Below are 56,161 nucleotides of genomic sequence, written 5' to 3' on the forward strand. Positions count from 1 at the left end.
CACTGATATTGATCATCGAAAGTAAATTTTTCGCCCGCCGCGTTGGTGCCGGACTGTTGTGACGTATCGAAAAGCAGACCGGCATTCTTCGGCTTGATAACGGCATCAAGCCCGAAATGTCGCACAAACGCCTGGGACTGCGTGAATCCACGGGTAAATCCAAGCTTGAGTTTACCCTTGGCAAACGTATCGACCTTGATCTGCAGCTTCACGGTCAGGCTCGGGTTCAGCGGCAGCAACGATCGCTTGTCGTTGAAGTAACGAGGCGTCACATAATAGGTATAGGTTCCGTAGACCGGCTTCAGTCCCTGATGGACGAGACCCGGAACATGCACCCAGCGAAATTTGTGAACAGGCGCATTAATGCTTGAGAACGCAGGCTCAGTGGCAAGCTGGGCATGATCGCCTGGTTTTTCGAAACTCAAATTATTTTGGATATAATACGGATCAATGCCCGGTGGTTTCACCTGTATCGTGAAACCGGAAAGTCTTTTCCTTGCCGCCTCGCCTTCGATATTGAAGGCTAGAAGTGTTTTTGCATCTCCCCGATAAGCTCTGACCGAAAATGCTCCAACTTTTGCCGTTACAGACGTCATTTGATCCCCCTTTGCCCAGGTTTCAAATTCTCAAAATTCGCATGAAAGTGCTGCTCGACGCTGGCCTTTATCCTCTTCACCCCATCAAGACCAACGAAGGTATATTACACTACAAATATTGGAGGGTATATTCGATCCGAAAGTAAATTTATCGTGCGAATCGCCAAGCGGCAGTCGCCTCCCGAAATTGGCAAGACGATAACTGTGGAATAGCGGTCGAACCGACTTCGGCTCGACAGGGCTCAGACCAGGCCGAGCCTGCCGGCTAGCCCGACCCGCTGGATCTTGCCGGTCGGTCCCTTGGGGATTTCCTGCAGAAACAGGATGTGGCGCGGCACCTTGAACTCGACGATGCGGCTGCGCGCGAAATCGCGGATATCATCGGCATCGGCGGTGGCGCCCTCGGCCAGCACGATTGCGGCCCCCACCTCTTCGCCCAGCATGGCGTGCGGCACGGCGAAGGTCACCGCTTGCGCCACCAGCGGATGATCGAGCAGCACATTGTCGACCTCGAGCGGCGAGATTTTTTCGCCACCGCGATTGATGATCTCTTTCAGCCGCCCGGTGATCTTGAGGTCGCCATCGCCGTCGATCAGTCCCTGGTCGCCGGTGCGGAACCAGCCATCGGTGAAGGCAACTTCATTGGCCGCCGGATTGTTGAGATAGCCGTCATGGATGTTGGCGCCGCGCACCGCGATCTCGCCCTTTTCGCCAGCCGGCAGGATTGTCCCCTTGTCGTCCAGGATCGTTACCTCTGGACCGGCCGGCGGGCCGACCGAGCCAGGCTTGCGCCGCGCCGGCGGCAGCCCATTGGACGTCATCTGGTGCGCCGCCTCGGTCATGCCATAGGCCTCGACCACCGGACAGCCGAAGACGCGCTCGAGGTCGCGGAACACGGCATCGGGAAGTGCGGCCGAAGACGAGCGGATGAAGCGAAGCCGCGCCGCCGCGATCGTCTCGCCATTGCGCGCGGCGCGCGCCAGGATCGCCTGATGCATGGTCGGCACCGCGCTGTACCAGCTCGGCCGGAAGTCGCCCAGCCAGCCGTAGAATTTCAGCGCGTTGAAGTCCGGCGTGCAGACAACCGCACCGCCGACTGCCAGCTGCGCGCTGAGCGCCGCCATCAACCCGTGAATGTGAAACAGCGGCATCACATTGAGACAAACATCGTCCGCCGACAGCGCAAGGGTACGGGCGATGTTGGCCATCGATGCCTTGAGATTGCGCTGCCGCAAGCCGACGATCTTCGGCCGCGCCGTGGTTCCCGACGTGTGCAGGACCAGCACGAAATCGTCGGGTCCGTTGAGCTGTGCGTCACCAGCAGCCGCCAGTTCGGCCTCGCCCGACAGGACAAATTCGCCGGCCTTGGCGCCCTCGGTCACGACGACATCGAGCACCGCAATGCCGAGCCCCTCTGCGGCGTTGCGCGCGGCTTCACCCATGCCTTGCCCGCACAGCAGAAGCTTCACGTCGAGATCGCCGAGATAGAAGCGGAATTCGTCTTCGCCGTAAGCCGGATTGAGCGGCGCCGCCGTCGCCAGCGCCGAGACCGCCAGGAAACAGCTCGCCATTTCCGGGCCGTTGGGCAGGACGATGCCGACGGCCGTGCCGCGGCGAACACCACGCCTGGCGAGATCGCCGCAGAGTTGGTCGACAAGGTCAGCGAGGCCGGCAAAGCTGAGCGGAGCCCGGTCCGGCGCCATCAGCGCCACCGCAGCCGGCTGCCAGGGCGCCAGTTGCGGAAGTGCTACCGATAGGGCCTGTTGCAAGTTCGAACCCTGAATGGCGTTCACCATGGCCTGCCGGCGCCGATTGCGCGCCCGTGGCAGACGCAGTAAAGCGATTTTCGGATGCGCGCAAGAACAGGTGGACACCGATCGGATGAGGCTGCCGTGGTTGGGAAAATCCCGGAAAGCCGACCGGACACCATCGTCCGCCGTCATTTACCATACTGAAATCATCGCCGATTTGCTGGTGCCCGAACGCGCCGAGCATGTGCGCTTCTTCAGCCGCAAGCTGGTTCGCCCCGGCAAGTTGCGTACCTTCAACAACAGGGATTTTCGCGAGCTGCTGCTGGCCGCCTTCTATCTCGGCGTCGCGGCAGTGCTGCCGATCAGCTGGTGGACCGCGATCTGCAGCCGCGTATCGGGGCTGCGCCTCAAGCGCCATACCCGCAAGGATTTCGTGCGCTACGCCGCCGCGACCCGCGCGGTGCTCGGCAACGGCATCGATGCGCGAAAGCAGTTCAGGGCCTTGCTCTACGCCAACCACCGCCGGCGTTTGCTGCTTGCCGCGCATCTCGTTCACCGCCGCTGGTCACCCGATATCCGGCTGGAGGGCCTGGAGGGCCTGCAAACAGCGTTGAAGCGCGGCCATGGCGCCATCATCTGGTGCGATCAGTTCACGGCCCAGACCATCATGGGCAAACGCGCGCTCTATGAAGCCGGCATCGAGGCGCACCAGCTCAGTGTCAGCGCTCACGGCATATCCGACTCGACCTTCGGCTTGCGCTTCCTGAACCCGCCAATCGTCCGGGTCGAGAATCGTTTTCTGAAAAGCCGGATCGTGTTCGATCGCGGCGACGCCTACCAGGTCACCGGCCGAATCCAGAAGATCCTTGGCAACAACGGCGTCGTGCTGGTGACCAACACCGTGCATGCCGGTTCGACATTCACCGAAGTCGGCATTGGCGAGCGCGGCTGGACCCACCTCGCCTCGGCGCCGACGAATTTCGCTGCCAGAGGCAAGGCGGCGCTGTTTTCCATGTCGACCTTCGAGACCGATCCGTTCCGCCAGTACCGCGCCATCCTGAGTCCCGAACTGGTGCCGGCCCTGACGGCAACCGGCGAGCCCACGACCAGAGCCGGCGGCGCCAAGAACATGACGTTGCAGGCCGAGTACATTCTGCTCAAGCGTGACCGCCTGCTGGAGGCGCTGCAACTCTATCCCGAGCAAATGATGGTCTGGTCCGGCGCCGACCGGTTCACCGAACGGCCGGAAAACGCCTTGCCCGACGACGGTGGTTCATGATTTGGCGTTGGCCAGCAGGCTGGCAACGGCGGTGACGATGTCGGCGACCGGAAGCTTGGCGTCGACCGTCAGCGCCTGCTCGTCGGCGCCAGGCGGCTCGAGGATGGCGAACTGGCTTTCGACCAGGCTTGCCGGCATGAAATGCCCCTTGCGGGCGGCGACGCGCCGCTTGGCGGTGGCAGGATCGATCTCCAGATAGACGAACACGATATCCCGGCGAAAGCCGCGCAGACGTTCGCGATAGCTGCGCTTCAGCGCCGAACAGGCGGCGACCACGCTTTGGCCGCTGCCGGTCAAATCCGCGATCCGCTCGCCAATGGCATCGAGCCAGCCTTCGCGAAGCTGATCGGTGAGCGGCTCGCCGCTCGCCATGCGGGCGACGTTTTCGGGCGGGTGCAGCCTGTCGCCTTCGACAAACACGGCCCCTTCCACTGCTGCCAGCGCCGTGCCGACGGCCGACTTGCCGCAGCCGGCGACGCCCATCACCACGATGGCCCGAGGCACTGATCCGGGAGCGCCCGTTGGCGCCTGTGCCGTCTTTTCGTCCACGGTCAGCGGCTTGCCGGCGCGCGGCCGTAGAGCAGGAGCATGGCGACGATGACGACACCATAGATGATCTGCCGGCCGGCCTCGGGCATCTGCATGACCGACAGGATGGATTGCAGCAGCGTGATCAGGATGACGCCGGCAACGGTGCCGAGATAGGAGCCGCGGCCGCCGAGGATCGAGGTGCCGCCAAGCACCACGGCGGCGATCGACGGCAGGAGATAGGCGTCACCCATCGACTGCGCCGCCTTGGAAGCATAGCCGGCCAGAAGCACCCCGCCAAAGGCCGAGAGGCCGCCCGATATGGCGAAGGCGATCATCACCACGCGCCTTGTGTCGATGCCGGAGAGATAGGCGGCACGCTCGCGGTTGCCGATGCCGTAGACGCTGCGGCCGAAGCTGGTGCGGGTCAGCACGAACACCATCGCGGCACCGATCAGCGCCCAGATGATGACGGCGTTGGGAACGCCCGGAATGGTAAAACCTGTCGCGAGATAACGCATGGCGCCGGTGGCCGAATCCTGTGGCGAGAAGCCACCGGTATAGACGACCATGAGCCCTTGCGCGACGGCGTTGGTGGCGAGTGTGATGATCATCGAGGGAATGCGCAGATAGGCGACGCCGATGCCGTTGACGATGCCGATCAGCACCCCGCAAAAGATGCCGAACGGAATGGCCAGCGCCACACCGATCGGGCCATAGGCCGCGGCCGCGGCCGCCATCATGGCGCCGACCGCCACCGACCACGGCACCGACAGATCGATCTGGCCGAGCAGGATGACCAGCATCATGCCAGTGGCGATGACACCAAGGAACGACGCCACCTTGAGCTGCTGCAAGAGATATTCAGGCGACAGGAAGCTGCGCGAATAGAGGCTGCCGAGAAACAGCAAGAGCACGATGCAGGCAAACGCGGTGAGCACCGCCGGATCGGCGCGGCGAATGAATTTGGGCATACGGTTGGCGATGCCGCTCATCGTCGTCTCGCTCACAGGAACCACTCCAGCCGGTTGCGGACCCGAAACAGGGCGAAGGCGCCAAGGCTGACCGCGATCAGCAGGATAACGCCCTGGAACAGCGGCTGCCACAGCGGATCGAAATCGAAAACGAACAAAAGGTCGCCGATAGTGCGGAAGGCAAGCGCGCCGAAGATCGCGCCGATCGCGCTGCCTTTGCCGCCGAACAGCGAAACGCCACCCAGCACGACTGCGGCGATCGAGAACAGCGTATAGGCGTTACCGCTGGCATAGGCCGCATCGCCCGTATAGGTGAAGAAGGTCAGGAACAGGCCGCCGATCGCCGCCAGCAGCCCGGCAAGCGCGTAGGCGGCGAACTTGCCGCGCCGGATCGGCACGCCGGACATGTAGGCCGCCGTCTCGGATGAGCCCGCCGCGTAGGCGGCACGGCCAAGCACCGAACGGCTGAACGGCACCCAGACGATCAGCACCACGGCGAGCAGCGTGACCAGGCTTGCCGGCACCACGCCGAACAGGCGTCCGGTGAGCGCATCGGCCAGATCCTCGTTGACCGAGCCGCCCGGGAACGGCCTGAGCAGCAGTGCGATGCCGAAATAGACGGCACCCGTGGCGATGGTGGCAACGATCGGCTGCAGTCGGCCGTAAATGACGATGGCGCCATTGATCGCCCCGCACAAGAGCCCGGTGCCGAGCACGGCGATGACGCCGAAGGCGGTCTCGAGGCCGGTGCCGATGACCAGCCAGGAGGCGAGGCAATTGGTCAGCGTGAAGATCATGCCGACGGAAAGGTCGATGCCGGCGGTGATCACCACCAGCGTCTGGGCCATGGCGACGAAGGCGAGCAGCACGCCCTTGTTGGAGGCCGTCTGCACGACATTGGCGGTAAACCCTGCCGGATGGTTTGCGGTGTAGATCGCGAACATGAGGATGAAGATGGCGAACGCCAGCAGCGTTCCGCGTTGTTCGGCAAGCCAGTAGCGCCAATCCTTCACGCGTCCGCTCCGTGCCTTGGGGTGGCGTCGCCGCCATGGATGTTGAGCGCGCTGGCGATCAGCGCCCGTTCGGTGAGCTCGGCGCCGACCAGCTCTCGCTTGACCGCGCCGTCATAGAGAACTAGCACCCGGTCGCAGCAGCCGATCAGCTCGTCATAGTCGGTCGAGTAGAACAGGATCGCGGCACCCGCGTCCGCAAGCTTGCGCATCAGTTGATACAGCTCCTGCTTTGTGCCGACATCGATGCCGCGCGTCGGGTCGTTGAGCAGGATGATGCGCGGCTGGCGCATCAGCCATTTGGCGATGACCACCTTCTGCTGGTTGCCGCCCGACAGCGCGCCGACCGGAATGTCGAGACCGGCCGTCTTGATTGCCAGCAGCCCCACCATGTCGTCGATCAGCCGCTGTTCGGCGGCGCGGTCGATGATGCCGCCTTTGGACAGCCGGTCGAGCGCCGCGAAGGACAGGTTTTCGCGCACGGTCATCGGCAGCATCAACCCTTCCGTCTTGCGATCCTCGGGGATCAGCGCCATGCCGATCCGGTCGTCGCGCGCCGCGGCCGGGCTGGCGATCGCCACCGGCTTGCCATCGATCAGGATCTCTCCGGAGAGACCGCGCAGCACGCCGAAGAAGGCAAGCAGCAACTCGCGCTGCCCCTGGCCGTCGAGGCCGCCAAGGCCCACCACCTCGCCGGCCGCGACGGTCAGCGAGACATTGTCCAGCCGGTCTGTCCACGACAGGTTGCGCGCTTCGAGCACCGGGGCAGCGGCAGCCGGCAGACGCACTGGCTTGGGCGGAAAAATATGGCTGTATTCTCGCCCGATCATCAGCTCGACGACCTCATTGTCGCTCTTGGAACCGGCGGCATAGCTGGCGACATTGCGGCCGTTGCGAAACACCGTGCACTGGTCGGCGAGTTCCGCGATCTCGTTCATCCGGTGCGAGATGTAGAGCAGCGCCAGCCCTTCCCCACGCAACCGTTTCAGCACCGCGAAGATCTTGGCGACATCGGCGGCAGCCAGCGCTGACGTCGCCTCGTCGAGGATCAGGATGCGCGGCTTCCTGGCCAATGCCTTGGCGATCTCGACCATCTGCCGTCTTGAGAGGGGAAGATCCTTGACCAGCGCCAGCGGATGGATGTCGGCCGCACCCGCGCGTGCCAGCGCCTCTTCGGCGATGCGGCGCTGCGCCTTGCGGTCGATCATCCCGAACCGGGTCGGCGGATCGGAAATGACGATGTTGTCGGCGACGCTGAGTTCGGGGACCAGCGACAGTTCCTGGAAGATGCAGACGATGCCGGCCTGGTTGGCCGCGGCCGGCGAGGCAAAGCTGACCTCACGCCCGTCCAGCGTCATCGTGCCCTCGTCGGGCGCCACCACGCCGGCCATGACCTTGATCAGCGTCGATTTGCCGGCGCCGTTTTCGCCGAGGATGGCGTGGATGCTGCCTGATGTAACCGAAAGTTCGGCCTTCTCCAGCGCACGCACGCCGCCATAGCGCTTGGAAATGCCTTCCATGCGAAAGAGTGGAGCCGCACCGTCCATCAGCCCTCCGGAGCAGTTTTATGGATTGAGATGGCAAGTGGCTCGGCGCCGCGGAGCATCGCGCGGCGCCGAATGTGCAGCCTATTGGTCGGCCTTCGTCTGGCCCATGATTTCCTGCGCGGTGAAATTGATGCCGCAGGTCGGGAAGGAATTGCCGACGAAGAAATTGTCGGACTGGTCGGGGAAGTAGTCCTGGCCTTCCTTGAAGTTCGGATCCTCGACGATGGCGAGCGGCAGCTTGACCGATTGCGGTACGACCTGCCCCTCGAGTGCGGCAATCGCCGTCTTGATAGCGACCGCGACCTGGGCAGGGCCGGTGCCGGCCGAGGAGCATTTCAGGCCGTCCGCCGCGTGCGCCGCGCAGAATTTGCGGAAGCCGTTTTCGGTTTCGCCGCCAAACGGCACGAACGCATGCTTGGCGTCGATCATCGCCTGAACGATGCCGGTGTCGCCGCCCTGGCCGGTGATGCCGACGAACGGACCATTGGTGGCGATCGCGTCAGCCGTGACCTTCTGCGCTGTCGGATCATCCCACTTGCCGGCGACTTCGGTGACCTCCCATTTCTTGCCCGAGGCGTCGAAGGCCTCATGGATGCCGTTGTGGCGGTCGGTATCGACCGACGTGCCGGCAACGCCGCGCACTTCAAGTATCTTGCCGCCATCCGGAATATGGTCGATCAGCCATTTGCCCCACAGCGTGCCAAGACCCTTCTGGTCCACATTGACGTTGATGGCGTCCTTGGTGTCGAGGATGTTGTCGAAGGCGACCAGCACGACGCCGGCTTCCTTGGCGCGCTTGATGACCGGCCCGAAGGCGGTCGGATTCTGCGCGTTGACGACGATGGCGTCAAAACCGGAATCGATGAAGTTGTTGATCGCCGAGATTTGCGCCGGCACATCCTCGCCGGTCGATACGACCTTGAATTCCTTCAACTTTGCCGCGACGTCCTTCTGCGCAGCGTAGGCCTTGGCCGTCTGGATCATCTGGATTCGCCAAGTGTTGGCAATATAGCCGTTGGCGAGCGCGATGCGGTATGGGCCATCTTTCTTGGGGAACTTGAAGAACTGCGTGTCGGCCGCCCACGGCGCGAAGCAGTCGGGCTCGGCCGCTGGTCCCTTGACGACTTCAGGGTCGGCCATCGCCGACGAACTCAACATGACGAATGCAGTGGCGGCAACGATGCCGCCAACGAATGACTTGATCATCGATATTCCTCCCGTTTGCAGTGCTGCTTGATGCTGTTTGTCGTGGCGATTTCCACGCCTGGCGAAGCCCCTCCAGGCTTGCCGGCGGCACGTCTCAAGGGCCCGAAGCCGGCCCGATCCCCTCCCCCTCGCCGCTTCATGGGCGAGACACTCAACCTAGCATATTATACATAATAAACAAGCATGAGCTGTTGCTTATGTATAATAAACAGGCTCGGCTTTCCGCCAAAACGCCTGTTCAACGAAAATGGTAGCGCTACCATGACGTTGTGTAAAGCACCATTTGCTGAGGCCTCGAATGCTGGTTTCAGCGTGCCGTGCTCTCGCGGGGTTTGAGCTCGAAACCGAGATCGACGACCCGCTGCTCGGGCCTCCGCCCGGCGATCGCCGCCAGCGCCATGGCAACAGACCGGCGGCCGATTTCATAGCGAGGGGTGCGGATGCTTGTGAGCGGCGGGAACGCCGCCTGCATCATCTCAAGATCGTTGAAGCCGACAATGCCGATTGTCTTCGGCACGTCGAGTGCGGCGCTATGGCATTCGAAGAGAACGCCGAGCGCGATATCGTCATTGTTGCAGAAAACACCGTCGAGCGCCGGCATCTTGGCCAGCGCATCGCGAAGCAGCTCGCGGCCGAGCGTCACGCTGGACAACAGCGGCGTGGTGGTGATCAGCCGCGGGTCGAACAGGCCGGCCTTCTCCATTGCCGCGCGATAGCCGGCAAGACGCCGCTGCGAGCGCGGATCCATGCGCGCGCCGATGAAGCCGATCCGCCGGTAGCCCGCCTCGATCAGATGCTCGGTCGCAGTCCTGCCGCCGTCGAAATGCGAGAAGCCGACCAGCATGTCGACCGGGTCGGGCCCGGTCTCCATCACCTGCACCACCGGGCAGCCTGCGCTCTCCAGCAGTTTTCGCGACGTCGGCGTCTGGTCGATGCCGGCCACGATCAGCGCCGCCGGGCGCTGCGGTGCGAACACCTGCAGCAGCCGCTCCTCCTCGAGGCCGGAATAATGGGTGTTGCCGAGCTGGACGCGGAACGGGCCGTCCGACAGGCTGTCGTAGATGCCGCGCACCACTTCGGCAAAGACGTTGTTGGTGAGCGACGGCACCAGCACGCCGAACACATCGGCGCGCGCCGAGGCCAGCGCCCGCGCATTGGGGTCCGGCACATAGCCGAGCTCGTCGACCGCGGCCTGGATCTGGCGCCGCAAATCCTGGCTGACGCGGTCGGGTTCGCGCAGCGCCCGCGACACGGTGATGGCGCCGACGCCGGCCTTGCGCGCGACATCGGCGATGGTCGGGCGCCCGCCACCGCGGCGCGAGCGCGGCTTGGTCACGGCCCCGCCCCTTGCGTCGCGCGCGATTGCGGCTTCGTCGTCTCTGTCGCCATGTTTGTCCGGCTTCCCCCACCTACGCCATGCCAGCTTGGCGTCGCGCAGCAACTGGCGATTGTCAAGCCGACGGCGGGCTGCGACCTCGCCGGCTGAAGCCTCAGGCCGTAACCATGGCCGGGCGCCCGGCCCTCCACATCAGCAGAAGGATGGCCACCACGTTGACCAGGTTCCATGCGATGCCATTGAGGAAGGCCGCAGCGTAGGAGCCAGTCAGGTCGTAGATCCAGCCCGACATCCAGCCACCGATCGCCATGCCGAAGATGGTCGCCATCATGACGATGCCGATCCGCTGGCCGGCCTCCTTGGCCGGCAGGTATTCGCGCACGATGATGGCATAGCAGGGCACGATACCGCCTTGCGACAGCCCGAACACCAGCGACACGACATAGAGCGAGGCGAGCCCGTCGAACGGGATGTAGAACAGCAGCGACAGGCATTGCAGCACCGAGCCGATAAGCAGCGTCTTCACGCCGCCGATGCGGTCGGCGATAAAGCCGGAGGCGAGCCGGCTGACGACGCCCGCCGCCATCATGATCGAAAGCATGTCGGCGCCATGCGCGATGCCGTAGCCAAGATCCATGCAATAGGCGACGATGTGCACTTGCGGCATCGACATTGCGACGCAGCAGCCGAGGCCGGCGATGACCAAAAGCACCTGCAGCGCCGCCGGCGAGATTGAAATCGGCTGTACAGGCCGGCTTCCCGGCGAGCCGGCCGCTGCCGCGTCCGGAGCGCGGCGCCGCAGCAGCAGCACCAGCGGTATCATGGTGACCAGACAGAAGATGCCGATGGCGGCATAGGTGAAGCGCCAGCCTTCCGCCTTGATCAGCGTCGGCATGATGGTTGGCCACAGCGCTCCGGCGAGGTAGTTGCCCGCGGCCGCCGCCGTGACGGCAACGCCGCGCCGACGATTGAACCAGTGCGAGATATCGGCGATCAGCGGCCCGAAGATCACCGATGAGCCAAGCCCGATCAGCACCCCCTGGGCAAGGGTGAATTGCAGGATCGACGTCGACACCGCCGCAAGCAGCAGTCCGGCGGCGAGTGCGACCGACGAGATCAGCGCCGGGATCCAATAGCCCATGCGATCGATGGCGCGGCCGACCAGCACATTGCCCGCGGCAAAGCCCACCATGGTTGCGGTGTAAGGCATCGACGCCGCCGCGCGGTCAACGCCGAACTCGGCCTGCACGGCCGGCAGCACCACGACGACCGCCCACATGCCGACAGCGCCGATCGTCGCCAGCAGCATCGAGATGGCAAGCCGCATCCAGGCATAGGAGCTGTCGATGCCGGGGTTGCTCGCCGGATTGGCGACGATGGGGGTCAAGGCGTTTCCTGTGCGCGGTTCCGAGAAGTCGACCACCGCCACTATCGGCGCATTCGCGGCGACGGGCAGCGCCACAGCGCCCCGATCCGTGGCTCCAGCGATTGGTTCTACCAAACTCGCATCAACTGGACCTAGTGACAGGTCCTCTTTCCCTCCAGTTTGCCAGCCTCGGCATTGTGTTTCCCCAAGCCTGCAAAGTGGCGGCATGACGGTCAAGATCGGCATCAATCCCATCACCTGGAGCAATGACGATGTTCCCGAACTCGGCGGCGACACGCCGCTCGAGACCTGCCTGTTGGAAACCAAGCAGGCCGGCTATCGCGGCACCGAGCTCGGCGGAAAATTCCCCAGGCGGAGCGACGAGCTTGGAGCGATCCTCTCGTCCTATGGGCTGGAGCTCGTTTCCGGCTGGTATGACGGCCGCATTCTCGACCGCACGGTCGACGAGGAATTCGCCGCCATCACCCCGCATCTGACCCTGCTGCGCGACCTCGGCGCCAAGGTCGTGGTCTATGCCGATACGTCGCGCGGCCGTCATGACGGCATCTTTGCGCCGATCTCGCAGCGGCCGCGCCTCGCCGATGGCGAATGGGCCGCCTATGGCAAGAAGCTGACCGAGCTTGCCGACCGCATGGCCGCCTTCGGCGTCGGCATGGCTTTCCATCATCACATGGGCACCATCGTCGAAAGCGACGACGAGGTCGACAGGCTGATGGCAGCGACCGGCAAGAGCGTCGGCCTGCTGTTCGACACCGGCCATTGCCTGTTTTCGGGCGGCGACCCGGCCTCGCTTCTGAACCGGCATCTCGACCGCATCGTGCATTTTCATTGCAAGGACGTCCGCGCGGCCGTGCTGGAAAAGGCGCGGCGCCAGGACATGAGTTTCATGGCGGCGGTGATGGAAGGGATCTTTACGGTGCCCGGCGACGGCTCCGTCGATTTCCTGTCGCTGCTGCAGCCACTCGCCAGACGCGGCTACGAAGGCTGGATCGTCGTCGAGGCCGAACAGGATCCGGCCAAGGCGCATCCCTTCACCTACGCCACGAAGGGTTACGCTTCGCTTCTCAAGACGGCCTGTGCGGCCGGCTTCGATGTAGCGACACGAGACTTGGCCTGACCACTGCCGGGGGGCTGGTGGTTGGCCGGTTGGGCGCGCGCCTCGGTAGGGGTAGCGACGCGAAAGCGCCCGGCGATCCGCGCCGCCGTCCTCCCCTGGCGGCGCGGATCGCAGAATTCTCGGGCACCGGCTTGGTGAGGTCGGATCTTCGACCCCGGAGTTCCAGCTTGAGGCTGGCGGCAAGCCGTGCCTTGATGCAAATGGAGGACAGACATGGCATTCGAGGCGGCACTCGGCATGGAACGGCTTTGCACCATCCGTGAGATTGCGCAAAAGGCGGAGCTCGGCGCCGCAACCGTACATCGCGCGCTGAAGAACAGCCGCGAGGTCCGTGCCGAAACCAGGCGGCTGGTGCTCGAGACCGTCTGCCTTCTCAACGAAGAAAAGATCGCCCGCGCAGCCCGGTTCGTGGGAGACTAAGCTTGGGCGACCACATGCGCCTTTCCCTCGACATCATGTCGGTCGACCGCGCTTCGGACGAACCGATGCACCGGCAGATCTACGGCGCCTTGCGGCGTTTCATCCTCGACGGCCAGATCCAGCAGAACACGCTTTTGCCCTCGACCCGCTCTCTGGCCGAGGATCTCAAGGTCGGCCGCAACACGGTGATCGCCGCCTACGATCAGCTGCTCGCCGAAGGGTTTATCGAGGCGCGCGCCGGATCCGGCACCTGGGTGGCGCCGATCCAGCAGAAGCGCCCGCCGGCCTCGCTGCGCGCCGGTCTCGCCGCTCCGCAAAAGCTCTCGCGGCGCGGCCAGACCATCGTCAACGGCCCGCAGCCGCCGCGCAATGCCGGCGTCATCAACTTCCATCCCGGCGTCCCCGAGACCGCCTCGTTTCCCTTCACCATCTGGTCGAGCCTTCTGGTGCGCAATGCGCGCAGCCGTGACGAGAACCTGCTCGGCTATCTCTCCTTTGCCGGCCATCCCGGCCTGCGCCAGGCCATCGCCTCGACCATCAGCCTGTCGCGCGGCATCAACTGCACCGCCGACCAGGTCATCATCGTCACCGGCGCGCAGGCGGCGCTCGACCTCGCCTCGCGCGTGCTGATGGACGAGGGCGACCATGTCTGGATGGAGGAACCCGGCTATCTCGGCGCCAAGAGCGCCTTCCTCGCCAGCGGCGCCCAGCTTGCGCCATTGAAGGTCGACCGGCAGGGCTGGCACCTGTCCGACCCCGAACTGCCGCCGCCGCGGCTGATCTATGTGACGCCCTCCTGCCAATGGCCGTTCGGCACCATCATGCGCATCGAAGAGCGGCTGCAACTGCTCGACATTGCCGAGCGCCACGGCGCCTGGATCGTCGAGGACGATTATGACGGCGAATACCGCTACCGCGGCCGGCCGGTGCCGGCGCTGCGCGGCCTCGATCATGCCGACCGTGTCGTCTATATCGGCTCCTTCGGCAAGACGCTGATTCCGGCGCTGCGCATCGGCTACCTCATTGTACCGCGCGAATTGTCCGTGCCTTTCGACCGCGCCGTCTCCATCACCGGCCAGTTCGCGCCGCTGATCCTGCAGGCAACGGTCAACGACTTCATCACCCAGGGCTACTTCGCCACGCATCTGAAGCGCATGCGCCGGCTCTATGCGCGCCGGCAGGCCAATTTCGTCAAGCTGTGCCAGGAGCATCTGGCCGAATGGCTGGCGGTGACCGAGAACGATTCGGGCATGCAGCTGCTCGCGAGTTTTACAAGACCCTACAAGGACAGCGACGTCGTCGCCGCCGCCGTCAAGGAGGGGCTCGACGTGCAGGGCATCTCGATCAATTACCACTCCGGCGAGCCGGAACACGGCCTGCTGCTCGGCTACGCCGCCATGGACGAACGCCAGATCCTGCGCGCGGTGCTGGCCCTGCGGGCTGCGTTCGTCAGGTTGGACCGGAGCTAGTACCTCTGCACAGAACCCTCTGATGAACCGAGGGCGGGGTGACCTGGAAATGGCGCTGTTGAAATAATTATAGAACGACGCGAACCAAAACTGCATTCCCAGCCCTCTTACCTTTCGAGCGTGCCATTGCGCTTGCAGCTTTGGGGGATTTACCGTGCTTTATGTCAAGAATGTACCTGGATGGGAACGCGCGGTTCGTATCGTTGCCGGTTTGGCCATGATCGCGTGCGGCTTGCTGGGCTTAAGTGGGCTTATGATCGGCTATGCGATTGCCGGCGTCGGCGTCAGCACACTGCTCACCGGCTTTATCGGTTTTTGTCCCATGTGTGCCATGGCGGGCCGCCGCTTGGATGCCGCGAACCGCCACCTCGACACTGCGAAGTAGGACACCCGCATGTACACGCCGAAGTATGACCTGGCTCTGGTTGACGACGCGCGCAATGGCGACAAGCAAGCCATCTTGGCTTTGCTGGACCTCGCACAGCGAGACATCCGGCGCTATGCGCGGCGCAGCTGCAGCGCTTCCGACGACGTTGACGACGTGGTGCAGGAGACATTGTGGCTACTGTACCGCCGGGTCGGAACGCTGCGCGCACTGGGCTCGATATCGGGCTGGCTGCTGGCCGTGGTACGCCGCGAATGTTTGCGCATGGCAATGCGCGCGATGGGAAAGCCGGACAATCTGGACGACGCGTTGCTGAATCCGGCCAACGTGGACCGCCTGGCCCATTTGTCGCTGGACGAACTCCGGCTTGACCTTTCACGCGCGATCCAATCCCTGCCCGAACACTACCGCGAGGTGATCATACTTCGCGATATCGAAGAGATGACGATCGACGAGGTCGCCGCTTCACTGAACCTCACCCGCGAGAGCATCAAGGGTCGACTGCACCGGGGCCGGGCCCTGCTACGTGAATACCTCTTGGATTGATTGAACCACTATGAATTGGCGAGGTAAATTTCTATGAACCCCATAAACCTGTCATCTACCGCCTCGCCCAAGACAATGTTCGCCAGCAATGGTCTTGTCGAACATCTGGTCCGCGGTATTGTCGGCATCAGCGCTTTGAGTTACGCGATATCGATCTCTGTGCCACATCCATTTTGTTCGCTGGCCCTGGCTGGCGTGTCGATGGTGGCTTTTCGTGGTTGCCCCATTTGCTGGACGATCGGTCTCGTCGAGACAACCTACCGTAAGTTCAAACGCCACCATGCCGCACCGCGAATGACCATCAGTAGCGATACGGCCAAAGAGTCATAATCACTGTGCAGAGATCACTGTGCAGAGCTAATAGTTCACACACTGTCGAATTTCTGCAGATCGACCGGCGCCGCCTTGCGCACGTCGACATCGTCCAGCGAGGCGTTTTCCAGTGCCACCCGCGCGGCCGCGTCGATGTTGTGGATCATGTCGTCGATCTCGGCATCGCCATGCGCCGGGTTCATTGCCACCATCACCGTGCGGTTGAGGATGTCCAGCGACCCCTTGCCGAGATCGTCGGCATAGGTGAGCCGCAGCCCTTTGTTCTCCGGCAGTGTGTAAGGATTGAGTGCCGGGTGATGCGCGCCCTCATGCATCAGCACCTGATCCCATTGGGTGAAATTGTGGCGGCCGGTCTTGCCGGCAATGACGCTCGGAATGGTCTTCGAAAACGTCTGCGCCGCCTGTTCGCTGGGCAGCAGATACATCACCTGCGCCGCACAATCGTCATCGGGACTGTTCATCGGCGACGGCGTCAGGCCGAGATTGCCGAGATGGCGCGTGCCGGCGAGCACCTTCTTCTTCTCCGCCCGCATCGCCTCGATGATGCCGTCGAGACGATCGAGCTGGACATTGAGCATCGCCCCCATCAGTTCCGAGGCCCGCGCGCCGATGCCGGCGAACGGCTTGATGCTGTCATTGCGGCCCTGCCAGTAGAAATGGCAGGGGTCGATGGCGCAGCGCGCCCGCTCCGCCACCTTCGGATCGCTGGTGGCGATGCCGCCGCCCTCGCCCGACGTCATGTTCTTGAAGTAGTTGAAGGAGTAGGCGCCGGCATGGCCGATCGAGCCGAGCTTCCTGCCCTCATAGCCGCCGCCAATGCCTTGGCAGACATCTTCCAGCACCATGAGCCCGCGTTTTTTGGCGATATCCATGATCGCGTTCATGTTGCAGGCGGCACCCCACATATGCACCGGGATGACCGCCTTGGTGCGCGGGCCGATGGCATCGCGCAAGGCTGCCGGATCGATGGTCAGGCTCTCGTCGATATCGACAATGACCGGAATGGCGCCGACGGACAGCACCGCGGTAGCGGTCGCCATGTAGGTATGCGCCGGAACGAGCACCTCGTCGCCCGGCCCGATGCCGAGCCCGATCAGGCCGGCGGCGAGCCCATAGGTGCCGCTGGCGGCCAACGCGAAATGCTCGACGCCGAGATGCCTGGCATAGCGGGCCTCGAAGCGGTCGCATTCGCTGTTGTCGCCATAGCGGAACAGCGCGCCGGAGCGGATGACCCTGGCAATGGCTTCGATCTCTTCTTCGCCGGCAGTGTACATGACAGCTCTCCACATCGCTTGATGGTGTGACAGCTCTACGCCTGCCGGTGCTGTTTGAAAGAACCACTCCGCCGCGATCGGACCAAGCCATCCGGTTTGCGCGAGCACCGTGTTTGATCTCGAAGATGGGCATCACGGATGAAATCGGCATTCCAAGGTGGGTCCACGGAAAATTGTACCCATCCGAATTCGTTGAAGTGGCCCTGTCGGAAGACCGGCTTTGGGCGTTCCATCGCGTCCAGTTGGGCAAACGGTCGGTTCCATGCAGAACGGGACACACTTTGGAGGACCCTCGCTACCGGCGTGCCGGCAAGACGGTGGCCGTTCATGAATGTCCAAAGGCGACAGCTTGTGCTGCATGAAGACGATGTCGGCATGTGCCACGGTGCCAACAGCGCCTTCCTCGAACTGACGGGGCTCGGCGCCTGCAGCTCCGGCGCAGTGATGGTGCCGTGCCCGTGGTTCCCCGAAATGGCCGAGGCGGCTGCCGTGGACCCTGCGCTTGATCTCGGCGTCCACCTGACGCTTAACAGCGAAAAGCAGCACTACAAATGGCGGCCGTTGACGTCGCCGTCACGCGCGGCCGGCCTGACCGACGAGTTCGGCTATTTCTGGCCCGATGTCGCGACCACCCGCCGCAAGGCAGCACCGCAAGCGGTGGAAACCGAATTGCGCACCCAGATCGACACCGCCTACCGCGCCGGCATCGACGTCACCCATCTCGATGCGCATATGGGGGCAGCGCTGTCGCCGGAATTCTGCGACGTCTACATCAGGCTCGGCCTGGAATACCGGCTGCCGGTGCTGCTGACCAAAACGCTGTCGGCCTATTCGCCCAACGATAATCTGGTCGGCGTCACCGAGGAGGGTTTCCAGCGCGGCGTCACTGAAGCCCGCGCCAAGGGCTTTGTCATCTTCGACGCCGCCATCCAGACGACCTGGGGCCGTCCGCGTTCGAAGCCGATCGAGCCGGCCTACAAGGCACTGGTCGAAGGCGTGCGCGAAGGCCTGACCTTCTTCTGCTTGCATTTCAACGCGCCGGGCGAACTCGAACTGATCGAACCGCGCTCCGCCTATATCCGTACCGAGGAATATGAGCTGTTTCGCGACCAGGGTTTTCGCGACTGGCTCGGCGCGCAGGACGTCGACATCATCGGCATGAAGCCATTGCGCGAGGATCTGCGTGCAAGGCTAGGAGGATCGATACCGGCAAAAGCCCGCAAAGCGGCCACCCGGTCAGCGCTGTAAGCCGATCCGTCGGCCTGCGGCGCAAAGAGGGAATTGGAACTGCAACGACAATGGGAGAATGACATGAAGACTGTTCTGAAACTGGCGCTCGGCGCGCTTGTCTCGATGAGTATGCTGGCGGGTGTCGCGCATGCCGCCGGCCTCAAGGACCCGAAGGACGTCCGCATCACCTTCGTAGTGCACGGCTCTGCCTCCGACCCCTACTGGTCGGTGGTCAAGCGCGGCGTCGATGATGCGGCCGCACTCACCGGCGCCAAGGTTGAATATTACGCGCCGCAAGTGTTCGACGTGGTCGAGCAGGCCCGACTGCTCGACGCCGCCATCGCCACCAATCCGGACGGCATCGCCGTCTCCATCGCCGACGCCAATGCGCTCGGCAAGTCGGTCAAGGCGGGTCTCGCCGCAAACATCCCGATGGTGGTTCTGGATTCCGGCGAGAAGGAAGGCGCCGAGCTCGGCACGACCATGTATGTCGGCACCGTCTCCGAATATGATTCCGGCAAGAAGGCCGGTGAGCGGCTGGCCAAGGAAGGCACGCTCAAGGTCGTCTGCATCAACCACGAGGTCGGCAATGTCAGCCTCGACCAGCGCTGCCAGGGTTTGAATGACGGGCTGAAGCCTTCCGGCGGCGGCACCGAAGTCCTGACCGTGTCGCCCGATCCGGCCGACATCCAGCGCCGCACCGAAGCCTATCTGTCGGCGCATCCCGACACCCAGGCCGTCTTCGCGCTCGGCGCCACCGCCGCCAATCCGCTGATCCCGTTCTTCCGCCAGAAGGAACTGTTCGGCAAGATCAAGCTCTACACCTTCGACATCAGCCCCGAAGTCCTGGATTCCGTCGTCGCCGGCGAAATGGGCTTCGGCATGGACGCCCAGCAATATCTGATGGGCTATTTGCCGGTGATCTATCTGGTCGAGCACGCCACGCACGGCTTCTGGCCGCAGAACAACGCCTATACCGGCCCGCTGTTCATCGACTCGCCCGACAAGGCCAAGGCGATCCTGGCGCTCGCCAAGGACGGCATCCGCTAAGGCAACAAACCAAGTAGATCGGGGAGCCGCTATGCGCTCCCCGATCTCTGGTCGACATTGCGAAGTGAGCGATTGGGGAGCCTAATGGCAGCCGTGGAAGACAAGGCGATACCTTCAGAAGGGCCGGTCAAAGACCGTTTCGGCATGACGTCGAAGCGCGCCGCCGGCGCCGATGAACGGCTGGCCAGCACCGGCCGGCTGACGCAGTGGCTGCGCCGGCCAGAAGCGGGTGCCGCCGGCGGCCTGATCGCCACCATCATCATTTTCGCGCTGCTGCCGGGGGCGTCGAACCTCTATTCGCTGCAGGGGTCGATGACCTTCCTGACGCTGGCGGCCGAACTCGGCATTATCGCCACCGCTGCCGCCCTTCTCATCATCGCCGGCGAGTTCGATCTCTCCGTAGGGTCGATGGTCGGCTTCGCCGGCGTCGTCATCGGCCTGACGGTCAAATATTGGGGCCTGCCGCTGTGGGGCGGCATCGCCTGCGCCTTCGCGGTCGCCATCCTCACCGGCTATGTCAACGGCCTGATCGTGGTGAAGACCCGCCTGCCCTCCTTCATCGTCACGCTCGCCTCGCTCTACATCCTGCGCGGCCTGTCGATCGGCATCACCCGCGCCGTCACCGGCCGCACGCAGATCCCCTATATCCTCGACGGCGCGCCGGATCCCGCAACCGCCGGCCTGTTCAACGGCCATCTGTTCACCGGCTTCTTCCATTGGATGGGCACGCAAGGCTGGATCGCCACCCGCACCGACGGCATTCCCTTCGTTGTCGGCATTCCGATGTCGATCGTCTGGTGGCTGGGCCTCACCGCACTTGCAGGCTACGTGCTGACGCAGACCAAATACGGCAACTGGATTTTTGCCACCGGTGGCGACCTCAATGCCGCCCGCAATGTCGGCGTGCCGGTCGACCGGGTGAAGATCGCGCTGTTCATCTACACCGCTTGCGCCGCGACCCTGCTGGCCACAATCCAGGTGATGGAGGCCGGCTCCGCCGACACCACGCGCGGCCTGCTCAAGGAATTCGAGGCCATCATCGCCGCGGTCATCGGTGGCGTTCTGCTTACCGGCGGCTACGGCACGGTCTATGGCGTGCTGTTCGGCGCGCTGATCTTCGGCCTGGTGCAGATGGGCATCTTCTACACCGGCATCGACACCGACTGGTTCAAGGTCTTCCTCGGCATCGTCATCCTGATGGCAGTGCTGGTCAACAACTACATCCGCCTCAAGGCGCTCGGACGCGGAGGCGGCAAATGACCAACCCGGCCCAGACCATCCAGCCGGCAATGGAACTGCGCGGCGTGTCGGTCAATTTCGGTTCGGTGCGCGCGCTGCAGGACATCGACATCAAGGTCTATCCCGGCGAGGTGCACTGCCTGCTCGGCGACAATGGCGCCGGCAAGTCGACGCTGATCAAGGTGCTGTCGGGCGTGCACCGGCCGAGCAAGGGCGAGATTTTCGTCGACGGCAGGCGGGTCGCCTTCCGCAGCCCGCGCGATGCGCAGGATCTCGGCGTCGCAACCGTGTTCCAGGACCTCGGCATGATCTCGCTGATGTCGATCACCCGCAATTTCTTCCTCGGCCGCGAGCCGACCAGAAGCCGCCTGCCCTTCTCGCGCTTCGACAAGGAGCGGGCCAATACAATAGCCCGCCAGGCGATGGCCGATATCGGCATTGACGTGCGCGACCCCACGCAGGCTGTCGGCACGCTGTCGGGCGGCGAGCGCCAGTCGGTGGCGATCGCGCGCGCCGTGCATTTCGGCGCGAAAGTGCTGATCCTCGACGAGCCGACCTCCGCACTTGGCGTGCATCAGGCGGCGATGGTGCTGAAATTCATCATCGAGGCGCGCATGCGCGGGCTGGCGGTGATCTTCATCAGCCACAACATCCACCACGCCTATCCCGTCGGCGACACTTTCACGCTGCTCAACCGTGGCCGCAATCGCGGCACATACGCCAAGTCGGAGATCTCGCGCGACGAGGTGATTTCGATCATGTCGGGTGGTGAGGACCTTAAGGCAGTCGAGGCGGAGATCGCTGGCCTCCTCGCCCAGATCGGCAATAGGCCATCGGCAGCGCCGTGAAAATTTGCAGAGAGTAGCAGCATGAGCAGGATACGGGTCGGCGTCATCGGCGCCGGCATGATTTCGCAGGTCGAGCATATTCCGAACCTGTTGCGGCTCGGCGATCTGTTCGAGCTGGTTGGCGTCGCCGATCCCTCAAGGATTTCGCGCGAATATGTCAGCGAGATTCACGGCATCGCCAACTTCGAGACGCCGGAGCAGCTGTTCGACCAAAAACTCGACGCCGTCGTCATCGGCTCGCCCGACCCGCTGCATCATGAGCAGGTTCTGGCGGCTCTGGAGCGCGGCCTGCATGTCTTCTGCGAAAAGCCGCTCTGCTATTCGCCGGCGGAAATCGCCGAGATCGTCGCCGCGCGCGACAAGGCCGGCAAGGTGATGCAGGTCGGCTACATGAAGCGCTTCGATCCGAGCTACCGGCTGGCGCTGGCCTCGCTGCCGGGCAGCGCGAAGACGCTGCGCTCCGTCTCGGTCGAGGTCAACGATCCCGATGCCTGGCCCTTCATCGCCCACCAGCGCTATGTCAGAGGCAACGACATTTCCAAGGAGCTGATCACAGCGGCTCAAGGCAAGCAGAAGCAACAGGTCGAGCGCGCCATCGGCCAGCCCCTGACCGATCTCGCTTTCCGTGGATTTACCGGCGCTTACAGCTCCGCCTTGATTCACGATGTGAATGCCGTGCACGGCCTGCTCGACACACTCGGCGTGCCGGGCGGCGAGGTAGTCGGCGCGCAGATCTTCGCCAATGGCGATGGCGGCCAAGGTGCGGTCAGGCTGCTGGGCGGCCAAGCGCTGTGGACCATGACGCATCTGACGGTGCCGAAGCTCGCCGACTACAAGGAGCGCATCACGCTGTTCTTCGACGATGCCAGCCTCGAGCTCGAATTCCCCTCGCCCTGGCTCAACCATCACCCGACCCGGCTGACAGTAAAGACGTCGGAAGGCCACACACTATCGACCCAGGACCTGCGCGCCGGCTATGGCGAAGCCTTTGTCGAGGAGATGCGCGGCTTCTGGAGCGCGATCGTCAACGGCGAGCCCGTGGTCAACCCACCGGAGCACGCCGCCCGCGACCAGGCCTTGCTGATCGCACTGACCAGGCGGCATCTCGCTGGATAGGCGCCGAGTCGGGCCAGCGCTCGCAGGATGTGTTGAGATTCAGGTCAGGCCGAGTCGAGAAGGGTGGCTTCCGAGAACCGGAGCGGAGCGTACTCAAAATACGTGAGCACCGGAAGCGCAGGAAGCCGCCTTTCGCAGGCCGGCCTCACCTGAATATCAGCACATCCTATCTTGAGTTGATCACGCCGTCGGTATTGGCAAGCAGCTTGCGCACTGCGTTGCGGGCTGCCTCCGGCCGCTGCAGTCGGATGGCCTTCTCGATCGCCTCGTGCAGCTGCTGTGCGTGCTGCAGATCGTCGAGTTCGCGCGTCGTAAAGGTGAACAGATGATCGAAAGCGGATTCGATCAGCACGCCGAGCGGCACCAGCAGGTCGTTGCCGGAGGCGCGCAATATGGCGAGATGAAAGCGGGTGTCGGCGCGCGTGCGCTCCTGCAGGCTCGTCGCCTCGCCCATCTCGCGACAGGCCTGGCTGATCTCGGCCATCTGCTCCTCGGTCCGCCGCATGGCGGCGAACGCTGTCGCTTCCGGCTCGATGATGTGGCGAAATTCCTGCACCGTTTTCAGGAACACCTCGCGATCGGGCGAGGTCGCGTACCAGGCCAGCACGTCGCGATCGAGCAGGTTCCAGCGTTCCCTGGGTTCGACCCAGCTGCCTATCTTGGGGCGTGATGCCAAAAGGCTTTTGGCCATCAGCATCTTGATGGCTTCGCGCACCGCCGAGCGGCTGACGTTGAAAGTTTCCGACCATTTCGCTTCATTGGGCAGGATGGTGCCCGGCGGATAATCGCCGCGCACGATCCGAAGCCCGATTTCGCTGGCCAGCGAGGCATGCACGCTCGAGCCGGGCACCCGGGTTGCGTCGGCCCGACGAAGCGCTGCCGGACGCTCGGCGGCCGCCGCCTTGTCGGGTTTCTTTCCCTTATTCGGCTTTCCGTCCCTCATGCGTCCACAAAGTCCGGATTTTTGAAGCTGTCAAGCAAAGGAAAGGGCGTTGGCGGCAAAGCCTGCGGCTGTGCACAGATCAGCTTACAACCTTGGCCCCAAAGCTCTATTTGCCAGCCCTATTTGACGTATTTGCGCCAGCTGTGCTCGGGGCGGAAGCCAAGCATGTCCCGGGCCTTGCGGTTGGAGAGCAGCGTTTCATATTCGCCGAGCTCCGTTTTGACCGGCACATCGGGATAAAACCGCTTCAACAGTTCGGCCGTCGGCAGGTCGGACGAGGTGTCGTCATTGGCGGCGTTGAACACCTGGAAGCCGAGACCGTCCTTTTCCACCGCGCGCAGCGTGATCTGGCCGAGATCGCGGGCATCGACATAGCTCCAGGCGATGCGCTTGCGGAAGCCCGGATCGGCAAACCACTTCGGAAACAGCGAATATTCATGCGGCTCGATGACGTTGCCGATGCGCAGCGCATAGATATCGGTGCCGTTGCGCTGCGCAAAGGCGCGCGCCGTGTGTTCGTTGACGACCTTGGACAGCGCATAGCTGTCCATCGGATCGACGTCGTATTCTTCGTCGAGCGGGAAATATTTGGGGTCGCGCGGTTCGTTGGCGAACACCACGCCATAGGTCGTCTCGCTGGATGCGATCACCACCTTCTTGATGCCGAGCTTCACTGCCGCTTCGATGACATTGTAGGTGCCCATCGCATTGATGCGAAACACCTCATTGTCGGGCGTGATCATAATGCGCGGGATGGCGGCGAAATGCACCACGGCATCGACCGGCTGCGAGCGCAGCGACGGGTCGAATTCGTGCAGGCCCATATAGCTCGTCAGCGCGTTGAACACCTGGCCGCTGTCGGTGATGTCGGTAATCAGCGTGCGCACCTTGGGATTGTCGAGCGGCTTGGTGTCGATGTTGAGCACCTGGCAGCCCTGCTCGACCAGATATTGCACGACATGGCGCCCGGCCTTGCCGCTGCCGCCGGTGAACATGATCCGCTTCGTCATTTTCGCCTCCAATGCCTAGGATTTCTGTGTATTGTCAGACAATATGGCGTTCCGCAACCACCCTCGTCGGCAAAACGGCGGCGCCAGATATCAATCATTGCAACAGGACTTCAAGACATGACCACGACTGCCGCGAGCGAAAAGATCGGCTTCATCGGCCTTGGCCTGATGGGGCACGGCATCGCCAAGAACATCGTCGACAAAGGCTATGGCCTGACCTTCCTCGGCCGCAAGAACCGCAAGCCGGCGGAAGACCTGCTAGGCCGCGGCGCCAAGGAAGCAGCAACCTCGCGCGATGTGGCGGCGGCTTCCGATATCGTCTTCATCTGCGTCACCGGCTCGCGCGAGGTCGAAGCCATCATCCGCGGCCCCGGCGGCCTCAAGGAGGGCCTGAAGAAGGGCTCGGTCGTCGTCGACTGCTCGACCTCCGATCCGGTCTCGACCGTGGCGCTGGCGGCAGAACTGAAGGAGATCGGCGTCGACTTCGTCGATGCGCCGCTCAGCCGTACGCCGAAGGAAGCCTGGGAAGGCACGCTCGACGCCATGGTCGGCGCCCCCGACGCACTGTTTGCGCGTGTGAAGCCGGTCATCGAGACCTGGGCGGGACGCATCGTCCATATCGGCAACACCGGCGACGGTCACCGCATGAAGCTGCTCAACAACTTCATCTCGCTGGGCTACGCCGCGATCTATTCCGAGGCGCTGGCACTGGCCGAGAAGGTCGGTATCTCGCCGCCGCGCTTCGACAGCGTCATCCGCAACGGCCGCATGGATTGCGGCTTCTACCAGACCTTCATGCGCTGGACACTGGAAGGCGACCGCGACGCGCATAAATTCACCATTGCCAACGCGTTCAAGGACCTGACCTATCTGGAATCCATGGCGGGTTCGGCCGGCATCGCCAACCCGCTCGGCAACGCCACCAAGAATTCCTTCGCCGGCGCCCACGCTACCGGGCCGGCCGAGCAGTTCGTGCCGATGCTGGCCACGCATATCGCCAAGGTGAACGGCGTCGATCTCATGCCAAGCAAGGACGGCAAGAAGCAGACGATCTGATCAGCCGATCTCCTCCGGTGTGGAGGAGATTGTACTGCCTCACCGCCGCGCCTTGCCGATCCCCTCATCCGTATTGGCCAGCAACTTTCGCACCGCATTACGCGCTGCGTCCGGTCGCTGCAGGCGGATGGCCTTCTCGATCGCTTCGTGCAGCTTCTGAGCGTGCTGCTGGTCGGCAACCTGTATGGTCGTGAAGACGAAGAGATGGTCGAGCGCCGATTCGATCAGCACGCCGAGCGGCACCAAAAGGACGTTGCCGGAGGCGCGCAGGATCGTGAGATGAAAGCGCGTATCGGCGCGGATGCGCTGCTGCAGGCTCAGCGCCTCGCCCATTTCCCGGCAGGCCTGGCTGATCTCGGCCATCTGCTCCTCGGTACGCCGCATCGCGGCAAAGGCGCTGGCCTCCGGTTCGATGATGTGGCGGAACTCCTGCACCGTGCGCAGAAACGCCTCCCGATCCGGGCCGGTCGCATACCAGGCCAGCACATCGCGGTCGAGCAGGTTCCAGCGTTCCCTCGGCTCGACCCAGCTGCCGATCTTGGGCCGTGAAGCCAGCAGGCTTTTGGCCATCAGCATTTTGATGGCTTCGCGCACCGCCGAGCGGCTGACGTTGAACATTTCCGCCCACTTGGCTTCGTTTGGCAGGATGGCGCCTGGCGGATAGTCGCCGCGCACGATCCGAAGCCCGATCTCGTTGGCCAGCGAGGCGTGTACACTGGAGCCAGGGGGCCAGGCCGTATCCGGTCGTCGAACTGCGGTGGCAACCGGGCCGGCCGGCACATCAATCGTGGCGGTTCGCCTTATTGGTCTGTCGTCCGGCATCGTCCGCATCGGCAATTTGTCGCTGGAAAACCGTCCGGAATTGTCCGTGCCCTTCGCCGAAAGCAAGACGCATGAGCCCGTCAAAGCCGGAGGCTGCCGCCCCGACAATGTTGCCAGTCCTTGTCCCTGAGGGAAGTGACGGGGCGCCCTCGAAAGGACGCCCCGGTATCGCAAATTACTTCTGGATGCAGGTGTCGACCGTATCCTTGGTGCATTCGTCGAGGCCGGTGAACACCGGATCGTCGACTTTCTTGCCTTCGATCAGGTCGATCATCACCGACGGCGCCTTATAGCCCATTTCGAACGGCCGCTGGCCAACCAGTGCGGTCACCAGCCCGTCCTTGGCGATCGCCACCTCGTCGCCGATCGTGTCGGCGGCGCCAATGACGAAATCGTTGCTGGCGATGCGGTCCTTGAGCGGCCCGAACAGGTCGCGATAGGGCTGCGGGGCGCCGAACAGCGGCCAGCCGCCCATGATGCCGAAGGCGTCGAGCTTCGGGTTGGCGGCGAGGATGTCGGTCATCGCCTGCACGCCCTTGGCGCCGTCATCATTGGTGAACACCGGGCAGCCGGCGACTTCCGTCCAGCCGCCTTCGCCGGCCAGTGCCGCCAGGCCTTCCTTGCCCGACAGCGCGTCGCGCATGCCTTGCGCGCGGCGCAAAATGTTGTCGGCCGCAGGATTGCCTTCGATGGTGCAGATCGTGCCGCCGTTCGGCTTGCCCTTCTTGATGTACTCACCGATCTTGTGACCCATCAGATAGTTGTCGGTGCCGAGATAGGTCTTGCGAAGGGCTGCATCTTCCTTGGCCAGGTCGGCGTCGAGGGTCATGATCGGAATCGTCGGATTGGCGGTCTTGATCGTCTGCGCGATCAGCGGCGCGTTGGACGGCGAAATTGCCATCGCCACCGTGTCGGCCTTGCTCAGCATGTCCTGTACGATCTGCGCCTCGCCGGCCTCGTCGGAAGTCGACGCCGGGCCGGTGTAGAAGCACTCATACTCCGAGCTGGCGTTTTCCTTGTTCCACTTCTCGCAGCCTTGGTGGATTGCCTCGAAGAACGGATTGTCGAGACCTTTCACCACGATGACGACTTGCTTTTTGGCCAAAGCCGGCCCGGCGCCCAGCGCCATGGCGGCGACGGCGGCAAGCAAAACTGTTTTCCTCATATCAGTCCTCCCTTGGAAACAGACGGGCACGACGTGCCCGCCACACGAACCAACCCGGAATACGGTGACAGAGGGTCGCTATGCGAGCTCTCTTGTCGGCAAGCCAGGTCGATAAGCATTTCATTTCGGTCAGCCGGTTCGAAAAAAGGCCGGCTGGCACCGATGCATTCCTGCTGACCCCACACGCAAACCGGCACGGGGTCGGCAGGTTACTCCTCCGCCCTCCAGCTAATATCGGCTTGTGGCCAACGTCAATGGTATTTGTCCTACAAAACGGATTTTTAGATTCCGCCTGCCGATTGACGCCCGTGCAGTCATTTGCGTAAATGGAATTCAACATCGCTGTCCCGGGAGGAGCTGGGCGAGCGAGGCCGCGGGCAGAACCGGCGGTCTGAGCATGATCCCGAAAAGTGGGAACCGGTTTTCGGAAGAGATCATGCTCCAACAACAAAGTGTTGGATCTGGATGACGTTTCAACCAAACGTCATCCCAGATCCAAGTCACGGGGAGGCAAGAAGGCTGGTGGCGGTTCTCGAACTCACCAACATCTCGAAACATTTCGGCGCCATCCAGGCGGTCAACGACGTCTCGTTGTCCATCGAGCCGGGCCAGGTCGTCGGGCTGATGGGCGACAACGGCGCCGGCAAGTCGACGCTGGTCAAGATGATCGCCGGCAATTTCCGCCCGAGCCACGGCTCGATGCAGATGGACGGCAAGGAGCTGATCTTGCACAAGCCGGTGGAGGCGCGCCAGCACGGCATCGAGATCGTCCACCAGGACCTGGCGCTGTGCAACAATCTGACCGCCGCGGCAAACGTCTATCTCGGCCGCGAATTGCGCCGGGGCGTCGGCCCGTTCCGCATCCTCGATTATGCCGCCATGTACAAGCGCGCCGGGCAGATTTTTGCCGAACTGAAATCGGAGACGCGGCCGCGCGACCTGGTCAAGCAGATGTCGGGCGGCCAGCGCCAGGCGGTGGCCATCGCCCGCACCATGCTGTCGCAGGCCAAGATCGTGCTGATGGACGAGCCGACGGCGGCAATTTCGGTCCGCCAGGTCGCCGAAGTGCTGAACCTGATCCGCCATCTGCGCGACCAGGGCATCGCTGTGGTGCTGATCAGCCACCGCATGCCCGACGTTTTCGACGTCGCCGATCGCGTCATCGTCATGCGGCGCGGCAGGAAAGTCGCCGACAAGAGGATCGCATCCAGTTCGCCCGAGGAAGTCACCGGGCTGATCACAGGCGCGATCGAACAGGTCTGATTAGGGGATAAATGTCGACAATGGCAGTCACGCTTGACCAGACGATCGCGCAGAAACAGCACAGCTTTTTCTCGCGCATGTTCGCCAGCCAGACCTTCTGGGTGGTGATCGCCGTCATCCTCGCCTGCATTTTCCTGTCGTTTGCCACCGACGCTTTTGCGACGCAGAAAAACCTCTACAACATCACCCGCAACATCACCTTCGTCGCCATCATCGCGCTCGGCATGACGTTCGTAATCATCACCGGTGGCATCGATCTGTCGGTCGGCTCGGTGCTGTGCCTGTCGTCGATGGTGCTGGCCGTCACCATGCATGCCGGCTATTCGATCGAGATCGGCATCCTCGCCTCGATCGCCACCGCGCTCGCCATCGGCGCCTTCAACGGCATATTGATTGCCTATCTCGGCTTTCCACCCTTTGTGGTGACGCTCGGCATGCTGTCGATCGCGCGCAGCCTTGCCATGGTCGCCTCCAACAACACCGTCGTCTTCCAGTTCGGCCCGGACCACGACAAGCTTCTGGCGCTGGGCGGCGGCGCCTGGGTGTTCGGCATCGCCAATCCGGTGCTCTACATGATCCTTCTGGCGCTGATCACCGGCTTCACGCTGCGCTGGACCAAATTCGGCCGGCACATCTTCGCCATTGGCGGCAATGAGCACGCGGCGACGCTGACCGGCGTCCCCGTCAAGCAGATCAAGGTCGCCGTCTACATGATCTCGGCGCTGGCGGCCGGCATTGCCGGCATCGTCCAGACCGGCTGGCTGGGTGCGGTCACTACCAATCTGGGCACCGGCATGGAGCTGCAGGTGATCGCCGCCACCGTCATCGGCGGTGCCAATCTGGCTGGCGGGGTCGGCACCGCCTTCGGCGCCATTGTCGGTGCCGCGCTCATCGAAGTCATACGCAACAGCCTTGGCCTGCTCGGCATCAATGCCTTCTGGCAAGGCGTGTTCATCGGCGGCGCCATCCTGCTCGCGGTGCTGTTCGATCGTATCCGCAACTTCAGGCGCAACGACTGATTTTCGGGACTCAACCTTTCCGCTGGAAACCATTGCTTTGACATCGAAATCCCTGTTCGATCTCAGCGGGCGGCTGGCGCTGATCACCGGCTCCGGCCAGGGCATTGGCCTGGCGCTGGCGCGCGGCCTTGCCGAACATGGCGCAAGCGTCGTGCTCAACGGCCGTGATGCCAGCAAGGTTGCGGGTGCTGTGGCGGAGTTACGCGAAGCCGGCTTCACGGCGCACGCCTCGACCTTCGACGTGACCGATTTTCGCGCTGTCGATGCGGATGTCACCCGGATCGAGGCCGAGATCGGTCCGATCGACATCCTGATCAACAATGCCGGCATCCAGTTTCGCGCTCCCCTCGAGGATTTTCCCGAGGAGCAATGGGAGCGGCTGTTCAAGACCAATGTCTCCGGCGCCTTCCATGCCGGCAAGGCCGTTGCCCGCAACATGATCGCGCGCGGCAAAGGCAAGATCATCAACATCGGCTCGGTGCAGAGCGAGCTCGCCCGACCCAACATCGCGCCCTACACGGCAACCAAGGGCGCGATCCGCAACCTGACACGAGGCATGTGCACCGACTGGGCGAAATACGGCTTGCAGATCAATGCGATCGCACCCGGCTATTTCCGCACCGAGATGAACCAGGCGCTGGTCGACAACCAGGAATTCTCCGCCTGGCTGGAAAAGCGCACGCCGGCCGGCCGCTGGGGCTATGTCGACGAGCTGATCGGCGCCGCGGTGTTCCTTGCGTCGGACGCATCGTCCTTCGTCAACGGCCACACGCTCTATGTCGACGGCGGCATGACGGCCTCGGTTTGAGGTAGCACTGCTTTTCCTTCTCCCCCTGTGGGAGAAGGAAGAACCCTATCGCTCAGTCTGAAAATCCGCCGCCACGGCCCGCAGCACACAGCGGCTTTTGCCCCGCGCCTTGACGCCGGCCCGAACTCAGCCGCACAATCCCCGATGCAGGCGAAGGGAGGCCAGTCGTCTGCGGGAGGATATACCCATGACGGACGCGATCAGGCTCTACTGGGGCCGGTTCGGACATGTTTCTGTCCTGAATGTCGCCAGCGACTTCGTCACCCATGCTCATGTCGAGGCACACATCATCATCTGGCTCGAAGGCACGGCCGGCGAGATGACCATCGGCCGCGAGACGGTGGCGTTGGGACCTGGTACCGCAGCGGGGATCAACTCCTACCAGCCGCATAGCCATGTCCTGTCGCAGAACGGCAGGCCGGGCCTGTTCCTCGCCTTCTATATCGATCCGGACTGGGCGCGCCGGCGCCGCGACCTACCATCGTCAGCGCCGCTGTTTGCGCAGGCGGCGATCACGCTCGAACCCTGGCTGCACCAGGCCGCCGCCAATCTGCTCGATCATTTGAGCGACAATGAAAGCATCGACGACGTCGCCAATTACGAGATCGAGCGCTTCATCGATAGCGTGCTCGACGCCGCCGATGCCTCGGCGCCGCAGGAGGCGCGCATCCGCATCAACACCATGCAGGATTTCCGCGTCCGCAAGGCGATCCAGCTGATGAAAGCCAATGTCTGCGAGCGCATCTCGTTCGATGACGTTGCCCGCAGCGTCGGCCTGTCCAGGCCGCATTTCTTTGCTTTGTTCAAGGAACAGACCAATCTGACGCCCAATGTTTACTGGAACACGCTGCGCATGGAGGAAGCCGTGCGGCAGTTGCAGTGGTCGCAGGAGCCGCTGATTTCGGTCGCCTGCAATCTCGGTTTCACCACCCAGGGCAATTTCTCACGCTTCTTCCGCGACCATGTCGGCGTGCCGCCGACACTTTACCGCGAGGCGGCGCGGGCCATGGCCTGAGCGAAACGGCTGTTTTTCAGACTCCTTGATACGGCCGCAAGACCCCTTGATAAGCGCCTCGCCGGCCGCCGCCCTACCCTTGAATGCGAATTTGATCGCAAGGGAACGAGCTTATGGTTGATGTCACCATCTCCAGCGTCATCGACGCGCCGGTCGAACAGGTTTGGGCCCGCATTCGCGACTTCAACGGCCTGCCGGGCTGGCATCCACGCATGGTCGAAAGCCATATCGAGGACGGCAAGAACGCCGAAACCATTGGCTGCGTGCGCAATTTCGAGCTCGCCAGCGGCGCGCGTATTCGCGAAAAACTGCTCGACTTTTCCGACCAAAACTTCCGCATCAGCTACTCCATCCTGGAGACGCCACAGCCGCTGACCAATCACAAGGCGACGCTGCAATTGCGCCGGGTGACCGACGGCGACCGCACCTACGCCGAATGGACCGCAAGCTTCGACGCCGCGCCCGAAGAAGCAGACAAGATCGCCGCCGGCATGGGCGCCAATGTTTTTCAGGGCGGCTTCAATGCGCTGAAGAGCCATTTTTCCGGCCAAAGCTGAGTTCGGGAGCCTGCCATGGCGCTTGCCCTCCAGACTTTTTCGACCGTCCGGGACGCCAACGCGGCGCTTAAAGCTGCGGGGACCCGCTATCTCGGCGGCGGCACGCTGGTCGTGCGCGCCGCCAATGAAGGCGACATTTCGGTCTTCAGCCTTGTCCGCTCGACCGATCCGGCACTTTCGGCCATCGAGGTTACCGACGGCAAGGTCCGCATCGGTGCGTCGGTGACGATGGCCGCCATCGCACGCCATCCCGGCCTTGCTGCGCTCACCAAGGCCGCACGCGCCGTTGGCGGCCCGGCGATCCGCAACATGGCGACCGTCGGCGGCAACCTGTTTGCACCCGCGCCCTACGGCGATTTCGCTGTCACGCTGCTGGCGCTGGATGCGACGGTCGGCACCGATGACGGGGAATTGCCGATCGAGGATTTCCTGGCCAAACGAGACGACAGTCGCGCCATCGTCACCTCAGTGAGCTTCGCGCTTCCGAAAGCCGACACCTTCCGCTTCCTGAAGATATCCCGGGTCAAGCCGAAGGGCGTTTCGGTGCTCAGCATCGCCGCCGTGCTCGAACAGGCCGGCGACGGCACCGTGTCCTCGGCGCGGATCGCGCTCGGCTGCATGGCCAACCGGCCGATGCGCGCCAAGGCGGCGGAAAAGGCGCTGCTCGGCAAAAAGCTTGATCCCGACGGCATCGCGGCGGCGCTCGCCGTGGCCGGCGAAGGCACTTCGCCGATCACCGACCCGATCGCCAGCGCCTGGTATCGCGCTGAAGTTCTGCCGGTCCATCTCGGCCGGCTGCTGTTGACCTGAAATATCCCGTTGGGGGGCGCGCGTCTGTCCGGTCGTCCGGGCAGGCGCGCAAGGAGGAAGAATGGCAAAGGTCCCGGTCCAGTTCACACTCAACGGCTCCGAGAATGCCGAATTCGTCGAGAGCGGCACAACGTTGCTCCACGCGCTGCGCGACAAGATCGGCGACACTTCGCCGAAAGGCGGCTGCCACCAGGGTACATGCGGCGCCTGCTCGGTGATCATCGACGGCGAGCTGAAACTCTCCTGTCTGACGCTGGCCGAGACGTGCAATGGGGCGGCCATCACCACGACATCGGGCCTCGCCGAGGCCGGCGTGCTGCATCCCCTGCAGCGCGCCTTTCTCGATGCTTTTGCCACACAATGCGGCTTCTGCACGCCGGGCATGATCATCGCCGCCAAGGTGTTGCTCGATCACACGCCCAACCCCAGCCGCGAGGACGTCGTCGAGGCGCTGTCCGGCAACATCTGCCGCTGCACCGGCTACGAGCCGATCATCCAGGCGGTGCTGACCGCTGCCCGCGCCAATTCGCAGAACGCCGCCTGAGGGTCAAAAGAATGGAACTGCGCAAAAACTATTTTGCCGATCAGCGCAAGGACGGCCTGCACGAGATCGGCCAGGCGCGGCCGCGTCTGGATTCGCCGGGCCATGTCACGGGGAAAACCGCCTATTTCGCTGACCGCAATTTTCCAGGCATGCTGCACCTGAAGATGGTGCGCAGCCCCCACCATCATGCCCGTATCCGCTCGATCGACACGTCGGAGGCGGAAAAGCACCCCGGCGCGGTGAAAATCCTCACCGCCAAGGACGTGCCGCACAATGTCTACACCATCCTGATCCTGATCCAGATCGGGCCGGAGGACGAGACGGTGCTGGCCGACGGCAAGGTGCGCTGGAAGGGCGAGGCGGTTGTCGCCGTGCTGGCAGAAACCGAACGCGCGGCGCAGGAAGCCGCTGCCAAGGTCAAGGTCGACTACGAGGTGCTGCCGGCCGTCTTCGACATGGAGGAAGCGCTGAAACCCGGCGCGCCCCTGGTCAACGAATATCACGGCCAGAACTATTATCTCTACGACAGCGGCGAGTGCCGCAAGGTGCGCTTCGGCGATGTCGAGGCGGGCTTCGCCGAAGCTGACCACATCCTCGAACAGAGCTACCAGTCCTCACCCATCGAGCACGCTCCGACCGAGACCACGGGCTGCCTCGTGGTGCCGGAAGGCAATGACCGCTTCACCTGCTACACCAACACCCAGGCGATGTTCTTCACCCTCGACAACGCCTCGATCATCCTGCAGATGCCGGGCTCCAAACTGCATTTCGTCGGCGGCACGGTCGGCGGCGGCTTTGGCGGCAAGGTCGATGTCATCGTCGAGCCGATCGCCATTCTTGGCGCCAAGCTCACGGGGCGTCCGGTCTCCTTCATCTACAGCCGCGAGGAGGAGATGCAGATCTCCTCGCCCCGCGCCGCCGAAAAGGTCGTCATCAAGGACGGCGTCATGAAGGACGGCCGTATCGTCGCGCGCAAGGTGACCGGCTACACCGATGCCGGCGCCTATTCGCGCCATTCGCCCTATGGCGCGCAGAAGGGCGCTGCGCACTATCCCGGGCCCTATACGATCCCGAATGTCTGGATCGACACCTATTGCGTCTACACCAACCGCACGCCCTCCTCTGCCATGCGCGGCTTCGGCGTCACCATCGGCGACTTCGCGCTGGAGGTACAGATGGACAAGCTGGCGCGGCTGATCGGCATGGACCCGCTCGAATTCCGCTTCATCAACGCCTACCGCGACGGTGACATGAAGGCGCATCGCCAGCCGACGGAAGGCGCGGCGCTGATCGAATGCATGCAGGAAGCGTCGCGCGCCGCCAACTGGCCGGTGGCGGAGAAATACATGGCGATGTCCTCATACAAGAAGGAAGCCTGAGATGGCGATCAGGCGCGGACGCGGCATAGCCGCGATCAACTATCCCACCGGCATGAATCTCGGCGGCGACCCGACACAGGCGCTGGTGCATTCAACGCCGACCGGTAATTTCATGGTCACGCTCTCATCCGTCGATCTCGGCCAGGGCCTGAAGCAGATCATGGCGCAGATCTGCGCCGAGACCATCGGTGTGCCGACCGACCGCGTCATCATCGACACCGCCGACACCGACACCGGTCCGCACTGCATGGGCACCTTCGCCTCCCGCGGCACGCACCGCGCCGGCAACGCCGTCATCCAGGCGGCCAAGGAAGCCCGCCAGGTGATGCTGGAGGTGGCGGCGGAAGAGCTGGAAGTGAATGCGTCCGACCTCGAGACGGATGGCGAAGGCAACATTCTGGTGAAAGGCGCGCCGCAGAAGTCGATCTCGATCTTCGATGTCGCGCTGTCGGCGCATTTCAAGCGCGGCCGCTCCATTTCGGGACGCGGCATGTTCCTGATCCCGCGCTCCTACCCCGAGAAGGAGACCGGCGCGATGAAGCCGTCGACCTGCTACGCCCATGCGTGCACCGTGGCCGAGGTCGAGGTCGACGACGAGACCGGCGAAGTCACCGTGCTGACGGTGAAGAACATCTTTGAGATCGGCCGCGCGCTCAACCCGAAAATGGTCGAGCAGCAACTGGTCGGCGGCTCCTGGATGGGCATCAGCCACGCGCTCTATGAGACGACCGAGCCGTACTATCCCAACCGCGACCATGGCGGCACGGACTTCAACCAGTATCTGATGCCGGGTCCAGGCGACCTCGCCGAGACCGAGATCATCGTGCTGGAGCGGCCTTCCGCCGATGGACCCTATGGCGCCAAGGGCCCGGGCGAAATGTGCGCCAACCCGCAAATCCCTGCCGTTGCCAATGCCGTCTTCGACGCTGTCGGCGTGCGCATCGACACGCTGCCGATTACGCCGGAACGGATTTTGCGCGCGCTGAAGGCGCAAGCGGCGAACTGAGGACAGAGATGCCGGAGGTGAACGCCGAGACTGTCGCGACCTCACCGGAGGCGGTGGCGCAGCATCTCGCCGCCTCGCGCTATCTCGCCGACGACAGCCTGGCAACCGCGATCTTCCTGGCGATCCGGTTGGGCAAGCCGCTGCTGCTCGAAGGCGCGCCCGGCGTCGGCAAGACGGAAGCGGCCAAGGCGATTGCCGAACTGCTCGGCCGCGAGCTAATCCGGCTGCAATGCTATGAAGGCATCGACGCCGCGCATGCTCTCTACGAATGGAACTATCAGCGCCAGCTGCTCGCCATCCGCCATGCCGGCGAACACGAGATCGACATCTATGACGACCGGTTTTTGATCGCCCGACCGCTGCTGCAGGTGCTGCGGGCGCCCGAGCAGCGCGTGCTTTTGGTCGACGAGATCGACCGCTCCGACCATGAATTCGAGGCGCTGCTGCTGGAATTCCTCTCCGACTTCCAGATCAGCATCCCCGAGCGCGGCACCATTCGCGCCGACGCGCAGCCGATCGTCATCCTGACCTCGAACCGCACGCGCGAGCTGGCCGAGGCGCTCAGGCGGCGCTGCGTCTATCACTGGATCGGTTACCCCGATGCAAAGCGCGAAGCCGAGATCATCATGCTGCGCGCCGGCGATGTCGCCGAGGCGACCGCGCGTGCGGTGGCGGCCGCCGTGCAAGAGATCCGCGCCCGCCCGCTGGCCAAGCCGCCCGGTATCTCCGAAGCCGTCGAATGGGCCAATGCCGCAACCATCCTGGAAAAGGGCGGCAGCCCTTGGCCGCAAGCCTTCCGCCGCGCCATCGGCGTGCTGATCAAGGACGAAGAGGACCTGGCGTCCATCGCGCCGGAGCTGGAGGCGATCGTTGAGGAGGCGCTGGGGTGAGCCGGGACGTCAGCGATCCCTTCTGCCTGTTCATTCCGCAACGCTGGCGGGACAGCGCCCCCCTCTGTCCTGCCGGACATCTCCCCCTCAAGGGGGGAGATCAGCTGTCATCATGGCTTTCGCCAATTACCAGCGTCGAAAGGATGGTGCCGCCATCCGAACTGCCAATCTCCCCCCTTGCGGGGGAGATGTCCGGCAGGACAGAGGGGGGTGCGAAGGAATGAGGCCTTCAGAGAACTTGCCCCGCGCCGCCGCACCCTTCCTCAGCTTCGCCCGCCTGTTGCGTCAGCACGCTTTTCCCATCGCCACCGAGCAGATCTCCAGCTTCATGCAGGCGGTCACCTTGCTCGGCCCTCGCTCGATGTCCGACATCCGCGAGGCTGCGCTGGCGACGCTCGCCCCCTCTCCCGACCGTCGCAGTGAATTCGAAGCGCATTTCCGCAGCCATTTCTACGGCGACGCCAAAACCACGATCGCAGGCGAAGAAGACGAGGAAACCCGCATCAAGGACGATCACGGCACGCGCCAGGAAGAAAAGCAGGCCCCGCGTCAGGAGAAAGGCGGCGAATTGTCGTCGGCGATCGAACAGCTGAGCAGCCGCGACTTCCAGCGCGACGATGATGGCCTTGTCTCCTTCCGCCGCAAGCTAGCTTCCGCGCTGCCGGCGCGCCGCTCTTTCCGCACCGTGCGCACCCGTTCGCGCGGCACGCTCGATCTGCGCCGCTCGCTCAGCGAAATCGTCAGCGCCGATGGCGACATCCCCTCGCCGCAGCTTCGCCGCCGCCAAACCGTGCCGCGCAAGCTCCTGCTCTTGATCGACGTCTCGGGCTCGATGAAATTGCACACGGCGGACTACCTCAAGCTGGCGCACGCCGCCGTGCAAGGCGCGGACAGGGCGGAAATCTTTACCTTCGGCACGCGCCTCACCCGCATCACCTCGGCGCTGCGCATCCGCGACCGCGACCAGGCGCTTGCCCGCGCCGCGGCACAGGTTGACGACTGGGACGGCGGCACACGCATGGGACCGACGCTGCTCGCCTTCCTCTCGGTGCCGCGCTTCTCGGCCTTTGCCCGTGGGGCTGCGGTGGTCATCCTGTCAGACGCGCTGGAGCGCGGCGATCATGCCGATCTCGAAACGGCGATACGCCGCCTGAACGCGCGCGCCTTCCGGCTCTCGCTGGCGACACCGCTCGCCGGCGATCCGCGCTTCCAGCCGGCGACGGCGGCGCTGCGCGCCATCCTGCCCGACCTTGACGATCTTATCGACGGATCGTCGCTGAACAGCCTCACCGATTTCATCCTGTCGCTCGCCCGCCCTGCCCCAGCGGCATCGACAATCTGGAAAAGGGTATCGTGATGCAGAAAGCCATCGACGCGCATTTCCACATCTGGCGCCAGCAAGACCAGCCCTGGCTGGTCGGCCCGATGGTGCCGCGCATCTTCGGCCCTTACGAGCCGATCCGCCGCGACTATCCGATCACGGAATTCCTCGAAGACCAGAGGCGTTCCGGTGTCGAGAAGGCCGTCTATGTCCAGACCAACTGGGCGAAAGAGGATTTCGAGAAGGAAGTCGCCTTCCTGCAGAAGACAGCCGACGAGACCGGCTGGCCGCACGCCATCGTCGGTTATGCCGACATGACGGTGGACGATGTTCGCCATCAGATCGATCGGCTGAAAAAGTATCCGCTGCTGCGCGGCGTGCGCATGCAGCTGCACTGGCATGAAACCCCGGCCTTCCGCTTCGCCGCCTCTGCCGACCAGGTCATCGACCCGAAGGTGCGCGCCAACGTCGCGCGATTGAAGGACTATGGCCTGGCCTTCGACCTGCAGCTTTTCCCCGCCCAGATGAAAGACGGGCTGACGCTGGTCGGCGAGAACCCTGACACCAATTTCATCCTAACCCATGCCGGCATGCTGACCGGCATGGAGCCCGAAACCACCGAAGCTTGGAAGGCCGGCCTGCGCACGCTGTCAGCCGCGCCGAACTTTTATGCCAAGCTGTCGGGTCTCGGCACTTTCGTCCACCGCAACGACCCGCAACTGATCGCTTACATCGTCGACAATGCGATCGACATACTGGGCGCAGACCATCTGATGTTCGGCTCGAACTTCCCGATCGAAAAACTCTGGACCAGCCACGCCGAACTGATCAAGGCGCACCGCGCGGCGGTGGGCAAGCACGGCGCGGCGGCGGAAGCGGACATTTTCTGGAACACGGCGGAGCGCGTTTACAGGCCGGTATAGCGCGGCACTGCCCTTGCCTTCTCCCCTTGTGGGAGAAGGTGGATCGGCGCGCAGCGCCGAGACGGATGAGGGGTGTTCCAGCGGAGTGAGGCGTTGGCGTTCCCTGGAACACCCCTCATCCGTCGCCTTCGGCGTCACCTTCTCCCACAAGGGGAGAAGGTGACGAGATCACTTCACCTCGAATTCCGGATCGACCGGGATCTGCATCGCCGTCACCAGATGGTTGGTTTGCCCGGCCAGCCCGATGATCGACACCAACTCGCCATGCTGCGCGTCGGTCATGCCCTTGGCGCGTGCGGCGGCGGTGTGCGAATGAACGCAATAGGAACAGCCATTGGCGGTCGAGACCGCGATGTAGATCATCTCCTTGGTCAGCGGATCGATGGCGCTCTCCGTGGCCATCACCACCTTCACCTGTTCCCAGGTCCGTTTCAGCAAAGCCGGATCATTGGCCAACCCGCGCCAGAAATTGTTGACGAAATCGGACTTGCGGGTGGCGCGGATGTCGTCGAACACCGCCTTCATTGCCGGGATTTTCTCGACTTCGGCATCGGTCAGGAGTCTTGTCGCGGCCATGGCGTTTCCCTTTATTGAATCGGTGGATCAGGTCGTTGAATCGGATCTCGAGCAAACGTGGCTAGCCGGCTCTTCTGATTCAGTTTTCAACGCCGATTAGAGCAGAACGTAGAAGGTTCGCCGAGCCCCCTCAGCTTCGTCATCCCAGGGCGAAGCAGGCGCGAAGCGCCGTCGCGGAGACCCTGGGATCCATTCCGTGACGTCTATCGACGAATGCAGCGGACGCAGAATTCTTCACCGCTGCAACGCTCAAGAGTCCCGGCATGGATCCTCGGGTCTGCGCTGCGTCGCTACGCTCCTTGCTCCGCCCGTGGATGACGAAGGAACTGAGGTCATCGCCAATTACCAACGTATGTGCACCGCCAGGCGCCAGTCGTTCTGAGGCGAAGCACAAGGCGGAACTATCTCCGCCTGAGCCCGACAAATTTCGAATTCAAGTCCTAGGCGCGTGGCCGGAAACCTCGGCGCCCGCACCGGGCGGCAGCACCAGGAACCGCAGCGCCGCCACCAGCCCGATGGCGCCAATCGCCACGAAGGCGATGCGAAAATCGACGAGGTCAAGCGCTGGCCGGTCCCTGACGATCTGCGACAGATTGAGGATCGCCGCCGCCACCGCGACACCGAACAGCATCGCTATCTGCTGCAGCATGGAAGACAGCGTCGCCGCCGAACTGCGCGGCGCGGCATCGATATCGGCGAAGGCCAGCGTGTTGAGCGCGGTAAACTGCATCGAGCGTGACAGGCCAGCGATCAGCATCAGCACCACGACCAGCGCCTGCGGCGTGTCAGGCGAGATCGCGGCGCAGGCCATGATCGAGGCCGAGGCGATGATGCCGTTGACAACCATCACCGTGCGAAAACCGAAACGCCTGAGCGTCGGCGTCGTCACCGTCTTCATGCCGAGATTGCCAAGGAAATACGCCAGGATCATCAGACCGGCATCGACGGGGCTAAGCCCAAAGCCGACCTGGAACAGCAGCGGCAACAGGAACGGCGTGGCGTTGATCGCGACCCGGAAGATGGTGCCGGCGGCAAGCGTCGAGATGGCGAAGGTCAGCACCTTGAACGCGCTGAGATCGAGCAGTGGATGCGGTGCGCGCCGGAGATGCCGCACCGCCAGCCAGCCGATGGCGATGCCGGCCGCGATCAGCAGCACGGTCGGCAAGGCGCCGTCCTCCGGATGTGCGATGCGTTCCAGGCCATAGAGTAGCAGCGCGAGCCCCAGTGACGTCAGGAAGAACCCCGGCCAGTCCAGCGGCTTGGGATCGGCCTCGCGGTCGCCCGGGATGAAGCGGGCGACCAGCGCCAGCCCGATCAGCCCGAGCGGGATGTTGATGAAGAAATTCCAGTGCCAGGAGAGATAGGTGGTGATGAAACCACCAAGCACCGGCCCGACGACGGGCGCAAACAGTGCCGGCCAGGTGATCAGCGCCGTGGCGTTGAGCAGCTCCGATTTCGGCGCGTTGCGCAGGACGAGAATGCGCCCGACGGGCGTCATCAGTGCGCTGCCGAGACCCTGCACGACGCGGGCGGCAACGAATTGAGGGAGACTCTGCGAGAAGCCGCAGGCGAGCGAAGAGAGTGTAAACAGCACGATCGCCAGGAGAAAAATGTTGCGCGCGCCAAAACGGTCGGCGAGCCAGCCCGACAGCGGCACGAACACCGCCATGGTCAACATATAGGCGGTGATGCCGATGCTCATCGCCACCGCCGGCACGCCGAAGGAGTCTCCCATCTGCGGCAGCGAGGTCGAGATGATCGTCGAATCCAAAAGCTGCATGAAAAACGCGATGGCGACGATCAGCGCCACCCGCCGCGCATTGCTGGCGGTTGCGGCCGAGGCGTCGGTATCGGGAACAGCAGTCATGACGAACCGCGTTGAACAGCATATGGCTGGCCCAGTCCAGAGCCTAGCCAACAAACTTCCGTGTCGGCCTGCAGCCTGCTATGGGATGGACAGGGCGACGGAGGAAAGTGCACGCATCAATGAAGCCGATCTATATCGACTACCTCAATGCCCTCGATATCGAAGCCCTTGAGATGACCGACGGCGAAATCATCACCGCCGTCGAGGCTGGACTGGTCGCGCAAGGCAATGGCCAGACGGTGATCGAGCCGCGCGTCCATCTCGAACCCGATCCTTCCTTCCACGGCCATTTCAACGTGCTGCGCGGTTACGTCGCGCCGCTCGATGCGGCAGGCGTGAAGATCGTCGGCGACTATGTCGACAACTATCTGCATGGCCTGCCCTCGGAATTCGGCATTTTGAATCTGTTCGATCCGCGCACCGGCACGCCGCGCGCCATTCTCGATGCCACCGTCATCACCGATATGCGCACCGGCGCCGTCACCGCCATCGGCGCAAAGCATCTGGCGCGCAAGAATTCCAAGGTGCTGGCCCATATCGGCGCGCGCGGCACCGCCTACTGGAATGTGCGGCTGCTCGACCATCTGTTCGATTTCGACGAAATCCGTGTCCATTCGCGCCGCCCGGAAAGCCGCGACGGTTTTGCCGCCAAACTCTCCGCCGACCTCGGCAAGAAAGTCACGGCGGTCGCCGACTGGGAGAGTTGCGTCAAGGGCGCCGACATCGTCGTCGAGGCTTCGCGGCTTTCGGAACCGCAACCGCTGCTCAAGACCGAATGGATCAAGCCCGGCGCTTTCGTCGTGCCCTATGGCACGATGAGCGCGGTGGAGCTGTCGCTGACCGACATCATGCAGAAAATGGTCGTCGACGACTGGGGCCAGTGCAAGGGCGGCAAGTTCGGTTCGCTGCGCGCCCATGTCGAAACCGGGCGGCTGAGCGAAAAGACGCTGCATGCCGAACTCGGCCAGATCGCCGCCGGCCTCAAACCGGGCCGGCAGAGTGACGACGAGACGATCCTGTTCTGGCATCGCGGCCTGTCGCTGTCCGATATTGCGCTGGGCAAGGCGATGCTGGCCAAGGCCGCGGACAAGGGCATCGGCCAGAGGCTGCGCTTCGCATGACCGCGCTCGTCCTCACCGGCGCCGGCGTCAGCGTCGAGGATGTCGCGGCGGTTGCCCGTGGCGGCCGCAAGGTCGAGGTCGAGCCTGCCGTTATCGAGAGGCTCGACAAAGCCCGCAAAGTGCTCGACCAGGCCGCCGCGTCCGGCCAGAAGATTTACGGCCTCAACACCGGCCTCGGCGCCAATCTCGGCAGCTCGGTCGAAGGCGATGCCAGCGCCTTCCAGCGCCAGTTGCTGGAAGGACGCAGCGGCGCCGTCGGCGAACCGCTGCCGCAAGAGGCGGTGCGGGCCACCATGTTTGCCCGTGCCGCGATGTTCTCGGTTGGCGGTTCGGGCATTTCGCCGGCGGTTTTCACCGCGCTGATCGACGCGCTCAATGCCGGCGTGCACCCGGTGATGCCTGGACTGGGCTCGATCGGCGACGGCGACCTGGTGCTGATGACTGCCCTTGCCCGTCTGCTCACCGGTGACGGCGAAGCAGACTATCAGGGCCGTCGCATGCCGGCCGCCAAGGCCCTGATGATGGCGCGGCTCGCCCCGATCAGCCTGGCGCCGAAAGACGGGCTGTCGCTGATCAACGCCTCGGCGGTCTCAGCCGGAAGCGGCGCGCTGGCGCTGGCCGACGCGCTGTCCGCCTTTGCGCAACAGCAGCAGGCGGGCGCTCTGACCATGGAAGGGTTCGGCGCCAACCGCACCATCCTCGATCCGCGCCTGCATCTGGCGCGGCCGGCCGCCTGCCAGCAAATGGCGGCAAAGGGCCTGCGCGATCTACTTGCCCGCGACGAGGAGGCGGCGCCGACAACCTTGCAGGACCCGCTGTCGATCCGCTGCATGCCGTCGATCCATGGCGCGCTGATCCAGGCGATCGACCAGGCGCGGCTGGCGCTGGAGATCGAACTCAACGCCGCCGCCGACAATCCGCTGGTGCTGGGCGATGACGGCCAGGTGCTGTCGACCGGCAATTTCCATACGACGTCGCTGGCGCTCGCCTTCGAGACGCTCGGCCTGGCGATGGCCCAATGTGCGGCCGCGAGTGCCGCCCGTTTCATCCAACTTACCGGCTCCGGCCGCAACGGCCTGCCGAAATATCTGTCGCCGGTCGGTGGGGCCTCGGCCGGCTTCGTGCCGCTGCAAAAGACGGTGGCGGCGATCCTCGCTAGCATCCGCCACAAGGCCAATCCGGTCATGCTGGATTTCCTGGCCGTATCCGAGGGCGTCGAGGACGTTGCCACGCAGACACCGCTCGCGGTTTCGAAATGCGCCGGGATGATCGGCCTGTGGCGGCGGCTGATTGCCTTCGAACTGATGGCTGCAGCGCAGGCCGTCGATTTCCGCGACGGGCTTAAGCTCGCGCCGGGCACCGCCGCGATCCATGCCGCGGTGCGCGCGCATGTGGCAATGCTCAGGGAAGACCGGCCGCTGGGAGCGGACGCCGAGGTGCTCCACGCCCTGCTCGCCGACGGAACATGGCAAGGCGCCGGGACGGTCGATAAAGAACCCGAATAGGGCGTGTTGAGATTCAGGTCAGGCCGAGTCGAAATGGTGGTTTTCGAGAACCGGAGCGGAGCGGACATTTGGTCCGTGAGCACCGGAAGCGCAGAAAGCCGCCATTTGCAGGCCGGCATCACCTGAATATCAGCACACCCTGATCAGCTCTTTGCGTCTACCCTCTTCATGAACTGGCTGAGCTCTGCAGGGTCCATGCGCACAACATGCTTGTTTTCCGGATAGGCGCCACTGTTGACGTCGGCGACATATTCGGAAAACGCCGCGACCCGCTCCGCCTGCAGCCGGTCATACTCGGCGGCGAAGTTGCGATAGACCTTGGAATGGCGCGGCATATGACCCCGGTTCTGGCCGAGAATGTCCTCGGCAAACAGATATTGCGCATCGCAGCCCGTGCCCGCCCCCATCGACAGCATGATCAGCGAGGTGCGTTCGGAGATTGCCTTGGCGACCTCGATCGGCACCACCTCGATCTCGGCGCCGAGCGCGCCGACGGCCTCATATTGCTTGACCGCCTCGAAGATCTGCATGGCGGCGTCAGCGGTCTTGCCGACGGCCTTGAAACCGCCGGTCCAGGTCGCGCGCGACGGAATGAGGCCGACATGGCCGATGACAGGAATGGCGTCGTCGGCCAGCCGCTTGACGGTGGCGAAACCGGCGCTGCAATAGACGGCGTCGGCGCCCGCCTTGTAGAGCCGGAACGCCCAGCGCAGGAAATCGTCCGCCGTCCCGATTTCATAAAAGTTCTCGCCGGGCATGGTGAACAGGCTGGGCGCCGCATCGCGATACTCAGGGTTGAGCACCAGCTCCGGCGGCACCGAGACGATGTCGACCCCTGCCCGCTCGGCAGCCTCTGCCTCGTCCATCGTCAGCACGCGCAGCATGGTCAGCTGCCGCTTGCCCTTCATGGCGCGCAGATCGGCGACGGTCGGTCTTTTTCGGCTCATCGGGATATCCCTGTTTGCTGGAATTCATCATCCACCTTACCGGCCATGTGACAGGCCGGATAGAAGGCTTGGCTTATTCGGCGGCCGCCGACATATCGACGTTGTGGAACTCGCCGCGATAGGGCCGCGCCGTCGGCGGCAAGTCGCGCTTGAGGAAATAATCCTCGTATCGCAGTTGCTTCAAAAGCACCGGCCAGACCTCGCGATAGGCATGCCACATCGACGGGTTCGCCACCGGCAAATCGTGCTTGATCAGTTCGTGCAGCCTGGGCAAGGCATGATAAGGCACCATCGGGAACATGTGGTGTTCGACGTGATAATTCATGTTCCAGTAGATGAAGCGGCTGACCGGGTTCATGTAGACGGTGCGGGTGTTGAGCCGATGGTCGACGACATTGTCGGCCAGCCCGATATGCTGCAGCAGGCCGGTCAGCACCATGTGCCAGCTGCCATAGAGGCGCGGCAGACCGATCAGCACCAGCGGCAGCCATGACCCCAGCGCGATCGCGACAGCGATCGTCGCGGCATAGACCGCCATATGCCAGCGCGCCGCGGTGATCGCCTTCGCCTGCTCCGTCTCCGGAATGTAGCTCTTTTCATCGTCAGACAGTCGGCCAAACGCCTGACGCACCAGCGTCGGCAGCGCGTAGCGGACATCGAGGATGCCGGTGAAGGCGAGCGCTGCCCTGATGAGATCCGGCGGACGCATCACCGCAATCTCGGCATCGCGGCCGACAATGATGGTATCGGTGTGATGGCGGGCATGGCTCCAGCGCCACTGCACCGGATTGCGCACCAGCATGAACGAGGCAACCTCGTAGATCACATCGTTCATCCAGCGCGTGCGGAAGGCGGTGCCATGGCCGCATTCATGCCAGCGCGAGTCGCTCGACGAGCCATAGAGCACGCCATAGACCAGCAGGAACGGCACCACCCACCATGTGCCCCATAACCAGACGATGCCGGCGGCCGAGCCCAGGATCGCAGCGACCCAGATGATGGTGTCGCGGATCGCCGGCCCGTCGGAGCGCTGCATCAGCTCCTTCATCGCCTTGCGCGGCACGTCTGTGTGATACCACTCGGCGGAGGCGAGCCCGGTCTCGATCGCCCGGCGGGTGCTTTCGCCGACCAGGCTGTAATCGCGTTTTGTCTTGACCACCATCGTCACCTCCCGCCTCGGCCTCAAAGGCCGTTGGCGCGGAATTTTCCGTCGAGGAATGTTTTCGCCCGCGGCACGTCGTCCTCGGTCAGATGCTCGATGATGACCGGAATGTTCGGGTGCTTCTCGCTGAGCCGCTTCAGATAAAGATCGTAGTTCAGCGAACCGAGGCCCGGCGCCGGCAGTTCGATCTCGCCGACACCGCGGAAGGTCAGCCCTTCATGCGCGTCGGCATCGCCGATATCGGCATGCTTTTCCGTCTTGTCGCTGCCTGAGCGCTTCACATCCTTGGCATGCGCGATGCGGATCTTGTCGGTCAGCGTGTCGAACACCTGGTTCAGCACCTGGTCCATGCGGTCGATGTTGTGCGCCTCGAAATAGTTGGTCGGATCCATCAGCAGGCCAAGGCCGGGATGGTCGACCTGCGCGAACATCTTTACTGTCTCCTCCACCGAGCCGACGACATTGTTGACATAGGTTTCGAGCAGGAACACCGCGCCATGGTCGTAGGCGGTCTGGGCAAGGTCCGAGATCACCTTGCGGCATTCCTCGAACCCTTCCTCGGTCTTGTTCTTGGGGTGATGCACCCAATCGGATTCGGTGTTGTAGGTGCCGGTTTCCGAGATCACATAAGGCGAGCCGAAATCGCGCGCGTTGCGGATGATCTCCTTGAGATAGCCAACCCGCTTCTCGCGCTCGGCCTTGTCGGGGTGGATGATGTTGGTGTAGCCCGAGAGGCAGCAGACCGGCAGATTGTGGTCGCGGAATGTGTCGCGCACGACCCTCGCCTTGTCCCTGGTGATCTGCCCAGCTGACAGGTCGATATCCCTGAAATGCAGATCGAGCTGCACCGTGTTGAAGCCGAGCGCGCGGATGCGCCGTGCGGACTCCGCGAGCTCATAGGGGAAATAGCCGGTGAAGATCCCTGCCTGCATCATGATGTGAACTCCTCCCGGTAAGCGATTCAGCCGCCACGCTATTCGGCGGCCAGATTGTCAGTCGATCGATATCTCGGACAGTTTGACGGTGCGGCCTTCGGCCATCGAGCGGTAGCCGGCCTCGACCAGCGCCATCGTTCTGACATTGTCGGCAACCGACAGCGCCGGCGGCGTGCCCGTCTTCACCGCATGCTGCAACTGTTCCATCACGCCGATAAAGGCGTGCGGAAACCACATCGTGTCCCAGCTCGGGCTGACCCACTTGCCGCCGGTCGTCTCGGTCGAGGCATAGGTCAGCGTGGAAGCGACACCTTTCGGCCAGCCGATCGTGCCCTTGGCGACTCCCTTGGTGCCATCGACGCGCCAGTTGATGTGCTGGTCGTCCTCATAGCCTTCCTGGCGCGGGCCGGACCAGACGTCCTCCAGCGACACGGCAAGCACGCCGGAGGGAAAGCGCAGCGTCGAGACGGTGATGCCGTCGGAATGGTTGAACGCCGTGCGCGGGTCCTTGCGCGTCAGCGTGGTGATTTCAGAGGGATCGCCGAACAGGAAGCGCAGCACATCGAGATGATGCACGCTCATATTGGCGAGCGTCAGCCGGTCGTAACCGGCAAGAAAAGTCTGCCAATGCGGGATCGCATGCATGTCAATCTGCGCAAAGACGATCTCACCCAGCATGCCGCTGTCGATGATCTGCTTCAGCACGCGCATCGACTGGTCGTAGCGCATGTTCTGGTTGACCGAGAGGATCTTGCCGGACCTGGCTGCCTCGTCGCGCAGCTTGACCGCTTCCTCGACCGACAGCGCCAGTGGCTTCTGCGCCAGGATCGCCTTGATGTGCTTTTGCTTCAGCGCATGGCGGATCAGCGCCGGCTGCTGGTCGGGCGGAAAGGCAAGGTCGACGATTTCGACCTCACTACTCTCGATCAGTTGTTCCGGCGTGTCGTGGACGGTCGGGATGCCCCAGCGCTGCGCCACTTTCTCGGCGCTGGCCTTGGTCCGCGAGGCGATTGCGACGACCGGAAAGCGGGCCTGCGCATAGGCGGCGAGATGGCATTCGGCCATGATCATGCTCACTACTCTCGATCAGTTGTTCCGGCGTGTCGTGGACGGTCGGGATGCCCCAGCGCTGCGCCACTTTCTCGGCGCTGGCCTTGGTCCGCGAGGCGATTGCGACGACCGGAAAGCGGGCCTGCGCATAGGCGGCGAGATGGCATTCGGCCATGATCATGCCGGCGCCGATGCAGCCGATCCGGTATTCGCTGCTGCGAACCCTCACATCCGGCTCGAAACCCTGGCCTGCCATCCATTCCTCCCCTGGAGGACAGGATATAACGCCATGGCCGGCCGATCAGCCAAGGTCCGCTCCATCAATTCCCATCAGAACCAGGGCAGCGCCAAGCTTCGGACAGTTCACGCGTCGGTCAGACAAAGAAGAATTCCTCAACCCGCTGCTTGGCCTTTCGCAGCACCGGCAGGATATCCCGCTCCATCTCTGCCACCGAAAACCGGGCCGACTGGGTCGACATGTTGATTGCCGCCACCGTCCGCCCGGATCGGTCGCAGATCGGCACGGCGATCGAGCGCAGGCCGAGCTCCAGTTCCTCATCGACGATGGCAAAGCCGTCCGCCCTCGCCGCGTCGATCGCTTTGCCTAGTGCTGCGCGACTGGTGATCGTCTTCGGCGTCCGCCGCTCGATCTTCGCCTCGGCAAAGAAGGACTTCAGCTCGTCCACGCCCAGCCCCGCAAGCAGGACACGCCCCATTGAGGTGCAGTGGGCCGGCAGCCTGGTGCCGACGTCGAGTGATACGCTGAGGATGCGGCGGCCGGGTATACGCGCGACATAGACGACCTCCTCGCCCGACAGCACGGCCGCGTTGCAGGCTTCATTAAACTGGCCCGCCAGATCACGCATGATCGGGGCCGCGAATGTCCACAGTGAGGCGCCGCCGAGCCAGGTGCGGACGACGGTCAGCAGGCGCGGCGAAAGCGAAAACTGCCGGCCGACCTGCGTTGCATAGCCGGTCGCGGTCAGCGTCAGCAGGAAGCGGCGCGCACCGGCGCGAGTCAGTCCCGCCTCTTCCGCCATCTCGGTCAGCGTCATCCCTGCCGGATGCCGGGCCAGGATCTCCATGACTGCAAGGCCGCGCTCCAGCGAACCGACATGGTCGCGCGTCGTTGCCTCGTCGTCCATGAGACCTCCGCGAAACAATCTGTCGCCATTGACTCGACATAGCGACTTGGCATAAAAGTATCTCATACAAAACAAATATTCGCAATACGAACTTTTTCCAATTCGGAGTTCCCCTGCGATGGTCAAGTTTCTGCCGCTCAGTGAGGCTGTGGCCGAGAACCTGCACGACGGCGATGCGGTTGCCTTCGAAGGCTTCACCCATCTGATCCCGACGGCGGCGGCGCATGAAGCAATCCGCCAGGGGTTTCGCGACCTCACCCTCATCCGCATGACCCCTGACCTGATCTACGACCAGATGATTGGCATGGGCATGGCCAAGAAGATCGTGTTCTCCTATGTCGGCAATCCCGGCGTCGGCCTGCTGCGGCGCGCCCGCGATTCCATCGAGAACGGCTTTCCCCGAGCGATCGAGATCGAGGAACACAGTCATGCCGGCATGGCCAATGCCTATGAGGCGGGTGCCGCCGGCCTGCCCTGCGCGGTGTTCCGTGGCTATCGCGGCGCCGGGCTGGCGGCAGTCAATCCGAACATCAAATCGGTCACCTGCCCTTTCACGGGCGAAGTGCTGGCGGCTGTTCCTTCAATACGGCCGGACGTCACCTTCATCCATGCGCAGAAGGCCGACAAAAAAGGCAATGTGCTGGTCGAAGGCATTATCGGCATCCAAAAGGAAGCCGTGCTCGCGGCCAAGCGCGCGGTGGTGACGGTCGAGGAAGTGGTCGACAATTTCGACGATCTCCACCCCAACCTCACCGTGCTGCCGCGCTGGACCATTGCAGCTATCTCCGTGGTGCCCGGCGGCTCGCACCCCTCCTACACGCATGGCTATTATGTGCGCGACAATGCCGCCTATCTCGAATGGGACGAGATCGCCGCCGACCGCGAGAAATTCCAGGCCTGGATGCAGGCCAATGTCCTTGAGCGCACGGCGGACGATTTCGCGGCCCGCGTCGAACGTCTGAGGAGCGCGGCATGAGCGGCTTCACCCCCAACGAGATGATGACGATTGCCGCCAGCCGCGCCTTGAAGAACGATGATGTCTGCTTCGTCGGCATCGGCGCGCCGTCGGCCGCCTGCAATGTCGCGCGGCTGACGCATGCGCCCGACATCACGCTGATCTATGAGAGCGGGACCATCGGCACGGCGCCCGACGTGTTGCCGCTGTCGATCGGCGACGGCGAACTCTGCGACACCGCCGTCACCACCGTCTCGGTGCCCGAGATGTTCCGCTACTGGTTGCAGGGCGGCCGCATCTCCATCGGCTTCCTGGGTGCCGCCCAGCTCGACAAGTTCGGCAACATCAACACCACCGTCATCGGCGACTATGCGCATCCGAAGACCCGCCTGCCCGGCGGCGGCGGCGCGCCGGAGATTGCCACCTCGTCGAAGGAAATCTACATCACCATGGCGCAGTCCAAGCGCGGCATGGTCGAAAAGATCGACTTCTTCACCTCCTTCGGTCATGGCGACGGCGGCGATCATCGCCAGCGCCTCGGCATCGACACATCAGGCCCGACGCTGCTGATCACCGATCTCGCCATCTGGAAGCCGGACCCCATAACCAAGGAATTCACCGTCGTGTCGCTGCATCCCGGCGTCACGCGCCAGCAGGTGCAGGACAGCTGTGGCTGGATCGTAAAGTTCGCCGAGGCGCTTGACGAAACGCCGGCGCCGACGGAACTCGAGCTGACGACATTGCGCGACCTGCAGGCCCGCACTAAGGCGGCGCACGAGGGAAGCGGAAAAGAAAAGGCTGCATGACATGGCCGAGGCCTTCATCTGTGACTACATCCGCACCCCGATCGGCCGCTTCGCCGGCTCTCTGTCTTCGGTCCGCGCCGACGATCTCGGCGCCATCCCGCTGAAAGCGCTGATCGAGCGCAATCCCGGCATCGACTGGCAGGCTATTGACGACGTCGTCTACGGCTGCGCCAACCAGGCCGGCGAGGACAACCGCAACGTGGCGCGGATGTCGCTGTTGCTGGCCGGACTGCCTAAGGAGGTTTCAGGCTCCACCGTCAATCGGCTCTGCGGCTCCGGCATGGATGCGCTCACTATTGCCGCCCGTGCCATCAAGTCGGGCGAAGCCGAGCTGATGATCGCCGGCGGTGTCGAATCGATGAGCCGCGCGCCCTTCGTCATGCCCAAGGCCGAGACCGCCTTTTCGCGCCACGCCGAGATTTACGACACCACCATCGGCTGGCGCTTCATCAACCCGTTGATGAAGAAGCAATACGGCGTCGATTCCATGCCCGAAACCGGCGAGAACGTTGCCGAGGATTTCCAGGTGTCGCGCGCCGACCAGGATGCCTTCGCCGTGCGCAGCCAGGACAAGGCTGTCGCAGCGCAGGCCAATGGCCGGCTGGCAAAAGAGATCACCCCGGTGACGATCCCGCAGAAGAAGGGCGATGCGATCGTCGTCTCCAAGGATGAGCATCCCCGCGCCGGCACAACGGTCGAGTCCTTGGCAAAGCTGCCGACGCCGTTCCGCCAGGGCGGCACTGTCACCGCCGGCAACGCGTCGGGCGTCAACGATGGCGCCGCGGCGCTGATCGTCGCGTCGGAAGAAGCGGTGAAAAAATATGGCCTGACACCGATCGCCCGTATCCTTGGCGGTGCCGCTACCGGCGTCGCGCCGCGCATCATGGGCATCGGCCCGGCGCCTGCGACGAAAAAGCTGTGCGCCCGCCTCGGCCTGACGCCGCAACAATTCGATGTCATCGAACTCAACGAAGCTTTCGCCTCCCAAGGCATCGCCGTGCTCCGCCAACTCGGCATCGCCGAGGACACGGAGCACGTCAACCCGAATGGCGGCGCCATCGCGCTTGGCCATCCGCTCGGCATGTCGGGCGCCCGTATCGCCGGGACGGCAGCGCTGGAGTTGCGCGAGCGCAACGCCCGCTATGCGCTCGCCACCATGTGCATCGGCGTCGGCCAAGGCATCGCGGTGGCGCTCGAACGCGTTTGAAATACGCACGCCAGGGTGTGCCGAGGTTCAGGTCAGGCCGAGTCGAAAATGGTTGATACCGAGAACCGGAGCGGAGCGTACTTTTCGTACGTGAGCACCGGAAGCGCAGGTATCAGCCATTTGCAGGCCGGCCTCACCTGAATATCGGCACACCCTAATAGGGAAGCCCGACATAATTCTCGGCCAGCGCGGTCGACGCCGCTTGCGAATGCACGAGATAGTCGAGCTCGGCCTCCTGGATGCGCTGGCCGAAATCGCCCGTATCGGGAAAGCGGTGCAGCATCGTCGTCATCCACCAGGAGAAGCGCACCGCTTTCCAGACTCGCGCCAGCGCCTTGGCTGAATAAGCGTCGAGCCCGACCTGCGATTTGTCGAGATAGAATTCGCGAAACCCGGCAAAGAGATAGCGCACATCGCTGGCGGCGAGGTTGAGCCCTTTGGCGCCGGTCGGCGGCACGATATGGGCGGCATCGCCGACCAGGAACAGCCGGCCGAAGCGCATCGGCTCGGCAACGAAGGAACGCAGCGGCGCGATCGACTTTTCGAAGGACGGCCCGGTGACGACAGCGGCAGCCGTTTGTTCCGGTAAGCGGCGGCGCAACTCATCCCAGAAGCGGTCATCGCTCCACGCTTCGACGCGCTCGTCGGCCGGGACCTGGACATAGTAGCGACTGCGATGGGTCGAGCGCATCGAGCACAGCGCAAAGCCGCGCTCATGGTTGGCATAGACCAGTTCGTGATCGGCCGGCGGAACCTCGGCCAACACGCCCAGCCAACCGAACGGATAGGTCCGCTCGAGAGTCTTCAGAGCCCGTTCCGGCGCCGATTTGCGGCTGACGCCGTGATAGCCGTCACAGCCGGCGATAAAGTCGCAATCGATGCGGTAGCTGACGCCATCCTTGTCATAGGTGACGGAAGGCGCGTCGCCGTCGAAATCGTGCAGCGCGACATTGGCCGCCTCGTAGACAGTGGTGAGCCCCGCCGCCTCGCGCTTGTCCATCAGGTCGTGCGTCACTTCTGTCTGGCCATAGACGGTGACGTGTTTGCCGCCGGTCAGCGCCGTGAGATCGAGCCGGTGCAGGCCGCCGCCGAAGGCGAGCGAGATGCCGGAATGCGGCAGGCCCTCGGCATGCAGCCTGGCCGCCGCGCCCGCCTCCTCCAGCAGTTCGACCGTGCCTTGTTCGAGCACCCCTGCCCGCACGCGGCCAAGCACGTGCTCGCGGCTCGAACGCTCGAGGATCACCGTCTCGACGCCGATGCCGCTGAGCAGCTGGCCGAGCAGCAGGCCGGATGGTCCCGAGCCGACAATGACGATCTTTGTGCGCATCAGTGGCCCAGGCTCTCGATCTGTCCGGAAAGTTCGGCGGCGAGCCGCAAGGCGGCCGCGGTCGCAACCGCCATTTGCGGCAGAAGCAGCCATTCCAGCGTCCAGGCAGCGCCCGAGCGCTCCTGCTCATGCACCAGCGCCTGGTGCATGCCGGAAAGCTGCGTGGCGTTGAAGCGCGCCAGCGCCACCAGCGCTTCGGCCTTCACCGGGTTCTGCTTGTGCGGCATGGCCGACGAGCCGCCGCCGCCGGACAGTGTGATCTCAGAGCCGGCCTGCGCCATCAGCGCAATGTCCTGGCCGAACTTGCCGAGGCCGCCGGTGATGAGCGACAGCAAGCCGGCGAATTCGGCCAGCGCATCGCGCTGGCTATGCCATTGCGGCGCGTCGCCAAGGCCGAGCTTTGCGGCAAGTGCCGCGCGCACCGCAGGGCCCTTGTCGCCGAGCTTTTCCAGCGTGCCGGCGGCGCCGCCAAATTGCACTACGAGCAAACGTGGCGACTGTTGCGACAATCTCTGCTGATGCCGCTGTAGCGGCGCTCGCCACGCTGCGACACGGTCCGACACTTTTATTGGGATCGCCACCTGCATCCGTGTCATCCCGGCCAATGTCCTGCCCCCCAAACGCTCTTCCAACGCCGTCAGCCGCACGATGTTTTCAATCAGCAAGAGATCGAGATGGTCGATCACGCGGCGCAGCCGAAGCGCCAGGCCAGTATCGATGACATCCTGGCTGGTCGCGCCAAAATGCACGCTGGCGTCGTGCGGCGCGCCGACCGCTGCCTTCAGCTGGCGCACCAGTTCGGGCACGATCACGCCGTCTTTTGCCACACCGGCCCGCAGCTTTGCCGTATCCGGCTTGTAGGACAACAGGACAGACACGATCGCCGCCGCGGCGTCCTTGCCGATGACCCCGCTTTCGGCTTCCGCTTCCGCCAGCGCGCGCTCGAAATCGAGCATGGCGGCGATTTCCGCGTCGGCGGAAAATTGCCGCGCCGCCTCCTCGTCGCCGAGAAGGCCGGACAGCAGCGGATGGTCGAAGGGCGATACGGTCATTCGCGAGGTCTCCAGAGCATCAGCTGTCGAAGAAGACCGTTTCCTTCTCCCCCTGGAGATGGACATCGAAGATATAGTTCTCGCCCTGCCGCTCGGCGATCAGCGTCGGCACCCGTAGCTTGTGCTCGATGCGGGCGAGGATCGGGTCCTCGGCATTGGCCTTTTCCTCGTCGGAGAAATAGAGCCTTGTGTGGAGACCGATGTTGATGCCGCGCGCGACGATCCACAGGCTGATATGCGGCGCCATCAATCGCCCATCGCCAAACGGCACGCGCCCCGGCTTGATCGTCTGAAAACTGCACAGGCCGGTTTCCATGTCGGTCGGCTGGCGGCCCCAGCCCTGGAAATCCGGATCGGCATCGCCGCGCAACTCCGCCGGCGAATTGTAGAACCCGTTCGCATCCGCCTGCCAGATTTCGATCAGCGCGTCCCTGAGCGGCGTGCCGGTGCCGTCGAGCACGCGGATGCGCAAACCAATGCGCTCGCCCTTGGTCTTGTCGTTGATCATGGATGCGCCGAGATCGGCGGAATAGACGCCGCCAATGCCGCCGAAATTCGGCGTCAGCCCGATATGCACATAAGGCCCCGCCGTCTGCGACGGGCTCTCCTTCAGCCGGATGAGCGCCTGCGCCATCAATTGCCCTCCGGCCGGTTTTCGAACAGCGAGGCGCGGCGTCCGCGCAGCACGATGTCGAATTTGTAGGCGCGCGCGTCGAACGGGATCGTTGCCTGCATATCGAGCGCCGCGATCAGCGTCTCAACGGCGGCCTTGTCGCGGATGCCGCGCACGATCGGGCAGCGCCAGATCAGCGGGTCGCCCTCGAAATACATCTGCGTGATCAGCCGCTGCGCAAAGCCGTGGCCGAACACCGAGAAATGGATGTGCGAGGGACGCCAGTCGTTCGGTCCGTTCGGCCACGGATACGGGCCGGGCTTCACGGTGCGAAAGGCATAGCCGCCATCGGCGTCGGTGATGGTGCGGCCGCAGCCGCCGAAATTCGGATCGAGCGGCGCGAGATAGCCGTCCTTCTTGTGGCGGTAGCGGCCGCCCGCATTGGCCTGCCAGAATTCGAGCAGCGCGCCGGATACACCAACGCCGCGCTCGTCGAGGACACGGCCATAGACGATGATGCGCTCGCCGATGGCGCTCTCGCCCGGCTTGGCGAAATTGTGGATCAGGTCGGCGTCGAGTTCGCCCAGCATGGCGTGGCCGAACACCGGACCGGTTATTTCGGACGCGGTGTTGTCGAAGGCCAGCAGCGCCTTCTGCGGCGAGCGCAGCACCGAGGTCTTGTAGTCCGGCGTCAGCGCCGGCGGATGCCAACTGCGGTCGC

At 63.7% G+C, this 56,161-nt stretch carries 56 protein-coding genes (2 of these 56 running past the window's edge); 30 read left to right on the top strand and 26 right to left on the bottom strand.

From position 1 onward, the window contains the following. Positions 1 to 596: the 5' portion of a phospholipase D-like domain-containing protein gene (locus AC1DYC_RS10975; RefSeq protein WP_477406181.1), read on the bottom strand. 1,228 nt of this gene lie to the left of the window's left edge; only the first 596 of its 1,824 coding nucleotides appear in the window; its start codon is at positions 594 to 596; its stop codon lies beyond the left edge, outside the window. Between the two features lie 242 nt (positions 597 to 838). Then, on the bottom strand, positions 839 to 2,365 hold the full coding sequence (locus AC1DYC_RS10980; RefSeq protein WP_477406183.1) for an acyl--CoA ligase: 1,527 nt from the start codon (positions 2,363 to 2,365) through the stop codon (positions 839 to 841). Between the two features lie 112 nt (positions 2,366 to 2,477). On the opposite strand from AC1DYC_RS10980, the gene AC1DYC_RS10985 reads away from it, so the two are divergent. Next, positions 2,478 to 3,626, top strand: coding sequence for a hypothetical protein (locus AC1DYC_RS10985; RefSeq protein WP_477406185.1), 1,149 nt, complete (start codon positions 2,478 to 2,480; stop codon positions 3,624 to 3,626). On the opposite strand, the gene AC1DYC_RS10990 is transcribed toward AC1DYC_RS10985, so the two are convergent. The 7 genes from AC1DYC_RS10990 to AC1DYC_RS11020 all read right to left on the bottom strand — a co-directional run bounded on the left by AC1DYC_RS10990 (position 3,621) and on the right by AC1DYC_RS11020 (position 11,554). Beyond that, positions 3,621 to 4,175 carry a gluconokinase gene (locus tag AC1DYC_RS10990; protein WP_477406187.1) on the bottom strand — a complete coding sequence of 185 codons (555 nt, stop codon included), beginning with the start codon at positions 4,173 to 4,175 and terminating at the stop codon, positions 3,621 to 3,623. The genes AC1DYC_RS10985 and AC1DYC_RS10990 overlap by 6 nt on opposite strands. 2 nt (positions 4,176 to 4,177) lie before the next feature. After that, complete coding sequence (locus tag AC1DYC_RS10995; protein ID WP_477406189.1) at positions 4,178 to 5,164, bottom strand: ABC transporter permease; 987 nt, start codon at positions 5,162 to 5,164, stop codon at positions 4,178 to 4,180. Further along, positions 5,161 to 6,141, bottom strand: a complete 981-nt coding sequence (locus AC1DYC_RS11000; protein ID WP_477301034.1) for an ABC transporter permease — start codon at positions 6,139 to 6,141, stop codon at positions 5,161 to 5,163. Before AC1DYC_RS11000 ends, AC1DYC_RS10995 begins: the two co-directional genes overlap by 4 nt. Then, a complete protein-coding gene (locus AC1DYC_RS11005; protein ID WP_477406191.1) occupies positions 6,138 to 7,685 on the bottom strand; it encodes a sugar ABC transporter ATP-binding protein in 1,548 nt (515 codons plus the stop codon). The genes AC1DYC_RS11000 and AC1DYC_RS11005 overlap by 4 nt, the downstream gene beginning before the upstream one ends. Positions 7,686 to 7,766: 81 nt before the next feature. Continuing rightward, positions 7,767 to 8,891 carry a sugar ABC transporter substrate-binding protein gene (locus tag AC1DYC_RS11010; protein ID WP_477301030.1) on the bottom strand — a complete coding sequence of 375 codons (1,125 nt, stop codon included), beginning with the start codon at positions 8,889 to 8,891 and terminating at the stop codon, positions 7,767 to 7,769. 307 nt (positions 8,892 to 9,198) lie between these two features. Continuing rightward, a complete protein-coding gene (gene gntR, locus AC1DYC_RS11015) occupies positions 9,199 to 10,227 on the bottom strand; it encodes an HTH-type transcriptional regulator GntR (protein WP_477301028.1) in 1,029 nt (342 codons plus the stop codon). Positions 10,228 to 10,381: 154 nt separating this feature from the next. Further along, entirely contained in the window at positions 10,382 to 11,554 is a 1,173-nt protein-coding gene (locus tag AC1DYC_RS11020; protein ID WP_477408249.1) for an MFS transporter, read from the bottom strand. Positions 11,555 to 11,819: 265 nt separating this feature from the next. Between AC1DYC_RS11020 and iolE the strand changes: the two genes are divergently transcribed. From iolE to AC1DYC_RS11050, 6 genes are all read left to right on the top strand, one after another. After that, positions 11,820 to 12,731, top strand: coding sequence for a myo-inosose-2 dehydratase (gene iolE, locus AC1DYC_RS11025; RefSeq protein WP_477406193.1), 912 nt, complete (start codon positions 11,820 to 11,822; stop codon positions 12,729 to 12,731). 213 nt (positions 12,732 to 12,944) lie between these two features. Continuing rightward, entirely contained in the window at positions 12,945 to 13,151 is a 207-nt protein-coding gene (locus AC1DYC_RS11030; RefSeq protein ID WP_454585280.1) for a LacI family DNA-binding transcriptional regulator, read from the top strand. A gap of 2 nt (positions 13,152 to 13,153) precedes the next feature. After that, positions 13,154 to 14,620 (top strand): rhizopine catabolism transcriptional regulator MocR, encoded by a 1,467-nt coding sequence (gene mocR / locus AC1DYC_RS11035; RefSeq protein ID WP_477406195.1) that lies wholly within the window; start codon positions 13,154 to 13,156, stop codon positions 14,618 to 14,620. Positions 14,621 to 14,774: 154 nt separating this feature from the next. Next, positions 14,775 to 15,005, top strand: a complete 231-nt coding sequence (locus AC1DYC_RS11040) for a YgaP family membrane protein (protein WP_477406197.1) — start codon at positions 14,775 to 14,777, stop codon at positions 15,003 to 15,005. A gap of 9 nt (positions 15,006 to 15,014) precedes the next feature. After that, a complete protein-coding gene (locus tag AC1DYC_RS11045; RefSeq protein ID WP_477406199.1) occupies positions 15,015 to 15,551 on the top strand; it encodes an RNA polymerase sigma factor in 537 nt (178 codons plus the stop codon). A 33-nt stretch (positions 15,552 to 15,584) separates the two neighbouring features. Then, positions 15,585 to 15,881 (top strand): hypothetical protein, encoded by a 297-nt coding sequence (locus AC1DYC_RS11050; protein ID WP_477406201.1) that lies wholly within the window; start codon positions 15,585 to 15,587, stop codon positions 15,879 to 15,881. A gap of 35 nt (positions 15,882 to 15,916) precedes the next feature. Here the strand turns inward: AC1DYC_RS11050 and AC1DYC_RS11055 are convergent, their stop codons facing one another. After that, entirely contained in the window at positions 15,917 to 17,158 is a 1,242-nt protein-coding gene (locus tag AC1DYC_RS11055) for a DegT/DnrJ/EryC1/StrS family aminotransferase (protein ID WP_477406203.1), read from the bottom strand. A gap of 327 nt (positions 17,159 to 17,485) precedes the next feature. Between AC1DYC_RS11055 and AC1DYC_RS11060 the strand changes: the two genes are divergently transcribed. The 5 genes from AC1DYC_RS11060 to AC1DYC_RS11080 all read left to right on the top strand — a co-directional run bounded on the left by AC1DYC_RS11060 (position 17,486) and on the right by AC1DYC_RS11080 (position 22,641). Further along, positions 17,486 to 18,406 carry a polysaccharide deacetylase family protein gene (locus AC1DYC_RS11060; protein WP_477406205.1) on the top strand — a complete coding sequence of 307 codons (921 nt, stop codon included), beginning with the start codon at positions 17,486 to 17,488 and terminating at the stop codon, positions 18,404 to 18,406. A gap of 63 nt (positions 18,407 to 18,469) precedes the next feature. Next, positions 18,470 to 19,438 (top strand): rhizopine catabolism ABC transporter substrate-binding protein, encoded by a 969-nt coding sequence (locus AC1DYC_RS11065; RefSeq protein WP_477406207.1) that lies wholly within the window; start codon positions 18,470 to 18,472, stop codon positions 19,436 to 19,438. Positions 19,439 to 19,582: 144 nt separating this feature from the next. After that, positions 19,583 to 20,698, top strand: a complete 1,116-nt coding sequence (locus AC1DYC_RS11070) for an ABC transporter permease (RefSeq protein WP_477334849.1) — start codon at positions 19,583 to 19,585, stop codon at positions 20,696 to 20,698. After that, entirely contained in the window at positions 20,695 to 21,525 is an 831-nt protein-coding gene (locus AC1DYC_RS11075) for an ATP-binding cassette domain-containing protein (protein WP_477406209.1), read from the top strand. Before AC1DYC_RS11070 ends, AC1DYC_RS11075 begins: the two co-directional genes overlap by 4 nt. Positions 21,526 to 21,546: 21 nt before the next feature. Further along, entirely contained in the window at positions 21,547 to 22,641 is a 1,095-nt protein-coding gene (locus tag AC1DYC_RS11080) for a Gfo/Idh/MocA family protein (RefSeq protein ID WP_477406211.1), read from the top strand. 166 nt (positions 22,642 to 22,807) lie between these two features. Here AC1DYC_RS11080 and AC1DYC_RS11085 read toward each other — a convergent pair whose 3' ends face one another. Together AC1DYC_RS11085 and AC1DYC_RS11090 are read right to left on the bottom strand one after the other, a co-directional pair. Beyond that, the gene (locus AC1DYC_RS11085; RefSeq protein ID WP_477406212.1) at positions 22,808 to 23,584 is read right to left on the bottom strand and encodes a FadR/GntR family transcriptional regulator; all 777 of its coding nucleotides are present in this window, start codon (positions 23,582 to 23,584) and stop codon (positions 22,808 to 22,810) included. A 119-nt stretch (positions 23,585 to 23,703) separates the two neighbouring features. Next, positions 23,704 to 24,594, bottom strand: a complete 891-nt coding sequence (locus AC1DYC_RS11090; RefSeq protein WP_477301008.1) for an NAD-dependent epimerase/dehydratase family protein — start codon at positions 24,592 to 24,594, stop codon at positions 23,704 to 23,706. A 117-nt stretch (positions 24,595 to 24,711) separates the two neighbouring features. Here AC1DYC_RS11090 and AC1DYC_RS11095 point away from each other — a divergent pair, with 117 nt between their 5' ends. Further along, positions 24,712 to 25,650 carry an NAD(P)-dependent oxidoreductase gene (locus AC1DYC_RS11095; protein WP_477406214.1) on the top strand — a complete coding sequence of 313 codons (939 nt, stop codon included), beginning with the start codon at positions 24,712 to 24,714 and terminating at the stop codon, positions 25,648 to 25,650. Between the two features lie 39 nt (positions 25,651 to 25,689). On the opposite strand, the gene AC1DYC_RS11100 is transcribed toward AC1DYC_RS11095, so the two are convergent. After that, entirely contained in the window at positions 25,690 to 26,472 is a 783-nt protein-coding gene (locus tag AC1DYC_RS11100; protein WP_477406216.1) for a FadR/GntR family transcriptional regulator, read from the bottom strand. A gap of 175 nt (positions 26,473 to 26,647) precedes the next feature. Beyond that, complete coding sequence (locus AC1DYC_RS11105; protein WP_477406218.1) at positions 26,648 to 27,637, bottom strand: sugar-binding protein; 990 nt, start codon at positions 27,635 to 27,637, stop codon at positions 26,648 to 26,650. 522 nt (positions 27,638 to 28,159) lie between these two features. On the opposite strand from AC1DYC_RS11105, the gene AC1DYC_RS11110 reads away from it, so the two are divergent. The 12 genes from AC1DYC_RS11110 to AC1DYC_RS11165 all read left to right on the top strand — a co-directional run bounded on the left by AC1DYC_RS11110 (position 28,160) and on the right by AC1DYC_RS11165 (position 39,172). Further along, complete coding sequence (locus tag AC1DYC_RS11110; protein WP_112560281.1) at positions 28,160 to 28,900, top strand: ATP-binding cassette domain-containing protein; 741 nt, start codon at positions 28,160 to 28,162, stop codon at positions 28,898 to 28,900. A 20-nt stretch (positions 28,901 to 28,920) separates the two neighbouring features. Continuing rightward, positions 28,921 to 29,919: an ABC transporter permease gene (locus tag AC1DYC_RS11115; RefSeq protein ID WP_112560280.1), complete on the top strand. Its 999-nt coding sequence runs from the start codon at positions 28,921 to 28,923 to the stop codon at positions 29,917 to 29,919. 37 nt (positions 29,920 to 29,956) lie between these two features. Beyond that, complete coding sequence (locus AC1DYC_RS11120) at positions 29,957 to 30,727, top strand: SDR family oxidoreductase (RefSeq protein WP_477301003.1); 771 nt, start codon at positions 29,957 to 29,959, stop codon at positions 30,725 to 30,727. 187 nt (positions 30,728 to 30,914) lie between these two features. Continuing rightward, complete coding sequence (locus tag AC1DYC_RS11125) at positions 30,915 to 31,742, top strand: helix-turn-helix domain-containing protein (protein ID WP_477406220.1); 828 nt, start codon at positions 30,915 to 30,917, stop codon at positions 31,740 to 31,742. Between the two features lie 113 nt (positions 31,743 to 31,855). Then, complete coding sequence (locus AC1DYC_RS11130) at positions 31,856 to 32,299, top strand: SRPBCC family protein (RefSeq protein ID WP_477406222.1); 444 nt, start codon at positions 31,856 to 31,858, stop codon at positions 32,297 to 32,299. Between the two features lie 15 nt (positions 32,300 to 32,314). Continuing rightward, complete coding sequence (locus AC1DYC_RS11135; RefSeq protein WP_477406224.1) at positions 32,315 to 33,109, top strand: FAD binding domain-containing protein; 795 nt, start codon at positions 32,315 to 32,317, stop codon at positions 33,107 to 33,109. A gap of 61 nt (positions 33,110 to 33,170) precedes the next feature. Continuing rightward, positions 33,171 to 33,653, top strand: coding sequence for a (2Fe-2S)-binding protein (locus AC1DYC_RS11140; RefSeq protein WP_477406226.1), 483 nt, complete (start codon positions 33,171 to 33,173; stop codon positions 33,651 to 33,653). A gap of 11 nt (positions 33,654 to 33,664) precedes the next feature. Beyond that, positions 33,665 to 35,032, top strand: coding sequence for a xanthine dehydrogenase family protein molybdopterin-binding subunit (locus AC1DYC_RS11145; RefSeq protein WP_477406228.1), 1,368 nt, complete (start codon positions 33,665 to 33,667; stop codon positions 35,030 to 35,032). A gap of 1 nt (position 35,033) precedes the next feature. Then, on the top strand, positions 35,034 to 36,038 hold the full coding sequence (locus AC1DYC_RS11150) for a xanthine dehydrogenase family protein molybdopterin-binding subunit (protein WP_477406230.1): 1,005 nt from the start codon (positions 35,034 to 35,036) through the stop codon (positions 36,036 to 36,038). 8 nt (positions 36,039 to 36,046) lie between these two features. Next, entirely contained in the window at positions 36,047 to 36,928 is an 882-nt protein-coding gene (locus AC1DYC_RS11155) for an AAA family ATPase (protein ID WP_477406232.1), read from the top strand. Between the two features lie 220 nt (positions 36,929 to 37,148). Continuing rightward, entirely contained in the window at positions 37,149 to 38,285 is a 1,137-nt protein-coding gene (locus tag AC1DYC_RS11160) for a vWA domain-containing protein (protein ID WP_477406234.1), read from the top strand. Continuing rightward, positions 38,285 to 39,172 carry an amidohydrolase family protein gene (locus AC1DYC_RS11165; protein ID WP_477408251.1) on the top strand — a complete coding sequence of 296 codons (888 nt, stop codon included), beginning with the start codon at positions 38,285 to 38,287 and terminating at the stop codon, positions 39,170 to 39,172. Before AC1DYC_RS11160 ends, AC1DYC_RS11165 begins: the two co-directional genes overlap by 1 nt. Positions 39,173 to 39,340: 168 nt before the next feature. Here AC1DYC_RS11165 and AC1DYC_RS11170 read toward each other — a convergent pair whose 3' ends face one another. Both AC1DYC_RS11170 and AC1DYC_RS11175 read right to left on the bottom strand, forming a co-directional pair. Continuing rightward, positions 39,341 to 39,748, bottom strand: a complete 408-nt coding sequence (locus tag AC1DYC_RS11170) for a carboxymuconolactone decarboxylase family protein (protein ID WP_477406236.1) — start codon at positions 39,746 to 39,748, stop codon at positions 39,341 to 39,343. A gap of 433 nt (positions 39,749 to 40,181) precedes the next feature. Further along, positions 40,182 to 41,615 (bottom strand): DHA2 family efflux MFS transporter permease subunit, encoded by a 1,434-nt coding sequence (locus tag AC1DYC_RS11175; protein WP_477406238.1) that lies wholly within the window; start codon positions 41,613 to 41,615, stop codon positions 40,182 to 40,184. Positions 41,616 to 41,734: 119 nt separating this feature from the next. On the opposite strand from AC1DYC_RS11175, the gene AC1DYC_RS11180 reads away from it, so the two are divergent. Both AC1DYC_RS11180 and AC1DYC_RS11185 read left to right on the top strand, forming a co-directional pair. After that, positions 41,735 to 42,736 (top strand): ornithine cyclodeaminase family protein, encoded by a 1,002-nt coding sequence (locus tag AC1DYC_RS11180; protein ID WP_477406240.1) that lies wholly within the window; start codon positions 41,735 to 41,737, stop codon positions 42,734 to 42,736. After that, positions 42,733 to 44,241: an HAL/PAL/TAL family ammonia-lyase gene (locus AC1DYC_RS11185; RefSeq protein WP_477406242.1), complete on the top strand. Its 1,509-nt coding sequence runs from the start codon at positions 42,733 to 42,735 to the stop codon at positions 44,239 to 44,241. Before AC1DYC_RS11180 ends, AC1DYC_RS11185 begins: the two co-directional genes overlap by 4 nt. 143 nt (positions 44,242 to 44,384) lie before the next feature. Here AC1DYC_RS11185 and AC1DYC_RS11190 read toward each other — a convergent pair whose 3' ends face one another. The 6 genes from AC1DYC_RS11190 to AC1DYC_RS11215 form a co-directional block, all read right to left on the bottom strand. Then, positions 44,385 to 45,188 (bottom strand): 3-methyl-2-oxobutanoate hydroxymethyltransferase, encoded by an 804-nt coding sequence (locus AC1DYC_RS11190; RefSeq protein WP_477406244.1) that lies wholly within the window; start codon positions 45,186 to 45,188, stop codon positions 44,385 to 44,387. Positions 45,189 to 45,261: 73 nt separating this feature from the next. Continuing rightward, positions 45,262 to 46,350, bottom strand: a complete 1,089-nt coding sequence (locus AC1DYC_RS11195) for a fatty acid desaturase family protein (protein ID WP_477406246.1) — start codon at positions 46,348 to 46,350, stop codon at positions 45,262 to 45,264. A 20-nt stretch (positions 46,351 to 46,370) separates the two neighbouring features. Beyond that, on the bottom strand, positions 46,371 to 47,285 hold the full coding sequence (locus AC1DYC_RS11200; protein WP_477406248.1) for a sugar phosphate isomerase/epimerase family protein: 915 nt from the start codon (positions 47,283 to 47,285) through the stop codon (positions 46,371 to 46,373). A gap of 57 nt (positions 47,286 to 47,342) precedes the next feature. Beyond that, entirely contained in the window at positions 47,343 to 48,296 is a 954-nt protein-coding gene (locus AC1DYC_RS11205; protein ID WP_477408253.1) for a Gfo/Idh/MocA family protein, read from the bottom strand. Beyond that, a complete protein-coding gene (locus tag AC1DYC_RS11210) occupies positions 48,202 to 48,591 on the bottom strand; it encodes a Gfo/Idh/MocA family oxidoreductase (protein ID WP_477406250.1) in 390 nt (129 codons plus the stop codon). Before AC1DYC_RS11210 ends, AC1DYC_RS11205 begins: the two co-directional genes overlap by 95 nt. A gap of 118 nt (positions 48,592 to 48,709) precedes the next feature. Beyond that, entirely contained in the window at positions 48,710 to 49,480 is a 771-nt protein-coding gene (locus AC1DYC_RS11215) for an IclR family transcriptional regulator domain-containing protein (protein ID WP_477406252.1), read from the bottom strand. Positions 49,481 to 49,598: 118 nt separating this feature from the next. Here AC1DYC_RS11215 and AC1DYC_RS11220 point away from each other — a divergent pair, with 118 nt between their 5' ends. From AC1DYC_RS11220 to pcaF, 3 genes are read left to right on the top strand one after another with little or no spacing between them, the layout of a single operon-like run. Further along, on the top strand, positions 49,599 to 50,456 hold the full coding sequence (locus AC1DYC_RS11220; RefSeq protein ID WP_477406254.1) for a CoA transferase subunit A: 858 nt from the start codon (positions 49,599 to 49,601) through the stop codon (positions 50,454 to 50,456). Beyond that, on the top strand, positions 50,453 to 51,241 hold the full coding sequence (locus tag AC1DYC_RS11225) for a CoA-transferase subunit beta (protein WP_477406256.1): 789 nt from the start codon (positions 50,453 to 50,455) through the stop codon (positions 51,239 to 51,241). The genes AC1DYC_RS11220 and AC1DYC_RS11225 overlap by 4 nt, the downstream gene beginning before the upstream one ends. A gap of 1 nt (position 51,242) precedes the next feature. Further along, positions 51,243 to 52,448 carry a 3-oxoadipyl-CoA thiolase gene (gene pcaF / locus AC1DYC_RS11230; protein ID WP_477406258.1) on the top strand — a complete coding sequence of 402 codons (1,206 nt, stop codon included), beginning with the start codon at positions 51,243 to 51,245 and terminating at the stop codon, positions 52,446 to 52,448. Between the two features lie 154 nt (positions 52,449 to 52,602). Here the strand turns inward: pcaF and pobA are convergent, their stop codons facing one another. The 4 genes in view from pobA to pcaH are tightly spaced (at most 19 nt apart) and all read right to left on the bottom strand, a layout consistent with a single transcriptional unit that may run on beyond the window. Next, entirely contained in the window at positions 52,603 to 53,775 is a 1,173-nt protein-coding gene (gene pobA / locus AC1DYC_RS11235) for a 4-hydroxybenzoate 3-monooxygenase (RefSeq protein ID WP_477406260.1), read from the bottom strand. Further along, complete coding sequence (locus AC1DYC_RS11240) at positions 53,775 to 54,827, bottom strand: 3-carboxy-cis,cis-muconate cycloisomerase (protein ID WP_477406262.1); 1,053 nt, start codon at positions 54,825 to 54,827, stop codon at positions 53,775 to 53,777. The genes pobA and AC1DYC_RS11240 overlap by 1 nt, the downstream gene beginning before the upstream one ends. Before the next feature lie 19 nt (positions 54,828 to 54,846). Beyond that, positions 54,847 to 55,461, bottom strand: a complete 615-nt coding sequence (pcaG, locus tag AC1DYC_RS11245) for a protocatechuate 3,4-dioxygenase subunit alpha (protein ID WP_477406264.1) — start codon at positions 55,459 to 55,461, stop codon at positions 54,847 to 54,849. Continuing rightward, positions 55,461 to 56,161, bottom strand: partial view of a protocatechuate 3,4-dioxygenase subunit beta gene (gene pcaH / locus AC1DYC_RS11250; protein ID WP_477408255.1) — the 3' portion only. It continues 55 nt past the right edge of the window; only the last 701 of its 756 coding nucleotides appear in the window; the start codon falls outside the window, past its right edge; the stop codon is at positions 55,461 to 55,463. The genes pcaG and pcaH overlap by 1 nt, the downstream gene beginning before the upstream one ends.

The organism is Mesorhizobium sp. P2_E7 (genome assembly GCF_056403855.1).

Coding starts and splice junctions, on each gene's coding strand:
- AC1DYC_RS11005 (WP_477406191.1), bottom strand. CDS start 7,685: ATGGACGGTGCGGCTCCACTCTTTCGCATGGAAGGCATTTCCAAGCGC.
- AC1DYC_RS11180 (WP_477406240.1), top strand. CDS start 41,735: ATGAAGCCGATCTATATCGACTACCTCAATGCCCTCGATATCGAAGCC.
- AC1DYC_RS11175 (WP_477406238.1), bottom strand. CDS start 41,615: ATGACTGCTGTTCCCGATACCGACGCCTCGGCCGCAACCGCCAGCAAT.
- AC1DYC_RS11045 (WP_477406199.1), top strand. CDS start 15,015: ATGTACACGCCGAAGTATGACCTGGCTCTGGTTGACGACGCGCGCAAT.
- AC1DYC_RS11200 (WP_477406248.1), bottom strand. CDS start 47,285: ATGATGCAGGCAGGGATCTTCACCGGCTATTTCCCCTATGAGCTCGCG.
- pcaF (WP_477406258.1), top strand. CDS start 51,243: ATGGCCGAGGCCTTCATCTGTGACTACATCCGCACCCCGATCGGCCGC.
- AC1DYC_RS11185 (WP_477406242.1), top strand. CDS start 42,733: ATGACCGCGCTCGTCCTCACCGGCGCCGGCGTCAGCGTCGAGGATGTC.
- AC1DYC_RS11145 (WP_477406228.1), top strand. CDS start 33,665: ATGGAACTGCGCAAAAACTATTTTGCCGATCAGCGCAAGGACGGCCTG.
- AC1DYC_RS11060 (WP_477406205.1), top strand. CDS start 17,486: ATGAATGTCCAAAGGCGACAGCTTGTGCTGCATGAAGACGATGTCGGC.
- AC1DYC_RS11225 (WP_477406256.1), top strand. CDS start 50,453: ATGAGCGGCTTCACCCCCAACGAGATGATGACGATTGCCGCCAGCCGC.
- AC1DYC_RS11115 (WP_112560280.1), top strand. CDS start 28,921: ATGGCAGTCACGCTTGACCAGACGATCGCGCAGAAACAGCACAGCTTT.
- AC1DYC_RS11080 (WP_477406211.1), top strand. CDS start 21,547: ATGAGCAGGATACGGGTCGGCGTCATCGGCGCCGGCATGATTTCGCAG.
- AC1DYC_RS11075 (WP_477406209.1), top strand. CDS start 20,695: ATGACCAACCCGGCCCAGACCATCCAGCCGGCAATGGAACTGCGCGGC.
- pobA (WP_477406260.1), bottom strand. CDS start 53,775: ATGCGCACAAAGATCGTCATTGTCGGCTCGGGACCATCCGGCCTGCTG.
- AC1DYC_RS11010 (WP_477301030.1), bottom strand. CDS start 8,891: ATGATCAAGTCATTCGTTGGCGGCATCGTTGCCGCCACTGCATTCGTC.
- AC1DYC_RS11125 (WP_477406220.1), top strand. CDS start 30,915: ATGACGGACGCGATCAGGCTCTACTGGGGCCGGTTCGGACATGTTTCT.
- AC1DYC_RS11220 (WP_477406254.1), top strand. CDS start 49,599: ATGGTCAAGTTTCTGCCGCTCAGTGAGGCTGTGGCCGAGAACCTGCAC.
- AC1DYC_RS11020 (WP_477408249.1), bottom strand. CDS start 11,554: ATGCGGCTTGCCATCTCGATGCTGCTGGCGACGATCGGCGCTGTCGGC.
- AC1DYC_RS11065 (WP_477406207.1), top strand. CDS start 18,470: ATGAAGACTGTTCTGAAACTGGCGCTCGGCGCGCTTGTCTCGATGAGT.
- AC1DYC_RS11165 (WP_477408251.1), top strand. CDS start 38,285: ATGCAGAAAGCCATCGACGCGCATTTCCACATCTGGCGCCAGCAAGAC.
- AC1DYC_RS11070 (WP_477334849.1), top strand. CDS start 19,583: ATGACGTCGAAGCGCGCCGCCGGCGCCGATGAACGGCTGGCCAGCACC.
- AC1DYC_RS11090 (WP_477301008.1), bottom strand. CDS start 24,594: ATGACGAAGCGGATCATGTTCACCGGCGGCAGCGGCAAGGCCGGGCGC.
- AC1DYC_RS11240 (WP_477406262.1), bottom strand. CDS start 54,827: ATGACCGTATCGCCCTTCGACCATCCGCTGCTGTCCGGCCTTCTCGGC.
- AC1DYC_RS11190 (WP_477406244.1), bottom strand. CDS start 45,188: ATGAGCCGAAAAAGACCGACCGTCGCCGATCTGCGCGCCATGAAGGGC.
- AC1DYC_RS11095 (WP_477406214.1), top strand. CDS start 24,712: ATGACCACGACTGCCGCGAGCGAAAAGATCGGCTTCATCGGCCTTGGC.
- AC1DYC_RS11160 (WP_477406234.1), top strand. CDS start 37,149: ATGAGGCCTTCAGAGAACTTGCCCCGCGCCGCCGCACCCTTCCTCAGC.
- AC1DYC_RS11215 (WP_477406252.1), bottom strand. CDS start 49,480: ATGGACGACGAGGCAACGACGCGCGACCATGTCGGTTCGCTGGAGCGC.
- AC1DYC_RS11130 (WP_477406222.1), top strand. CDS start 31,856: ATGGTTGATGTCACCATCTCCAGCGTCATCGACGCGCCGGTCGAACAG.
- AC1DYC_RS11030 (WP_454585280.1), top strand. CDS start 12,945: ATGGCATTCGAGGCGGCACTCGGCATGGAACGGCTTTGCACCATCCGT.
- AC1DYC_RS11135 (WP_477406224.1), top strand. CDS start 32,315: ATGGCGCTTGCCCTCCAGACTTTTTCGACCGTCCGGGACGCCAACGCG.
- AC1DYC_RS11140 (WP_477406226.1), top strand. CDS start 33,171: ATGGCAAAGGTCCCGGTCCAGTTCACACTCAACGGCTCCGAGAATGCC.
- AC1DYC_RS11195 (WP_477406246.1), bottom strand. CDS start 46,350: ATGGTGGTCAAGACAAAACGCGATTACAGCCTGGTCGGCGAAAGCACC.
- AC1DYC_RS11210 (WP_477406250.1), bottom strand. CDS start 48,591: ATGGCAGGCCAGGGTTTCGAGCCGGATGTGAGGGTTCGCAGCAGCGAA.
- AC1DYC_RS11105 (WP_477406218.1), bottom strand. CDS start 27,637: ATGAGGAAAACAGTTTTGCTTGCCGCCGTCGCCGCCATGGCGCTGGGC.
- AC1DYC_RS11170 (WP_477406236.1), bottom strand. CDS start 39,748: ATGGCCGCGACAAGACTCCTGACCGATGCCGAAGTCGAGAAAATCCCG.
- AC1DYC_RS11150 (WP_477406230.1), top strand. CDS start 35,034: ATGGCGATCAGGCGCGGACGCGGCATAGCCGCGATCAACTATCCCACC.
- pcaG (WP_477406264.1), bottom strand. CDS start 55,461: ATGGCGCAGGCGCTCATCCGGCTGAAGGAGAGCCCGTCGCAGACGGCG.
- AC1DYC_RS11085 (WP_477406212.1), bottom strand. CDS start 23,584: ATGAGGGACGGAAAGCCGAATAAGGGAAAGAAACCCGACAAGGCGGCG.
- AC1DYC_RS10985 (WP_477406185.1), top strand. CDS start 2,478: ATGAGGCTGCCGTGGTTGGGAAAATCCCGGAAAGCCGACCGGACACCA.
- AC1DYC_RS11100 (WP_477406216.1), bottom strand. CDS start 26,472: ATGCCGGACGACAGACCAATAAGGCGAACCGCCACGATTGATGTGCCG.
- iolE (WP_477406193.1), top strand. CDS start 11,820: ATGACGGTCAAGATCGGCATCAATCCCATCACCTGGAGCAATGACGAT.
- AC1DYC_RS11055 (WP_477406203.1), bottom strand. CDS start 17,158: ATGTACACTGCCGGCGAAGAAGAGATCGAAGCCATTGCCAGGGTCATC.
- AC1DYC_RS11155 (WP_477406232.1), top strand. CDS start 36,047: ATGCCGGAGGTGAACGCCGAGACTGTCGCGACCTCACCGGAGGCGGTG.
- AC1DYC_RS11050 (WP_477406201.1), top strand. CDS start 15,585: ATGAACCCCATAAACCTGTCATCTACCGCCTCGCCCAAGACAATGTTC.